Here is a 47,013-nt window from a genome sequence, read left to right as displayed (position 1 = left end):
CAATCGATGGCTTCCTATGAATCATCCTTCTACGGCGAAGGCTACACGCTTATGCCAGCTCCGCTGTCAACCAGCGCTTCAAGCGATTGCCCTGCGGTCATCAGGGTGCGCTTGACAGAGGCCCGGTCCTTGACCAACTATGAAGGATGAAGCCGCACACGGGGAAAGCCCGGTGCGGCTTTTCTATTTTTTAAAAGACTTTGCTGACGAAGGGGTCCGCCGACGGCAATCCGGCTGTGGGCGGGAAGGACCCCAGAATAAAAGAGGAGTTTTCCGATTGAACGCACCGGTTTCCCTGCAGGCTGACAAGGTCGTCACCTTCACCGACGCGGATGCCGCCTTCACCCATGTGCTGACGCTGTACAATGACGCGGTCGGGTATTTGCGGGCCCGCTTCCAGGATTATGCCAGGGGCGAGAGTTTCACCGGCCGGGTGCGCCGCTTCTATCCATTCGTGCAGGTGACGGTGGACCATGAGCCTCGGGTGGACAGCCGCCTGGCCTATGGCTTCGTTTCCGGTCCCGGCACCTACCGCACCACGCTGACGCGGCCCGACCTTTACGCCCATTACTACCGCCACCAGTTCCAGCAGCTGCTGCGCAACCACACCACAAGCATCGAGGTGGGGGTGAGCGACATGCCCATCCCCATCCAGTTCGCCTTCCCGGAAGGCATGCATGTGGAAGGGGACCTGCCGCCGGAACATTTGCGCAAACTGCGCGAGGTGTTCGACCTGCCCGACCTGGCGGTCATGGACGACAGCATCGTCAATGGCACCTACGAATGCCCGCCGGGCTCGCCCGAGCCGTTGGCCCTGTTCACCGGCCCGCGCGTGGACTACAGCCTGCACCGCCTGAAGCACTATTCCGCCACGGCGCCGGACCACTTCCAGAACTACGTGCTGTTCACCAACTACCAGTTCTACATCGACGAGTTCGTGCGCCGGGGGCTGGAGACCATGCAGCCCTCGGACGATCCGGAGGTGCAGACCTACCGCTCGCAATACGTGGCCTTCGTCGAGCCCGGCGACCACGTGACCTTCAACCAGGCGCTGGAGCCCGGCCGCGCCAATGAGGGGGAGCGGGTGAAGCGCCTGCCCCAGATGCCCGCCTATCACCTGAAGCGGGCGGACGGCAACGGCATCACCATCGTCAACATCGGTGTCGGCCCCAGCAACGCCAAGACCATCACCGACCACATCGCCGTGTTGCGGCCCCACGTCTGGCTGATGCTGGGCCACTGCGCCGGTCTGCGTGAGACGCAACGCCTGGGCGACTATGTCCTGGCCCACGGCTATGTGCGCGAGGACAAGGTGCTGGACGCCGACCTGCCCACCTGGATCCCCGTGCCGCCCCTGGCCGAGGTGCAGGTGGCCCTGGAAAAGGCGGTGGGCCACGTCACCGGGCTGGAGGGCTGGGAGCTGAAGAGCCTCATGCGCACCGGCACGGTCGCTACCATCGACAACCGCAATTGGGAACTGCGCGACTACCGCGAGCCGGTGCAGCGCTTCAGCCAGAGCCGCGCCATCGCGCTGGACATGGAATCGGCCACCATCGCCGCCAACGGCTTCCGCTTCCGCGTGCCCTACGGCACCCTGCTGTGCGTGTCGGACAAGCCGCTGCATGGTGAGCTGAAGCTGCCCGGCATGGCCAACCACTTCTATCGCGCCCGGGTGGACCAGCACCTGGCCATCGGCATGCTGGCCATGGAGCTGATGCGGGAGAACGGGCTGGAGCGGCTGCACAGCCGCAAGCTGCGCAGCTTCGTCGAGGCGGCGTTCCAGTAATGTCCCAGCTGATCCGTCTGCTCCTGGAATGGGGCCCGTTGGTCGTCTTCTTCGTGGCCAACGCCAAGGGTGGGATCATGGTCGCCACCGCCGCCTTCATGGTGGCGGCGGTGGTGGCCCTGCCCATCTATCGCAAGCTGGATGGCAAGTGGCCGCTGATGCCGCTGGTCACCTGCGGCTTCGTGCTGGTGTTCGGCGGCCTGACCCTGTGGCTGAACGATGAGACCTTCATCAAGGTGAAGGCCACCATCATCTATCTGCTGTTCGCCCTGGCCCTGGCCGTGGGCGTGGCCCTGCGCCGCAACCTTCTGGCCCAGGTGCTGGTGGGTGTGGATCTGGACCAGGATGGCTGGCGCCGCCTGACCGTGCGCTGGATGGCCTTCTTCCTGGTGCTGGCCGGCGCCAACGAGGTGGCGTGGCGCTTCCTCACCACCGACCAGTGGGTGGCCTACAAGTCCTTCGTCGTCATTCCGCTGTTCGTGCTGTTCAGCATGGCTCAGGTGCCCCTGATCCTGAAGCATCAGGTGCCGGAAGCCGGGGACGGGGCGAACGGCCAGGGCGGCGGAGCGTAAGGATGCGCAAGCGGCGCAGCGGACTGGCGGTGGCGCTGATGCTGGGCCTGGCGGCCTGCGCCAGCAACAATGCCCAGGAACACGGCACCGCCCTGCATCATCTGGGCGGCCCCGCCGATGGGGTGGTGCTGCCGCCGGTGGAGAGCGGGCCGCAAGCCACGGCTGATGCCGCCACGTCCCAAGGGGTGCCGGTGCCCTCGGGCGCGCAGCCAGGCACGACGCCCAGCCCCCGCAAGCGTCCAGCCCCCTCGGCGGCTGCCCCGGCCCAACCCGCCACGGCGGCCGGGCCGTTCGCCCCGCCCCCGGACACCGGCATCCAGGAGGTGGTGGTGACGCCCCTGGACGTCAGCGGCTATTGGAAGATCACCGCCCGCTCCACCTTCGGCCTGGGCGATTCGGCTTTCTACAAGCGCTATGAGAACGATACCCACATCTGCCGGTTCGAGCAGACGCGCGGCCGCCTGCGGGCCTATTGCCCCCTGCTGGACTCGGTAGGAGAAGGGGAGCTGGAGGAGCGCCATCTCAGCCTGTCATGGAGCCTGGCGGGTGGCATCGCCTTCCATGTCGATGCCGAGGTCGAGGGAACGGCGGGCCAGCAATTATCCTTCACCGGCCAGGCCAACGGCCGGCTGGCGGGCTTCCTGCCGGTGACGGCGCAGGTGCCGGCGCGCGGCGCGCACTTCGAACCGCCGGCGGACGCGGCCCCGCCCAGCCTGGCGGCCCTGCGCCAGGCCTTGGCCGATTGGGACGGCGGCCAGCTGACGCCCGGCCTCTACACCCCCAACCTGCTGCCCCGCCTGAGCAAGCTGCTGGCCCGTCCGAACCGCGCCGCGGGGCGGGGCGCCTTGCAAGGGCTGCGCTACATCGGCAGCATCGAGCGCGCGCTGAACAAGAAGGACGCGCCCGACGCCCGCGTCAGCCATGACGTCTATGAGGCGCGGTACGCCAGCGGTACCTGGCTGTGCGTGGTCCACCTGGACGCTGATGGCAAGATCAGCGATTTCGCCTGTTAGCTGCCAGCGCGGGACGCTTCCTCCCGCCACCTCCATGTCCGCCATCCCAGGGCCGTCAGCAACAGGCCGGCGGCGAAGGCCGCGTATCCCAGGGGCATGAAGGGCGGGCGGAAGCGGAACTCCACCACCGACCGGCCCGCGGGCAGGGCGACCTGCTGGAACAGTTCCCCCTGTCGCAGGACGGGGCTGTCCTGGCCGTTGACCGTAGCTGTCCATCCCGGCAGGTAGAGTTCCCGCCGCGTCAGCGTTGCCGGCGCGGGACAATCCACGGTCGCCTGTACGCGCACGGTGGCATCCACCACGCATCCGTCAGCCTGGAAATAGGGCGCCGGGGGCTGGCGCATCTCATAAATGTCCATGACGGCATCGGAATAGACAGGCGCATCCACGAAGGCCGGGACGGGGGCTCCCATGCCGATGACGGCTTCCCATCCCGGCTTGGGCGCGCCGTCCAGGGCCAGGGCGCGGGGCCGGTCGGCATGGCCTTGGATGGCCCAGATGACCACCGGCACCGCGCCGCCGGACTTGCGCCATTCCAGGGTGACCGGCGCGCTGCCGGGCGGCAGGGGGTGGTCCAGCGAGATGCGGGCATAGCGGCCGTCACGGGCGGCGGCCAAATCGGTGCGCCCGGTGGCGCAGACTTCGCCCCGGCACGCCGTTACCAGCAAAGCCCCGTCGCTCTTGTCGCCGTAGGTCCCCAGCATGACGCTGACGTCATGCACCTCATTCCCCGCCGGGTAATCCGGCACCGCCAGCGTCACCCGCGTGCCGTCGTCCAGGCGCAGGGGCTGGTGGCCAGGGTCGTTCGGGTCCTGGCCGGCATCCCATCCGAAGGGCGAAATCCCGGGCGGGGCGACCACGTATTTGACGCCCACCTCGCGGAAGGCGTCCAGGTTGCGCATCAGGTTTTGCGCCTGGCTGCCCCGGCTGGGGTCCAGGTGCCCATAGGGGCCGAAGGTCACGCCGGTGGTGTTGTCGTCCAGATGGTCGTGGACGTAGCGCGTCCAGTCGGCAGGCAGGGGCAGGTCATCGTGGTTCAGGCTGGCGACCCCGTAAAAGGACCCGTAGTTGGGCTGTATCGGGCCCAGGGTGTAAAAGCGCTGCAGCCCCAAATTCTGCCGCAGGAAGTGGATGCCCCCCAGTTGCAGCGTGCCGGCCTTGACCGTCCACACCGCCGGTACCAGGAACAGGGCGATGGCCTCCACGACGGCGAAGGCCGCCAGGCCCTGGGCCTGGCGCCGGCCATCCAGGCGCCGGAATGCCAGGATGCAGACACCAAGCGCCAAGGCCGCGGTGCAGCCCATCGATAGCCGGTACCATGTCAGGACGGCGGTATCGTTGAAGCGGCCCCATGACAGGACGGCGGCGGCCAGCACCAGCAGCGCCAGGGCGGCGGCCCCCTTCCGGAAAAGCGGGCGGGCCCAAAATCGCCGCATGTCGCCGGCCTGGGCCAGGTCGTGACAGGCCAGACCGGCCAGGACGGCCAGGGCGAATTCGAAAGAGGGCGGCAGATAGCGCGTGAAGATGCTGTTGGTGACCATGGGCACGGCGGTGACCAGGTGTGTCAGGCCGGGCACGCCGTAGAGGGTGGCAATGGTGAAGAGCGACCATGCGCCCAAGGCTAGGCGCAGGCCGCGCCACCGCTGCGCCCACAGGCCCATCACCGCCATGGCCGGCATCATCACGCCGACATAGCCCCCGGCCCGCCCCCAGAAGACGCCGGCGTCTGGGGTGGTGGCGTCCGTCAGCCGCCCATGAAGGTAAGGCATCAGCAGGGTGATGAGGCGTTCCTGACCCAGGCGAACATAACGATAGCCTTCGCCGCCATGGGCGCCCACGAAAGCGTGCGGCAGGTATCCCAGGAAGGCGATCAGGATGGGGGCGGCCAGCAGGACGCCAGCCCCGACGCCCAGCGCCAGGCGCGCCAGGTACATCGCGGCTTGGCGGCGTTCCAGGCCGGGCAGGCGGGCCATGGTCCAGGCGGCGGCCAGCAGCCCGTCCAGGTAGGCCATTTCCGGAAAGCCGGCGTACAGGGACAGCGCCACCCCCAGCCCGATCCAACCCCAGCCGCCCTGGCGCGTCCCCTCGCGGCCGGCGATCACAGTCAGACGGACATCCTCAACCCCCAGCAGGATCATGGGCAGGAAGCAGATGGGGTTGATGACGGCGTTGGCCAGCCAGGCGTACGTTCCGTTGAATTCGAACAGCAGGGCGGCGGTGCCGGCGGCCAGGGCGCCCGTGCCCAAGCGGCGCATCACCAGCACGGTGAAGATGCCGGCGATGATCTGCATCGCGATGTGCATGTAAAGCTGGCCGTCCGGCAGGGCCAGCAGCGGCGTCAGGGGGAACAGCGCCGCCGACTGCATCTCCCCCGCCAACGGCATGCCCACGCCCTCATACGGGTTCCACCAGGGCAGGTGGCCGGATAGCAGGTCCAGGGCCGCGCGATGCCCCAGCGTCTGGCTGGTGAAGCCGACGTTGGGGTCCAGGGACGACACCCCGTCGGCGTTCAGCCCGGTGACCAGGTCGCTGTTCATCAGGGCCGGGTTGGCCAGGCGCAGATGCAGGATTTGGTGCAGCTTGGCCAGCACAGGCATCAGCACCGCCAGGATGAACGCCGTGCGAAAGCCGTTGCGGCTGTTCCGGTCCGGCGGTGCGCCTGCGGCTGCGGGCATCTGGGGCATTGGCGGTCCTGCGGCTGGAGATGTTGGGACTGGATCCCTCAATGGTCCGTGGATTTCAAGTCCCGCAAGGCCCTACCGCCCTGGATTGAATCCCTTGCGTTTGAATCTCTTGCGTTACGGTGGGATGGCCCCGCGTTACCGCCCCGTAAATTCGGGTAACCTCCTGGTTTCGCCGCCTTGTCCTTCCCCACCGTCCTTGTAGAGAGGGCGGGCGCGCCGTCGCGCGCCATTGCCATATAAGGGGAGAATGGGGCCATGCGTAACCGGGTGATCTTGGGGGCCGCCATCGGCTGCCTATCCTTGAGCGGCTGCGTCATCAACGCCGACGACAGCGGCCACCACTACGACATGCCGCGCACGGCCACGACCGTCTGCCGGCGTGAGGTCGACCATGTGTACGACGACTATTACAAGATCGCCTTCGACCTGCCGGTCCTGGCCACTGAGGCGGATGGGCGGCAGACGGTGGTTCAGCCCTTCACCCTAATGCCCCGCCGCGACATTACCGCCGCCGCCGGCCGCCATGTCATGCGCTGCGTCGTCAAGGACACCGCCCTGATCTCGGTCAGCGAGGATCGCTGAGGTTTCGTCGCCGGCCCTGGCCCATGCCAAGCACGGTCAAGGCCAAGCCGGCGGCGAGGGCGCCGTAGCCCCAGCCCATGCGCGGCGGGGTATAGCGAAAAACAACCTCCGACCGGCCGGCGGGCAGGTCGACCTTCTGGAACAGCGGGCCGTCGGCCGCCACGGCCTGTTCCCGGCCGTTCACGGTGGCCCTCCAGCCCGGCATGAACAGCTCCAGCCGGGTCAGTGTGGCCGGGGCGGCGCAATCGGCCGCCAGCCGTTCCCGGCTGACGGGCGCCAAGTGGCAGCCGTCGGCGCCGAAGTACGGCCGGGGGTCGGGCAGCGCGTCGATCTGCATCACGTCGTCGCGGAAGACGGGGCCGCCGCCTTCAACGGTTGGTCCGGCATCGGCTGGCTCGGCCGCGACCAAGGCGAAGGCGACATGGGGCTCCACGCCCGTGATCGATCCGCCGTTCAGGGTGAGGGCTCGCCCCGTATCCGTCCCCGCCGTCCACATGGCCAGGCCGAAACGCTTGCGTCCGCCCACCCGGCTGACCGCCAGCGTCAGGGGCGCGTCACCCGCCAGCGGAACGGTTCCAGACAGCGGAACCAGAATATAGCTGCCACCGACGACGTCCGATAAGGCGTGCCCGCCGTCGGCGCATATGGTGCCGGCGCACAGGCGCAGTGTCAGGCGGCCGTCGGCGGCGCCGTTCTTCAGGGAACTGACATGCAGGCCCACGGCGGACACATGGCCGCGCCTGGCATCGAATGGCACCCGGCTGGCGCCCGCCGGCAGGGTCAGGATCGCCGTATCCCCGTCGGCCAGGGCGAGCGGCCGTTGGCTCTGGTCGACCATCCCGGGGGGAGCCCAGTCAAAGGGGCCTTTGCCTGGTAGGGAAACGACGTAGCGCACGCCCATGTCACGATAGGCGTCCGGGTCGCGCCGCAGATTTTCCACCGCGGTGGGCCCTGTGGCGGCGCGGCGGTCCCGGCCGTCGAAGGCGATGGGATAGGTGTTGTCGTCCAGTCGTTGAACGACATGGTCCACCCAGGTGGCCGGCAGGGGCAGGTTGTTGTGGTTGATACCGCCAATGCCGTAATAGGCGCTGTAGTTGGGCTGTATGGGACCCAGGGTGTAAAAGCGCTGCAGGCCCAGATGGCTTCGCAGGAAGGCGATGCCGTCTTCCCGGAGGTCGCCGGCACTCGGATAGAACACGGTGGGTATCAGCAGCAGCAGTACCGCCTCGGCCACCGCCAGGCCCCCCAGCCAGCCGGCGCGGCGATGGTTGGCGGGAGTTGACCGGCGCAGGATGATGGCCATGCCCCCCAGGACCACCGCGGCCACCGCCAGCGAGCCCCAAAGCCAGGGCGAGCGGTACGGCTTCAGCGCCAGCAGGGGGGCGGCGAGGCCCACGGCCAGCGCGACGAAAGCCAGTGCCGCCAGGAAACCCAGCCATTGCCGGCGCGTTGGCTTTGCTGCTTCCGTCAGATCCTGGCAGGCCAGTCCCGCCAGGACGGCCAGGGCGAAGGCCACCGAGGGGGCGAAATAGCGGAAGAACATGGCCCAGCCGACGCCCGGGATGGCGGTCACCAGGGTGTTGGCCACCGGCAGGCCGTACATGGCGCCGGTGACGATGGCGATCCAGCCCGCCAAGGCCAGGCGCAGGGGACGCAGGTGGGTGCCAACCGCGCCGATCATGCCCAGGGCCAGCAAGCCCACACCGGCGTAACCGCCCACCCCCCCCCAGAAGCCGAAGCTTTCGGCCGTGCCGGGGTCGCTCAGCCGGCCCAGGGCATAAGGCAGGACCAGCGTGATCAGGCGGGCGGCGGACAGGTGCACCTGGCGGAAGCCGCCGTTGCTGTGATCGCCCAGGTTGGCGTCCGGCAGATAGCCCAGGAAGGCGACCAGGATGGGCCCCGCCACCAGCAGGCCGCCCATTGCGCCCAGCGCCACCCGCGCAAGGTAATCCGCCCGCTGCCGGTTAGAAAGGCCCGCCAGCCGTGCCAGCGTCCAGACGCCGACCAGCAAACCGTTGAAATAGGCGACCTCGGGGAAGCCGGCATAGAGCGACAACGCCAGGCCCAGGATGATCCAGGCCCAGCCGCCGCGCCCGCCCGCCTGGACGCGGGCCCGCACGGTTTCCACGCCCAGCAGGGTCATCGGCAGGAAGCAGATGGGATTGACGACGGCATTGCCCAGCCAGGCGTATGTGCCGTTGAATTCGAACAGCAGGGCCGCCACGGCGCATGCCATCGGTGCCAGGCCCAGCCGCCGCAGCAGCGTCCAGGTGAAGAGGCCGGCCAGGATCTGCAGGCTGATGTGCATGTAGAGCTGCCCATTGGACAGGGCCAGCAGCATTGTCAGCGGGAACAGGGCGGCGGACTGCATGTCGCCGGCCAGAGGCATGCCGATGCCGGAATAGGGATTCCACCAGGGAATGGTGCCCGACAGCCAGTCCAGCGCCGCGCGGTGGCCCAGGGCTTGGCTGGTGTACGCAATATTGGGGTCAAGCGTGGCCAGGCTGCGCCTGAGGACGTTGGCGGCGATGCCGCTTTCCAGGAAGCGGGCATCGGCCAGGCGCCAGCCCAGGATCAGGTGCAGCTTGGCCAGGATCGGGGCGATGAGGACAAGGAACAGCGGCCTGCGGCTGCTGGCGGCATCTGATGTCATTGTTGTCGTCAAGGTGTCGCGACGGAACGTCGGTTACGGGCGAAGGGCAGGGCGCTGGCTGCCGCCAAACCAAGCCCGACAAGGAAGGCGGCATAGCCCCAGGCCATGTGGGGCGGCTGATAGTGGAAGCGCACGTCCGACCGGCCGGCGGGCAGGTCGATCCTCTGGAACAGCGGGCCGTCCTGGCCGACCGTCCGCGGCGTCCCGTTCACGGTTGCCGTCCAGCCCGGCATGAACAGTTCCAGGCGCGTCAGCGTGGCCGGGGCGGGGCAGTCGGCTGTCACCCTCTCACGGCTGGCGGGCGTCAGCCGGCATCCCTCGGCTGTGAAATAGGGGCGGGCGCCGGGCAACTCGACGATGTCCATGACCTCATCGCCGGCCACGGGGGAGGCGAAGCGCAAGGTCACTTGCGGATCCCGTGCCGGTGCCGGCGTGGTCCACAGCCCCACGGGGAAGTCGCCCCCGACCTTGCGGAAGGTGATGGTCATGGGGCCCGCCCAAGGCACAGGCGTGTCCAAGGGGATGGACAGGTACTGGTTGTCGGCCGCCGTGGCCAGGTCCCGGCGTCCTTCCGCGCAGCGGTCGGCGGCGCAGAAGCGCACGGCCAGCGTGCCCTTGCTCTGTCCCACATACGTGGCCACCAGGACGCCGACCGACCGCACCTCGCGGTCGGCGGCCATGGACGGGTCAGGCGGCAGGACCAGGCTGGCGCTGCCGCCGTCGTCCAGGCGCAAGACCTCGGTCATGCTGACGGGCACGCCTGGCGGCTTCCAGTCGAAGGGGCTTTGGCCGGTGGGCGCCACCAGGTACTTCACGCCCAGGGCCCGATAGGCGTCCAGATTGGCGCGCAGGTTCTCCAGGGCGGTCGGTCCCCCCGCCACCTTGCGGTCATGGCCGTCGAAGGCCGATTCGATGGTGTTGTTGTCCAGATGGGTGAAAACGTGGTCCACCCAGGCCGCGGGCAGCGGCAGGTCGTTGTGATTGATGCCCGCGATACCGTAATAGGCGCTGTAGTTGGGCTGGATGGGCCCCAGGGTGTAGAAGCGCTGCAGGCCCAGGTTGTTTTGCAGGAATTCCACGCCGGCCGTCTGTAGCCGGCCGCTTTTGGGATAATTGCGCAGGGGCAGCACGAACAGGACCACCGCTTCGGCGACGGCTGCGGTGCCCAGTACCCAAGCCCGCGTGCGGTTGCTGAAGGTGCCGCCGCCCAGTTCGCGGACGGCCAGCAGCGCCACCACGGCGTAAATCAGCGACCGGGCCAGGATGGGCACGAAGGGGGCGTTCATGTACAGCCGATGGGACAGCCAAAGCGGCGCCACCAAGCATGCCACGCCCGCGGCCAAGCCGCCCCAGTAGACGAGCCCGGGTCGTCGTTCCGCCGCCCGCTCCGCCAGGTCATGGCAGGCCAGGCCGGCCAGCACGGCCAGCGCGAACGAGATCGACGGGTTGAAGTACCGGAAGAACATCGCGTCGCCGACCGCCGGGATGGCGGTGAGCAAGGCCACCATCGCATGCTGGCCATAGACCGCGCCCGTCACCACCACGCACCAACCGGCCAGCGTCAGCCGCAACCCGCGCAGCCAGGGGCGCCAGACCGCCATCGCGGCCACCACCACCAGGACCAGGCCGGTATAACCGCCGACGGCGCCCCAGAATATGAAGGCCTGCGCGTCCGGCGTATGGCCCAACTCACCCAGGGCATAGGGCAGGAACAGGGTCAGCAGGCGCTGGATGTCGAGATGCGAATGACGGAAGCCGCCGGCGGCATGGTTGCCCAGATAGCCGTGGCCCAGATACTCCCCGAAGGCGATGAGGATGGGGGCGGCCAGCAGCAGGCCGGCCACCGTCCCGGTGGCGACACGCGCCATATACGCCATGGAGCGGCCCCCCAGGCCTGCCAGCCGTGCCAGGGTCCAGAGGGCGATCAGCAGACCGTTGAAATAGGCGACTTCGGGGAAGCCGGCGTAAAGCGACAGCGCCAGGCCGCCGGCGATCCATCCCCAGCCGCCCGTCTGGCCGGCCAGCGCGCGCCCCCGCGCCTCTTCCACGCCCAGCAACACCATGGGAAGGAAAGGGATGGGGTTGATGACGGCATTGGCCAGCCAGGCGAAGGTGCCGTTGAACTCGAACAGCAGGCTGGCCACGATGGCGCCCAACGCCGTGACCCCCAGGCGCCGCATGAGCAGCCAGGTGAAGACGCCCGATGCGATCTGCAGGCCGATGTGCAGGTACAACTGGCCGTTCGGCAGGGCCAGCAACAGGGTGGGCGGGAACAGGGCGGCGGATTGCATGTCGCCGGCCAGCGGCATGCCGATGCCGGAATAAGGGTTCCACCAGGGAATGTGGCCGGACAGCCAGTCCAGCGCCGCGCGATGCCCCAAGGCATGACTGGTGTAGGCGATGTTGGGGTCCAGCGTGGACAGCCCGTCGCGCGTGACGCCGCTGGCCAGCCAGCCTTCGACGAAACGCGGGTCCGCCAGGCGCCAGCCCAGGATCAGGCCGAGCTTGGCCAGAATGGGGGCGAGGATGAGCAGGGTGATGGCCCGGAAGCCGCTGGAGCGCCACAGAGACGCATGGATTATCGCGCCGGTGGGCTGTGGCGGCAGGCGTTGCATCAAGCTGCTGGGCAAGGCGTCCATCTCGGTGGTGGAGAGGCGGATTGATCCTTCCTCATCGGCCATGGCGGACACTTTTGCAACCGGCCTGTTCCGATGACGCCCGCCATTCTCGCCCTCCAAAACGGCGCCCCAGGGAAACACCGCGACCGTCAGCGAGGACCGCTGCCGCCGGTTTCCAGCGGGAAGGAGGGGCGTCCAGCGGGATGCAGCGACCACAGCAATACCCCTATCCCCAGCAGGAACAAGGCGTATCCCACCTGCATATAGGGCGGGCTGTAATTGAAGCGGACTTCCGAGCGCCCCGCCGGCAGGGAGATCCGCTGAAAGATGGGTCCATCCGGCCGAACCTCCTGCCGCGGCATGCCGACCACGTCGGCGGTCCAACCGGGCAGGAACAATTCCTGGCGTTTCAGGATACTGGCCGCCGCGCAGTCGGCGACCAGTCTGTCCCGCGCTTCCGCCTGCAATTGGCAGCCCTCGGCGGAGAAATAGGGTGCCGGATCGGGCAATTCGAAAATGGTCATGGCCCGGTCGGTATAGACTCGCGACGGGCCGCGATCGTCGGTCGCCAGATCGACGTTGATTCGCACCTCATGGGGCGGACCGGTGTAGCCATCCACGGTCAAGGTCATGCGGCTGTCGGATGAGGACGGGAACGACCAGAGCGCCACGGGGTAGGCGCCCGTCTTGCGCAGGGTGACCGTCAGGCGGTTCTTGGGCGGGGGGAGCGGATGGTCCAGCTTGATCGGCAGGAACTGGTTGTCGGTCGCCTGGGTCAGGTCAAGGACTTGGTCGGCGCACATGTCATCGGCGCAGATGGATGCCCGCAGCACGCCGTCGGATTTGCCACCATAGGTGCCGATCAGGACCCCAACGCCCTCGATGGGCTGTGGCAGGTCCGGTCGGTTCCATCCGATGACCGCCGTTCCGCCATCGGAGAGCGGGATGGGCAGGCCGCCCGGGCGGTCCACCCGGAACTCCCGAGGGGTCCATCTGAAGGGGTTGCCGGCGGCCGCAGTCACCACATAGCGCACGCCGACTTTCTCATACTCCGCGAGATTGGCGCGCAGGTTCTCCTCGACGGAGGGTCCATCGCCCGAGTTCCGTTGTTTGCCGTCGAATGCAATGTGGTGGACGTTGGCGTCCAGGTGCACCGCCACGTAATCGACCCAGGACCGGGGCAGCGGCAGGTCGTCATGATTGATGCCGGCGATACCGTAATAGGCGCCGTAATTGGGGGCGACAGGGCCCATGGAGAAGAAGCGCTGCAGACCCAGGTGCGCTTGCAGGAAGCGCACGCCGTCCTCGATCAGGATGCCTTTTGGCGGATTGGACGTCGTGGGGACCACGAACATGAGGACGGCCTCGACCGCGACGACGGCCCCGGCCGCCACGGCGCGCCGCCGGCCAGGCAGGCGTGCGACGCTGAGCAAGAAAAGGAGAAGGACGGTCAGAGCCGCCACGCACAGCGCGTTCCTAAACCAGTGCGAGGGGCGGGGCATCTCGACATAATAGTGGGCGGCGATGAGGAGACCCGCGGCCGCCGTCGCGCTTGCCAGCAGGACTCCGGCCAGCAGGGCCGGGGCCGGGCGACGCCCCATAGCCTGCGCGCCGGACTGGATCATGTCCTGGCACGCCAGTCCCGCCAGGATCGCGACGGAGAATTCCGCCGATGGCGGCAGATAGCGGAAAAAGGCGGCGTTGCCGACGGCCGGGATGCTGGTGATGAGCCGGCCGATGACCGGAAGGCCATAAATCGCGGCCAAAGCCGCCACGGTCCAGGCAGCCAAGGTCCAGCGCAAGCCACGCAACGGGCGTCCGAAACAGCCGGCGATGGCCAGGGCGGTGAGACCGATGGGCATGTAGCCGCCGACGCTGCCCCAGAACCAGCCACCCTCCCCCCCGGGCAAGTCAGCCAGCCGGCCGAACAGATACGGAATGGTCAGGTTGACGAAATGCTGCGCATCGACATGGGCGTCGCGAAAGCCGTTACCCTCGTGTCCGCCGACGAACGCGTACGGCAAATAGCCCAGGAAGGCGATGAGGATGGGGGCGGCCAGCGCCAGGCCACCGACGACACCCAACCCGACCCTGGCCGCGTAGGCGGTCAATACGGCCTTGGTGTGAAGCGGTAGCCTCGCCAGGGTCCAGGCCCCGACCAACAGGCCGTCGAGATAGGCGACCTCAGGGAAACCGGCATAGAGCGACAGCGCAAGCCCGGCCACGATCCAGGCCCATCCTCCGCGCAGGCCGGCCACCACCCGGTGCCGGACCTCCTCCACGCCCAATACCACCATGGGCAGGAAGGGGATGGGGTTGACGACGGCGTTCGCCAACCATGCGAACGTGCCGTTGAATTCGAACAGCAGCCCAGCCACGCCCGCAGCCAGGGCCGAGGTGCCCAGGCGCCGCATCAGCAACACCGTGAACAGGCCCGCCACCAGCTGCAGTGACAGGTGCATGTAGAGCTGCCCGTCGGGCAGGGCCAGCAGCAGGTTCAGCGGGAACAGGGCCGCGGACTGCATCTCCCCGGCCATGGGGCCGCCCACGCCCTCATAAGGGTTCCACCAGGGAATATGACCAGCCAACAGATCCAAGGCAGCCCGGTGTCCCAGCGCCTGACTGGTGATGGCGACATTAGGGTCCAGCGTGGCCAACCCTCTGGGCATCACGACATCGACGCCCAGGCCCGAATGCAGCAGGCGCGGGTCCGCGAGGCGGAACCCCAGGATGAGATGCAGCTTCGCCAACAGGGGCGCCACCAGCACCGCGATCACCGCCCATACGTGGTGCCTGCGCGCCGGGGCGGTGCGCGGGCTGGGCGATGGCGGCGGCGGCGTATCGTCGTTCGCCATGGTCGACGGGGCGGCGGTATTCAGGGCCATCAACTGTTCCGGGAATGGTGCTGTCCGCCACCCCAGTGGCATACCGGGTCGGAGGGGACATCTTTGCAAGACTGTGCCTGCTATCGCATACCCCTTTGCAAATTTACACGCCTATCGTGCTCTCTGGCCCACCACCGCCTTGTGGCCACCCCGTGGCGGCGCATATGAGAAAGGCCGCGACGGCGAACCGGCGCGGCCTTTCACTTTTTTGGGCGCAGGGGCGGCAAAAGGCGCCCCGGGGACCGTCTTCAAGGGAACATCAGGCGGCCCTGGCCACCATCAGCTTCTTGATCTCGGCGATGGCCTTCGCCGGGTTCAGGCCCTTGGGGCAGGTCTGGGTACAGTTCATGATGGTGTGGCAGCGGTACAGCCGGAAGGGGTCTTCCAGGTTGTCCAGACGCTCACCCGTCATTTCGTCGCGGCTGTCGGCGATCCAGCGGTAGGCCTGCAGCAGGATGGCCGGGCCCAGGTACTTGTCGCCGTTCCACCAATAGCTGGGGCAGCTGGTGGAGCAGCAGAAGCACAGGATGCACTCATAAAGGCCGTCCAGCTTCTCACGCTCCTCCGGGCTCTGCAGCCGCTCACGCGACGGCGCCGGGCTCTGGCTCTGCAGCCAGGGTTTGATGGAGGTGTACTGGGCGTAGATGGTGTTCAGGTCCGGCACCAGATCCTTCACCACCGGCATGTGCGGCAGCGGGTAGATCTTGACGTCGCCCTTCACGTCGTCGATGGCCTTCAGGCAGGCCAGCGTGTTGCGCCCGTCGATGTTCATGGCGCAAGAGCCGCAGATGCCCTCACGGCACGACCGGCGGAAGGTCAGCGTGCTGTCGATGTCGTTCTTAATGTGGATCAGGGCGTCCAGCACCATGGGGCCGCACTTGTCGAGATCGATCTCGTAGCGGTCCTCGGTGGGGTTGCTGCCCTTGTCCGGGTCATAGCGATAGATGCGGAAGGTCTTGGCCCGCTTGGTGGCGGACGTCTTCACCGACGTGGTCTTGCCGGTGTGAACCTTGGAATTGGCGGGAAGGGAGAACTCGGCCATGGCATCGGGTCCGTTCGGCTAAGGCGTCAGTAGACGCGCTTCTTGGGCGGGATGACGTCAATGTCACCGGTCAGGGTGTACATGTGGACGGGACGGTCACCGAGGGTGACGGCGCCCTTCTCATCCACCCAGGACGTGGTGTGCTTCATCCACTCGTGGTCGTCGCGCTCGGGGAAGTCCTCGCGGGCGTGCGCCCCGCGGCTTTCCTTGCGGTTGGCCGCCGAGTTGATGGTGACCACGGCCTGGCGCATCAGGTTGTCCAGCTCCAGCGCTTCCACCAGGTCGGAGTTCCAGATCAGCGAGCGGTCGCTGACGGCGATGTCGTCACGCTTGGACCACACGCCCTTCATCAGCTCCACGCCTTCCTCCAGCACCTCGCCGGTGCGGAAGACGGCGCAGTTGTTCTGCATGATCTTCTGCATTTCCAGGCGCAGGTGGGCGACGCGGGTGCCGCCCTTGGCGTTGCGCACCTTGTCCAGGTGGGCCAGCGCCTTGTCCGTCACGTCCTGTGACAGGGTCTTGTGCGCGGCACCCTTCTTCACCGTCTCGGCGGCGCGGTTGGCGGCGGCGCGGCCGAACACCACCAGGTCCAGCAGCGAGTTGGAGCCCAGGCGGTTGGCGCCGTGCACCGACACGCAGGCCGCCTCGCCGATGGCCATCAGGCCCGGGACCACCTGGTCCGGGTTCTCGGCCGTCGGGTTGATGACCTCACCGTGGTAGTTGGTGGGGATGCCGCCCATGTTGTAGTGCACGGTCGGCAGCACGGGGATGGGCTCGCGCGTCACGTCCACGTTGGCGAAGACCTTGGCGGTCTCGGCGATGCCGGGCAGGCGCTCGTGGATGATGGCCGGGTCCAGATGCTCCAGGTGCAGGTGGATGTGGTCCTTGTGCTCACCCACGCCGCGACCCTCGCGGATTTCCACGGTCATGGAGCGGCTGACCACGTCGCGGCTGGCCAGGTCCTTGGCCGATGGGGCGTACCGCTCCATGAAGCGCTCGCCCGAGCTGTTGGTCAGGTAACCGCCCTCACCGCGCACACCCTCGGTGATCAGGCAGCCGGAGCCGTAGATGCCTGTGGGGTGGAACTGCACGAACTCCATATCCTGCAGGGGCAATCCTGCGCGCAGCACCATGCCGCCGCCGTCGCCGGTGGAGGTGTGGGCCGAGGTGCAGCTGAAGTAGGCGCGGCCGTAGCCGCCGGTGGCCAGCACCGTCTGGTGGCCGCGGAAGCGGTGGATGGTGCCGTCGTCGAGGTTCCAGGCCAGGACGCCCTTGCACTCGCCGTCTTCCATCAGCAGATCCAGCGCAAAGTATTCCACGAAGAACTCGGCTTCGTGCTTCAGGCTCTGCTGATACAGGGTGTGCAGGATGGCGTGGCCGGTGCGGTCGGCGGCGGCGCAGGTGCGCCGGGCCTGACCCTCGCCGTAGCGGGTGGTCATGCCGCCGAAGGCGCGCTGGTAGATCTTGCCTTCCGGGGTGCGCGAGAAGGGCACGCCGTAGTGTTCCAGCTCGATGATGGCCGGGACGGCCTCACGCACCATGTACTCGATGGCGTCCTGGTCGCCCAGCCAGTCCGACCCCTTCACGGTGTCGTACATGTGGTAGCGCCAGTCGTCCTCGCCCATGTTGCCGAGCGCGGCGGAGATGCCACCCTGGGCCGCCACGGTGTGGCTGCGGGTGGGGAACACCTTGGTGATGCAGGCCGTCTTCAGGCCCTTTTCGGCCATGCCGAAGGTCGCGCGCAGGCCGGCGCCGCCGGCGCCCACGACGACGACGTCGTACTGATGGTCGATGATGGGATAGGCGTTAGCCATGACAGTCCTTCCTCACGCCCCGAAGGCGATCTTGAGCACGGCGAAGACGCTCGCGGCGGCCAGCAGGATGGCGGCGCCGTTGGTCAGCCCGATGGCGATCAGGCGCGCCAGCTTGCCGTGAATGTAATCTTCGTAGACTTCCCGCATGCCGGCGGCGGCATGGTGGAAGGTGGCGATCAGGGTGATCAGCAGCAGGACCGCGTTCACCGGCTGGTGCACCCAGGCGATGGCGTCGGCATGCTCCGCCTTGGCCAGGCGGACGATGGAGTAGAGGAACCAGACGGTCAGCGGGACCAGCAGGGCCGCGACCATGCGGTAGGCCAGCCAATGGGCGCCGCCGCTCTTGGCGGAGCCGAGGCCGCGTACGCGGCCGAGGCGCGTGCGGAAGCCGTTGTCGGACGTAGAAGCCATGGAATGCGCGCTCCCGTCAGAGGGCGAAAGCGGCGATCCAGACGATCGCCGTCAGAACGAAGGAACCGCCGAACACCAGGGCGGAGCTGCGATGCGCGCTGGCATTGGTGATGCCGGTGCCGGTGTCCCAGATCAGGTGCTGGATGCCCTTCAGCAGGTGGTAGCCGAAGGCCCAGGTCCAGCCCAGCAGGCAGAGCAGGCCAATGGGGCTGCCCAGCACGTGCTGCGCCGTGTCGAAGTCGTCGGGGCCGCTGGCGGCTGCCACCAGCCACCAGGTCAACACCAGGGTGCCGACGGTCAGGGCGATGCCGGTGAAGCGGTGCGTGATCGACGACACGGCGGGCAGGGGTAGGCGATAGACCTGGAGGTGGGGCGACAGCGGCCGTGCCTTTTTGGCCACGCTGGTCTCGCTCATGATTCGCGCGTCCTCGTCCTTTTGGATTATCAGGTGCCGGTGCCGCACCGGCCATATGGCGCCCGCGACATGCGGGTCGCGACGCCGGCCGAATTGTTGCACCGCCGGGGGCGGATAGGATGTGAAGTCAATTACGCCCCCGCCTCTTGTCCGTCAACGCCCTGTCTGGGGCCGACTTTTGCGAATACAAGGGGTGGGGCGCATGGGTGCGTGATTCTTTCGACATGGCTGAGGACCGTCGCTTCCGACGCGCCCTGGGGAACTTCTTCGCCCCACGGCTTCCGCCATCGGCCGGGCCGATTGCCGCGCATGGGGACGACCGGTACAGTGCTGGCGTCAACCTCGTCGCCCCGCGAAAGTTTCCGTCTTGTCCGCCAACGACTTGTGCCGCCTGCTGGAAGAGTTGTGCCTGACGGCCTGGCCCGCCCTGAAGACCATCCACGATGACGGCTGGCTGCTGCGGTTCTCACAGGGGCATTCGGGCCGCTCCAACTCGGTGACCTGCCTGTCGGCCGGCGTGCTGCCGGTGGCGGAAAAGGTGGACCGGGCGGAGGCGGCCTACACCCGCGAAGGCCTGCCCCCCCGTTTCCGCATCACGCCCATGGCCCCGCCTGACCTGACGGCGGAACTGGATCGGCGTGGCTATCTGCGGCAGGAGGAGAACTTGGTGCAGACAGCCGGTATCGACCCCACCCGCCTGGCCGTGGGGGACGATGGCCTCCGTTGGCGGGTGGAGGGCGGCCCCGCACCCGACCTGCTGACCGGCTACGCTCAGGCGCTGCCGTTGCCGCCTCGGGAAGAAGATCCGATGCGGCGCCTGTTGGCCGCCATCGCCGTCCCCACGCTTTACGTCAGCGCCTGGGACGGTGACCGTTACGCCGGCAGCGCGCTTGGAGTCGCTGATCGCGGATGGCTGGGCATCTACAAAGTGCTGGTCGCGCCGGGGCAGCGCGGCCGGGGCCTGTCGCGCCGCCTGCTGACGCGCCTGCTGGCGGCCGGGGTGCAGGCGGGCGCCACCCGCGCCTATCTCCAGGTGGGTGGCGCCAACCACCCGGCATTGGCGACCTACGCCCGGGCGGGGTTCGGGACTGTCTATAGCTATCAATATCGGCAGGCGCCTTAGTTGCATCATTGATAAGGTAAACGCCCACAAGTAGATTGCCCATAAGGCAACATACGGGGGTGGCATGAGCGGGATAGGAGGCGCCGTCGTGGGCGCGATTCTGGCCCTGTTGGGTTCCGGCATGGCTTGGGCGAAGGATCCGACCGCGGAGTCGATCACCAAGGCTGTTCAGACCCAGCTTTATGAGGATGATCCGCAGGCGCGCGGCGGACTGGTGGAGGTCAGCGACGGCTACAAGTTCGTCCAGTGCTGGCATCTGCCGCGCCAGACCATCATCACCTGCGAAGCGGCCGGGAAGCGGGGCCAACCCTGGATGCGCCACGTCCTGACCAAGGAGCGCCGTGCCGCCTTGAAGGAGATGGGCTTCACCGCCGACCGACAAACAGGGAACTTCATCCGGCGGTGGGACCCGCCGCCTGAGCCCCAGGCGCTGGTGGCCTTCATGATCCATGCACTGGACGTCGGGTACGGCAAAAGTGGCCAGGACCCCACAATGCGACATGGGTGGTTTCCGGCCGCCGACTGTCCGGCGCGGGTTGCCGCCGGAAATCCTTATGGTGGGGCGATCGCGGCGTTCGGCACCCCGGTTAACAAGCTGACCGAAGGCTGCCGCCTCGAAGGGCAGGATGATGATAGCGATGATGATCCACTGCCACCCCGGCCGCACAAGCCGGACAACGCACCGGATCTGCTGTCCCAGCAATACAAGACCATCGCGGAGGCGGTGGACTGGGTGGCCGACGGCACGGGGCCGGAGCGTCACATAGTCATTTTTTCCTGGGGAGACTTCTACATCCAGTGCTTGAAGGCGGAGGACCCGTCGATGCAGTGCGAGGTGGTGTCCGCCGACATCATGCCCCGGCTGAAGCCGGTGCTGAACGCCGCCGCCGGCCGCCGGCTGGAAAAGCTGGGGTTTCTGGAACCCGGCTATTCTCTGAACTACGCCCAGAACTTTCCGCTTCGAAACGATGCCCGGGACAAGGACGTCAAGGCCATCGCCGAGACCTTGGCGCAGGCGGCGCAGCAGGGTTTTGGCACCTACGTGTTCCTGCCGTTGGAGGTGGAGCGCCACACCTCCAAACCGACCAAATAAGGGAGCCTCCGAATGAAGATCCTGAGGATCGCTGCTGTGGGCATGGCGATGGCGTTTCCCCCTATCGCCGGGGCTCAGGCCAAGGAAGCGCCGCAGCAGGCGTTGACCAAGGCGGTTGCCGCCCTGGCGCATGCCGACCAGATGGATGGGCGCGGCGCCGTGGTGGAGGCGCACGACGGCGACCAGTTCGTGCAATGCCGGCGGGCGCCGCATGAGCCGGTCATTACCTGCGAGGCGGCGGGGCCGCGGGGGCAGCCCTGGATGCGCCACGCTCTGAGCAAGAAGCGACGGGCGAACCTGAAGGAACTGGGCTACGTCTCCGACCGCAAGACCGGCAATTTCGTCGCGCGTCTGGACCCGTCGCAGTGGCCGAACGACAAGCTGGCCGGTTTCATGGTCGCCACACTTGTTGGGGGTTACGACGTGGGACTGGAGGACATCGAGACCGAGACCGGGTCCTACCCCGCGGTGGCCTGCCCGCCGCGCAATCCCTCTGGCCGCGACTTCGGCGGGGAGGTCGCGTTCAACGACCGCTCCCCGAAGGACCTAGGGGAAAACTGCGAGGTCGCGGGCATGGATGACGAGGATGAGTCGCGCCTGCCCAAGCCGCTGAAGTCCATCCCCATGGAGCCGGACGCGGCCGAGTCCCTGGTCAAGCAGAACGTCAAGGAGATCGCTGACGCCTACACTTGGCTCCTGGGGGTGAGCGGGCCTGGCCGCCGGGTCGTCATCCTCAGTTGGGGCGAGTTTCATATCCAGTGCAGCAAGACGAGCGAGCCCGTCATCCCGTGCGAGATCGAGTCCGCGGAGGCCAATCCGGCCCTGCGCCGCGTAATCACGGCGGCGGTTGGCCACAAGCTGAACAAAATGGGGTTCCGGGAACCGGGCTTTTCCAAGAACTACGTCGGGTGGTTCAGGTTGAACGACGGCAAGCCCGAGAACTGGGCCTGGTCGACGATGCAGGCGGCGTTGACGGCTTTCGGTGGCTACGCCATCCAGCCGGTGGCCGTTGAGCGCCGGGTCACCAAAGGGGAAACCTGAGCGCGCACCGTGTCAGCCGCTGATCGCGGCCGCCCCAATCGACGCTGCGAGCGCCACCAGCCGGTGGGCCTCCGCCACATGCAGGGCCTCCACCAGGCGGCCGTCCACCAGCACGACGGCCTTGCCCTGGGCCATGGCCTCGGCATGGGCGGCGATGATGCGGCGGGCGCGGTCCAGCGATGCCGCGTCGGGGGCGAAGGCGGCGTTGGCGGCCGCCAGCTGCTTGGGATGGATCAGGGTCTTGCCGTCGAAGCCCAACTCCACCCCCTGACGACAGCTGGCCTCCAGGCCGGCATCGTCGTCCAGGTCCAGGTGCACGCCGTCCAGGATGGCCAGGCCGTGGGCGCGGGCCGCCAGCAGGCACAGGCCCAAGGCCGTGATCACGGGCAGGCGCAGGGGCGTGTGATGGGCGTGCAGTTCCTTGGCCAGGTCCGACGTGCCCAGCACCAGGCCGGCCAGCCTGGGGGAGGCGGACGCGATCTCCTTGGCATTCAGCATGCCCAGCGCCGTTTCCATCATGACCCACAAGGGAAGGCCGTTGGGCGTCCCGGGGGCAGCCCCATGCGCCGCCAGCAGGCGATCCGCCTGACGTACCGCCTCCGCCGACTCCACCTTGGGGATCAGCACGCCGTGGGCGCCTGATCGGGCTGCCGCCGCCAGGTCGGCATGGCCCCAGGGCGTGTCCAGACCGTTGACGCGAATCAGCACTTCGCGTCGGCCGAAGCCGCCGGCGGCCACGGCGGCCTGCACCTGGTCGCGCGCCAGATCCTTGGCGTCCGGCGCCACCGCGTCCTCCAGATCCAGGATCAGGACATCGGCCTCCAGTCCCTTGGCCTTTTCCAGCGCGCGGGCGTTGGACCCCGGCATGTACAGGGCGGAGCGGCGGGGACGGGCGGTGGTGGCCATGAGGCGGGCTCGTACAAGAAGGGCGGAACAGAATGGGGCAGCGTAGCGCCGGCCTGTGATGGGGGCGACGGCCGGCGGCCTTCCATCCGTGGTAACAGTCTTCGCGTCCCTTTGTCCCGCGTCATGCGGCTTGCCCACAGGCTGCGGCGGGGCTACCCCTAGGACAGGCCGTCCGCCCCGTCCCTTGGGGGGCCGGTCCATTGCCACGAGGAGCCTTTCCCCGATGCCGTCGCGTCCCCGTCGCCTGATTATCTCCTCCGCAACGCGCCGTGGCACCCAACTGGGAGGCGCCCTGCTGGCGGCTTTGCTGTGCCTGGCCGCCGGCGGCGCCTTGGCTCAGGCCGCTCCTCCGCCGCAGGACGGTGCGCCGGGTGCGGGCGAGCCCGTGACGGCCAACCAGCCGCTGCTGCGCGACCCCCGCCTGGTGGGCAATGCCAAGGCGCCGCCGCGCGACGTGGAATGCGTGGTGGGGGCCGGCAGTCCCTGCGCCGGCCGGATGGATTTCAACGATGGCCGCAGTTTCGGCTTCAAGATCAGCGGCCCGGGTGAGGCCCTGTTCCGCAACATCGGCAACCGCCGCTGCACCCTGGAATACATCCTGACCGACAGCACGGTGGCCACGGCCGGCCGCACCATGGACCTGGCGGCGGGCGCCGCCACCACGCTGAAGGTGCGCGACGCCCAGGGCATGCACGTCCGCCTGTCGGCGCGCGGCATGGCTTCGCCCATCTGCGAATTGGAAGTGACGGCCAAGCAGTCGTGAGAGGAGTGGCCCCGATGCGTCCCCTGCTGATCGCGCTGTCCCTGGTGGTGGCGCCCCTGATGATGCCGGCGCCCGTCCGTGCCGCGGACACCGCCCCCGCCGCGGTCGAGGCGTTCGATCCCGCCCGGGACGCTGCCCATGATGTGGCCGAGGCGGCGGCCCAGGCCAAGGCGCAGGGCAAGCGGGTGCTGGTGGACGTGGGCGGGGAGTGGTGCGTGTGGTGCCATCGCTTCGACGCCCTGTTCACTGATGATGCGCGGCTGCGCACGCTGCGCGACCAGGGCTTCGTCACCGTGAAGGTGAACTGGAGCAAGGAGAACAAGAACGAGGCGCTGCTGGGCCAGTGGCCCAAGGTGGCGGGCTATCCCCACCTGTTCGTCCTGGATGGCGAGGGCAAGGTGCTGCACTCCCAGGATACCGGCCTGCTGGAACAGGGCAAAGGCTACGATACCGGCAAGGTGGCGGCCTTCCTGACGCAATGGGGCACCAAGGCGCCAGGCTCCCACGTCTGACCGCCTTGCCATGAAAAAAGGGCGCCAGCCTGATCGAGGCGGCGCCCTTTTTCCTGGGTGCGGTCAAACGGGCTGCCGTCAGCCCGCCGCCTACTTCTTCAAATAATCCTTGATCAGCCGTTCGGCGATCTGCACGGCGTTCAGCGCGGCGCCCTTGCGCAGGTTGTCGGAGACGACCCACAGGTTCAGGCCGTTTTCCACAGTGAAGTCCTCGCGCAGGCGGCTGACGAACACCAGGTCGTCGCCGGCGGCCTCGACGGGGGTGACATAGCCTTCGTCGGCCTGGTGGTCGATCAGCGACACGCCCTTGGCCCGGCGCAGGGCGGCACGGGCCTCGTCGGCGCTGATGGGGTTCTCGAACTCCACGTTGATCGCCTCGGAATGGGCAATGAACACCGGCACGCGCACGCAGGTGGCCGTCACCTTGATGGACGGGTCCAGGATCTTCTTGGTCTCCACCGTCATCTTCCACTCTTCCTTGGTGGTGCCGTCTTCCATGAAGACGTCGATGTGGGGGATGACGTTGAAGGCGATCTGCTTGGTGAACTGCTTCTTCTCGACAGGGTCGTTCACATAGATGGCGCGGGTCTGGGTGAACAGCTCATCCATCGCTTCCTTGCCGGCACCCGACACGGACTGGTAGGTCGACACCACCACGCGGCGGATGCGGGCCAGGTCGTGCAGGGGCTTCAGCGCCACCACCATCTGGATGGTGGAGCAGTTGGGGTTGGCGATGATCCCCTTCTTTTTATAGCCGGCGATAGCCTCGGGGTTCACCTCCGGCACCACCAGGGGCACGTCCGGATCCATGCGGAAGTGGCTGGTGTTGTCGATGACCACGGCGCCGGCCGCAGCGGCCTTGGGCGCGAACTGGGCGGAAACCTTGGCGCCGGCCGAGGACAGCACGATGTCGGTGCCGGCGAAGTCGAACTTGGCCAAGTCCTGGACGCGCAGGTCATCGTCGCCGAAGCTGATCTCCGACCCGATGGACCGCTCGGACGCCAGGGCCACCACCTCGCTCACCGGGAATTCCCGTTCCGCCAGGATCTGCAGCATCTCGCGCCCGACATTGCCCGTGGCGCCCACGACGGCGACTTTATAGCCCATGGTCATGCTCCTCATATCTCTGGCGGGGACCAGGGGCGGGGCCGCTTGCGGGGGCGGGGGCCGCTCTGGTCTAATCCGGCGGAGACTTAAGGCCGGCCGGCGGGCTTTGCAAGCGCGCAGGCGTCAGTGCCGCCCTGCGAACGGGCGGGCGGCGTCCAGACTGGGAGGGAAGACCATGACGGTACACGAACCGCGCATCGCCACCTATGACGCGTTCTGGCCCTTCTACCTGGGCGAACACGCCCTGCCGGCCACGCGGGCCTGGCACTTCTTGGGCACCGGCCTGGTGCTGCTGGCGCTGGCCGCCGGCCTGGTCACGGGGGATTGGCGCTACTTCGCCGCCGCCCCGGTGTGCGGCTACCTCTTCGCGTGGATCAGCCACTTCTTCGTGGAACACAACCGGCCCGCCACCTTCACCTATCCGCTATGGTCGCTGATCAGCGACTTCCGCATGTTCTTCCTGTTCGTGGCCGGCCGCCTGGGTGCCGAGCTGCGCCGCCACGGCGTCAGCCGCTGAAGGCTCGTTACCGTTCCAGGCCTGCCACCAAAGGATAAGCCGCCTTGGCTCAGATCGTCGACACCATCGCCCAAGCCATCAAGCGCGCGGACAAAACCTTCTTTAACGAAAATTATACCAAGCAGGCCCAAGCTGTAGTCGATGGCCTGCGCAAGGCGGGTTTTGAGATTGTTCCGGTTAAGCCCCCGGAAGTACTGGTGGAGTACGCCGTTGAAAACATTCCCTTCGGCCGACTGCGCCCGTCAGAGTTGATCCGTGCCCTGTACGGTACAATGGTTGAGAATTGCCGTAAGTTTGTATCCTAGGAACGACGGTTTATTTCCCTGAATCCTGGATGAATCCGCTTCTAAAACAGGCAGGCCCAGTGCAACAATGTAGTCAGCGCCTCTGATTTCAGGGCGATGGAGGTAAGTCGGGTGGCTAGGCTGCATGCATCCTGAACGGCAGTACCAGGACGGGTTTGAATTTCGGCGGGTGACCCCGGCTGAGGTCATTGAGGCGGCCCGCAAGCATGAACGGCTGATCGAGGGGCGCATCGGTGGCGCCCGTTTCGCCTTCATCCTGCACGACCTGCGGGGCGCTGTCCTGTCCACCCTGAACCTGACCGACGCGGACCTGACGGGCAGCCGCCTGGACCAGGCCCAGCTGGTGGGCACGCGGCTGCGCAACGCGTCCCTTTTCGCCTGTGATTTCCGCCTGGCCTGCCTGCGTCAGGCGGACCTGTCGAAATCCGACCTACGCGGCGTCAGCATGCGCGGCGCCGACCTGACCAAGGCCCGCATGCGGGAGGCGGACGTGCGCGAGGCGGTGCTGGCCGTCTACCGCGGCGGAAAGCCCCTGCCGGAAACCTTCGACGGCCGCATCCCTGACCTGACCTCCGCCATCGCCATCGGCGCCGACATGGGCGAAAGCCGCATGAATGGCGCCTGGACCCTGAACGCCGACTTCACCGACGCCAACCTGGCGGGGGTGGATTTCCGGGGCGCCGACCTGCGCGGCGCCGTGTTCAAGGGGGCCAACATGCAGGGCGCCAACCTGTCGGAGACCAGGCTGCACGGCACCTCCTTCGCAGGGGCGCTCTTGACCGACGCCATCTTCACCGACGCCATCCTCGAAGACGCCAACTTCCGGGGCGCCATCATGGAATCCAGCCTGATCGGTCGGCTGCGCGGCAAGGGTGCCGTCCTACCGGGTGAAGGCGGGGAAAGCGCCCGGCCCGTGATGGAGGTGGTCGAGGACCATGCCGTCTGGGTGGCCGCGGCCGGCCGCTCCGGCGCCCGCGGCGACCTGTCGGGCCGCGACCTGAGTGGGCTCACCCTCTCGGGCCGCAACCTGACGGCGGCCAAGATGGCCTATGCCGTGGCCCGCCGCCTGGTGCTGACGGGGTCATCCCTGGTCATGGCCGACCTGGAATGCGTGGACCTGCAAGACGCGGTGCTGGTGGGCGTGGACGCCCGGGGGGCCAATTTCGAGCGCGCCCACCTGAACGGCGCCGATCTGCAGAACGCCAACCTGGGCCTGCTGGAAAGTGCCGAGCAGCCGGACCGCAAATGGCCGGCCCGCCTGACCCGCGCCCGCCTGCGCAACGCCAGCCTGCGGGGGGCGAACCTGCGGGGCGCCGTGTTGCGGGAGGCGGACCTGACCGGCGCCGACCTGCGCGACGCCCAGGTGGACGGCATCATCCTGGACGGCGCGAACACCGCGCAGGTGAGGTCACGGTAACCTCTCCAGCTGCCGGGCGCCGTGATATTATGGCCCCCACTTTGGTAAGCAAGGGCCCGGCGGACGGAACGGAAGCTGACGTGAAAAAGGCCCGGGCATCGCTGCGCCGGGCCTTTTTGGCTTCAGACGGGTTTAGCCTACCAGCTTGTCCAGCTCACGCAGGATGCTGTCGCCCATCACGCTGGTGGAGCAGCGGGCCATCCCCGGGGACATGATGTCGGCGGTGCGCATGCCGCCCTTCAGGACGTTCTGCACCGCCCGGTCCAGCAGGTCGGCTTCCTCACTCCGGTCGAAGGAGTAGCGCAGCGCCATGCCGAAGCTCAGCAGCGAGGCGATGGGGTTGGCGATGTCGCGGCCGGCGATGTCGGGGGCGGAGCCGTGCACCGGCTCGTACAGCGCCTTGCGGCGGCCGTTGGCGTCAGCGGCGCCCAATGAGGCCGAGGGCAGCATGCCGATGGAGCCGGTCAGCATGGCGGCCTCGTCCGACAGGATGTCGCCGAACAGGTTATCGGTGACGATGACGTCGAACTGCTTGGGGTTGCGCACCAGCTGCATGGCGGCGGCGTCGGCCAGCATGTGGCTCAGTTCCACGTCCTTGTATTCCGCCGCGTGCAGGGCGGTGACGTCCTGGTTCCACAGCAGGCCGGACTCCATGACGTTGCGCTTCTCGCAGGAGCAGACCTTGTTGCCGCGCTTGCGCGCCAGCTCGAAGGCGACGCGGGCCACGCGCTGGATCTCCGGCGTGGTGTAGACCTGGGTGTTCACGCCCCGGCGGATGCCGTTGCCCAGGTCTTCGATGCCGCGGGGCTCACCGAAATAGACGCCGCCCGTCAGCTCGCGGACGATCATGATGTCCAGGCCGCGCACCACCTCGGGCTTCAGGGTCGAGGCGTCGACCAGGGCGTCGAACACCACGGCCGGGCGCAGGTTGGCGAACAGCTCCATCTCCTTGCGCAGGCGCAGCAGGCCGGCCTCGGGCCGCTTGTCGAAGCTGACGCCGTCCCACTTCGGGCCGCCCACGGCGCCCAACAGCACGGCGTCGGCGGCCAGCGCCTGGGCCATGGTCTCGTCGGACAGGGGCACGCCGTAGGCGTCGATGGCGCAGCCGCCGACCAGGCCTTCCGACACGGTAAATTCCAGGTCGCGGCGACGGCCCATCCAGTCGATGACGCGGCGGACCTGGCGCATGACTTCCGGCCCGATACCGTCGCCCGGCAGCATGAGAAGAGAGTAAGCGGCCATGGATGAACCCTTTTTGTCGGATGGTGCGGCGTCGCCGCGGCTGCCGGATACCCCGTTCGGGATTGGGCATGCGGCCGGCCGGGCGTGCGGCCTTTAGATATTGGTTAGCGAAAATACGGGCGGGCCGGCGTCCTGCCAACCCCTGTTTCGGCCGGGAACCGCGCCAAGGAGCCGGTCACCGGGCCGTCACAGGATGGTCACGGGGGGCGGCTGTTCAGCGCGCCCAGCGCCACGGCTGCCCGGTCTGCTGCTGGGCCTCGAACGCGTCGATGGCGCTGACCTGCTGCAGGGTCAGGCCGATGTCGTCCAGGCCGTTCAGCAGGCAGTGGCGGCGGAACGGCTCCACATCGAAGCCGACGCTCTCGCCATCCGGGGTGGTGATGGTCTGCTTCTCCAGATCCACGGTGAAGGTGGCGTTGGCGCCCTTGGCCGCCTCGTCCATCAGCCGGTCCACCACCTCTTGCGGCAGGGCGATGGGCAGGATGCCGTTCTTGAAGCAGTTGTTGAAGAAGATGTCGGCGAAGCTGGGGGCGATGACACAGCGGATGCCGTAGTCCAGCAGGGCCCAGGGCGCATGCTCACGAGAAGAGCCGCAGCCGAAGTTGTCGCCCGCCACCAGGATGCTGGCCTTGCGGTAGGCCGGCTGGTTCAGGATGAAGTCCGCCCGGTCGCTACCGTCCTCGTTGAAGCGGAGTGAGGAGAAAAGTCCGCTGCCCAGACCGGTGCGCTTGATGGTCTTCAGGTACCGCGCCGGGATGATCATGTCCGTGTCGATGTTCTGGATCGGCAGGGGGGCGGCGACGCCGGTCAGGATGGTGAACTTGTCCATGGGCTCTCGTCCGGTGACTACAATACGGGTGACGCTGTCCCTTTCTGCCACAAGGCGGACAAGGCCAACAACCACCCACGATGATGCGCCAACGCGCGACTGCCCCCACCGAAACGCAAGGGAAGTACGACTATGGGTCGTTTTGCGAACTTATATTGCGCCAGCGGGCCGGTGGGTTCCGGATGCCCCCGTGCCAGGTGAGGCGGCGCAGGGGTGCGTTGATGCCCCGCCGGTTGCTGGAAACGGGCCGTTTCGATATGAGGAACGGCCCCTTTTTCCCGCGCCCGGTGGCCCCTCGTATTCGAAGGTCCCCCATGACTGAAGGCCCCCATGACTGAAGGCCCATTGTCCATCTACCGCGCCCGGCGCGGCACCGGCACGCTGAAGGACGACCCTGCCCAGGAATTGGCGGCGGAGAAGCTGCAGAGTCTGTACCAGGCGTTGCGGGATTACCGCCCGGCGCAGGGCCAGTCCGGCTGGCGCGCCCGTTTCGGCCTGGCGCGGCGGCCGGATCCGGCGCCTCAGGGCCTGTACATCTACGGCGACGTGGGCCGGGGCAAGTCCATGCTGATGGATTTGTTCTTTGAGACGGCGCCGGTGCTGCGCCGCCGTCGCGTCCACTTCCACGCCTTCATGCAGGAGGTGCACCAATCCCTGCACAGCCTGCGGCAGCGTCCCGACCTGCGCCGGAACGGGGCGGACGAGTCGCTGCCGGAACTGGCGCGCACCATCGCCGACCAAGCCTGGCTGCTGTGCTTCGACGAATTCCATGTCACCGACATCGCCGACGCCATGATCCTGGGCCGGCTGTTCACCCACCTGTTCGAGCTGGGGGTGGTGGTGGTGGCGACCAGCAACTGGGCGCCCGACGACCTGTACAAGGACGGCCTGCAGCGCGACCTGTTCCTGCCCTTCATCGCGCTGCTGAAGGAAAAGCTGGACGTGCTGCACCTGGAAGGGGCGCGCGACTACCGCCTGGCCCGCATCCGTGGCCGCCAGGTCTATTTCGACCCGCTGGGCCCGGCCGCAACGGCGGCGCTGGAGAAGACCTTCGGGGAGCTGACGGACGCGCAGCCCACCGCCACCCACCTGATGGTGCAGGGGCGGAGGCTGCCGGTGTCGCGCCAGGCCAAGGGTGTCGCCTGGTTCACCTTCGATGAGCTGTGCCGCCAGCCCCTGGGCCCCGGCGATTACCTGACCATCGCCACGCACTATCACACCGTGCTGCTGGACGGCGTGCCCATGCTGGACCCGTCTTTGCGCAACGAGGCCAAGCGCCTGATGACCTTCATCGACGCCCTCTATGAGCACAAGGTGCACCTGATCATGGCGGCGGAGGCCGCCCCCGGGCAACTCTACCCCGAGGGCCAGCACGCCTTCGAATTCCAGCGCACCGTCAGCCGACTCATGGAAATGCAGTCAGAGGATTACCTGGCGGCTGGGCATCTCACTTAAGGGATTGGGCTTGGCTGGCCAGGCGTTTCAGTGCTGCGGCCACCGGCAGATAGAGTTTCATCGGATGGCTGATGAACGACTGAAAACCCAGGTGTTGGTAGAAGCGCACCGCCGCCTCATCCTTAGCGTCCACGACCAAGGCGAAGACGGCCGGATCTGCCCGGGCTACCCGGCCAATGGCATCGACGATCAAGGCCGAGCCTAGCCCCTGTCCCTTGAAGCGGTCATCGACAGCAAGACGACCGATGAGACCTGCCGGCAGGAGTGGGTAGCGCGGCAGTTTGACAGCGTCTTCCGCAGGTAGGTCGGTGATTGGCAGGCTGGTCGCCGCCAACGTGTAATATGCGGCGACGGTCCCCTCAGCAGAGAGGGCGATGAAGCAGTTACTGACGCGACGCCTGATGTCCTGCGTCACGATTTCCCGAAAATAGCGGTCGAGAGCCGGTACCCCGCAGGCGAAGGCTGCGCGCCCGTGTGCCGCCAAAGGCTCGATCCGGAAGCCCATCCGTCAAGTGCCCATCCGTCAAGTGCCCATCCGTCAAGTGGACGAGATGATGATCGACCGCTGACGGTCGATGGCCCGTTCCAGGGCAGGGGCCAAAGGGGGCAGGTTCAAGATGGCATTGGCCAAGGCTTGCTGATCTTCCAAGGCCAGGCGCAGCAGATGAGTATCCTCCAGCGTGCGCTGGGCGGCGCTGAGGGCTGAATCCACGACAAAATCGCTGAGGCTGCGGCCCTGAAGGTCAGCGGCCCGCTTGACGATTTGCAAGGCTTCCGGCGCGATCCGCGCTTCCAATCGTGCCGTCCGGCTTCGGGACATGGGTAATCTCCTCGGAATAAAGAAAATGTACGGTGATTCACCGGACATAGCAAGTTGATGCGCTTTCATGGACACAAGTCTGGAAGGGACGGTTCCCAAACCGGACATTTCTGAGGCCGACCTGTGTTAAGGTGCGTGCCAACCCCGAGATCCAGCCGGAGGCAGCTTGTGTCGCCGTCCAAGCCGTCCATCGACTATGAGACCGCCAAGACGGTGGCCGCCGGGGGCGACGTGGCGGCGCGGATCGAGTTGGCGAACAGCCCCGACACCCGGCCCGAACTGCTCTATTACCTGGCCGACGACGATGACGAGCGGGTGCGCGGCGCCGTCGTGACCAACGCCATGACGCCGGTGCGCGCCTTCGGCCGCCTGGCGCGCGACCCCAGCGACCGGGTACGCGCCCTGCTGGCGGACAAGCTGACCCGCCTGTTGCCCGACCTGTCGCGACCCGAGGTGGGGGCGGTGCGCGACGTCGCCTTCGCCGCGCTGGAACTGCTGGCCGCCGACCAGGTCATCCGCGTGCGCACGGCGCTGTCCAGCGCGCTGGCCGACGTGGAATGCGCCCCGCCCAAGTTGGCGGTGACCTTGGCCCGCGACGTGGCCAGCGACGTGGCGGGCCCGGTGCTGCGCTGGTGTATGGCTCTGTCGGATGAAGAGCTGCTGGACATCCTGTCCCGCCGGCCCGAGCCCTGGGTGGTGGAGGCGGTGGCCGGCCGGCGCACCGTGTCCCGGCCGGTGGGCGACGCCGTGGTGGCGATGGGCGACCACGGCTCCTGGGCCACCCTTGCCGGCAACCCCGGCGCCGACCTGTCGCCGAAGGCCCGCCGGCTGCTGGCGGAGCGGGGCCACATGCCCATTGGTGGCGTGCCCCCCGAAGAGGTACCTGATCCAAATGCGCCGTCCGGCATCCCTTCGGCCCCGCCCGCCGGCCCGGCGGAGGTGTCGCAGCGCCTGGCCAGCGCGGTGGAGGATGCCCTGCGCGACGGCCTGGCGGGGCAGGGGCTGGACAAGGCGGGGGTGGAGGCGGTGGTGGCCGCCGCCTCCCGCCGGCTGGATTGGGCGGCCGGCTACGGCACGCCGGAAGGCGCGGGGGACAAGGCGGCGCGCTTGGCGGCCTCCGGCGGCCTGAACGAGGATGTGGTGTGCGACGCCCTCAGCTGGGGCGACCGCGACTTCGCCCAGGAGGCGGTCGCGCTGATGGCGCGGGTGCCGGTGGACGCCGTGCGCCGCATCCTGGCGACGCAAAGCCCCAAGGCGGTGACGGCGCTGGCCTGGCGGGCGGGCTTTTCCATGCGCGGCGCCCGCACCCTGCAGGCCCGGGGCGCTGGAATCGCCCCGCGCAAGCTGCTGAACGCGCGGCTGGGGACGGACTACCCCATGACCGACGTCGAGATGCACTGGCACCTGGAGCTGTTCGATATCGTGCCGAAGTGATTGCCGCAGGCCGCCCGCCGCGACGGGGCCCGGCGGTGCACCGCAGCAAGCGGCGCCTGGGGTTGGCGATCGTGCGCCCGGCCCTTGGTTCTGAACCATACCTTTTGCAGGGAGCCTGCCATGGGCGACGCGCGCGCCTGATCGTGTACGGGGCGCCTTGCCCGGCAGGCGGATTCAGGCTAATCAGCCCGCCTGCGGGTTCCCTCGTTCCTCGGGCCCCGAAGGCCGGGCGCCCAGGCGCCTGGGACCCCCGCACGGCGAATTTCCGGGACCTCCGCCCGACGCCTTCAGCCTTGGGCGGCGCGGTCCCCTGTTTCGTTAGCGCCTTATTGTTGAACCCAAATTCGCAACCCAAAGTTCGAGGAACCCAACCATGGCACGCAAGAAGATCGCGCTGGTCGGCGCCGGCCAGATCGGCGGCACCCTGGCCCTGTTGGCCGGCCTGAAGGAGCTTGGCGACATCGTCCTGTTCGACATCCCTGATTTCGAGGGTGTCGCCAAGGGCAAGGCGCTGGACATCGCCGAAGCCGCCCCCGTGGAAGGGTTCGACAGCACCCTGACCGGTGCCTCCGACTATGCCGGCATCGCCGGCGCCGACGTGGTGATCGTCACCGCCGGCGTGCCGCGCAAGCCGGGCATGAGCCGCGACGACCTGGTGGGCATCAACGCCAAGGTGATCAAGAGCGTCGGCGCGGGCATCAAGGAGCATGCTCCGGACGCCTTCGTCATCGTCATCACCAACCCGCTGGACGCCATGGTCGGCCTGATGCAGCAGGTCACCGGCTTCGACCCCGCCAAGGTGGTCGGCATGGCCGGCGTGCTGGACAGCGCCCGCTTCCGCCACTTCCTGGCTGACGAGTTCAAGGTCTCGGTTGAGGACGTCACCGCCTTCGTGCTGGGCGGCCACGGCGACACCATGGTTCCCTCCGTCCGCTACTCCACCGTCGCCGGCATCCCGCTGCCCGACCTGGTGAAGATGGGCTGGACCACGCAGGAGAAGCTGGACCAGATCGTGCAGCGCACCCGTGACGGTGGTGCGGAGATCGTCGGCCTGCTGAAGACCGGCTCCGCCTTCTACGCCCCGGCCGCCTCCGCCATCGCCATGGCCGAGAGCTTCCTGAAGGACAAGAAGCGCGTGCTGCCCTGCGCCGCCAAGCTGACCGGCCAGTACGGCGTGGACGGCCTGTACATCGGCGTGCCGGTGATCATCGGCGCCGGCGGCGTCGAGAAGATCATCGAGATCGAGCTGAACGCCGAGGAAAAGGCCAACTTCGAGAAGTCCGTTGCCGCCGTGCAGCAGCTGGTCGAAGTCACCGCCAAGGTCGCCGGCTGATCGTTCGGGTTCCGGTATGACGTTGTGGATGGCCCCGCCCGCTTCGCGCCGGCGGGGCCATTTGCCAAACAGATACCGGAATAGCGTCCGTAGCCACCCTTCCGTCACTTTACGCGGTTGATCGCCCCGGCATTGCTCTCTACAGTGCCCGCGGCGCGGGGTTGGCCCCGCGATCGGCCGCAAACTTTGCGAGGCCGTTTCCCAACCGGAAGCGGGCGATCCCCGAATGAATATTCATGAATACCAGGCCAAGGGCCTGCTGAAGAAATACGGCGTCGCGGTTCCCCGCGGCGGCGTTGCCTATACCCCCGAAGAGGCCAAGACCGTGGCCACGGACCTGGGCGGCCCGGTGTGGGTCGTGAAGTCCCAGATCCACGCCGGCGGCCGTGGCGCTGGGCGGTTCAAGGAGAACCCCGAGGGCAAGGGCGGCGTCCGCGTCGTGAAGTCGATCGACGACGTCGTGTCCAACGCCAAGGAAATGCTGGGCCACACGCTGGTGACCAAGCAGACCGGTCCGGAAGGCAAGGAGGTCAAGCGCCTCTATGTCGAGGAAGGCTGCGACATCAAGCGCGAGCTGTACCTGTCCCTGCTGCTGGACCGCGCCACCTCCCGCGTCACCGTGATCGCCTCGACCGAGGGCGGCATGGAAATCGAGGAAGTGGCCCACAGCCACCCCGAGAAGATCGTCAAGATCGCCATCGACCCGGTCGGCGGCCTGCAGGGCTACCACGCCCGCCAGATCGCCTTCGGCCTGAAGCTGGAAGGCAAGCAGGTCGGCGCCGCCGTGAAGTTCCTGTCCGCCATGTACAAGGCGTTCGTGGAACTGGACGCCTCGCAGGTCGAGATCAACCCGCTGGTCGTGACCGGCGCCGGTGACATCATCGCCCTCGACGCCAAGATGAACTTCGACGACAACGCCCTCTACCGTCACAAGGACATCGAAGAGCTCCGTGACGAGAGCGAGGAAGAGGCGTCGGAGACCGAGGCCACGAAGCACGGCCTGAACTATGTGAAGCTGGATGGCAACATCGGCTGCATGGTCAACGGTGCCGGCCTGGCCATGGCCACCATGGACATCATCAAGTTGTACGGCGGCGAGCCGGCCAACTTCCTGGACGTGGGCGGCGGCGCCACCCGTGAGCGCGTGACCACCGCGTTCAAGCTCATCCTGTCCGACCCGAATGTCGAAGGCATTCTGGTCAACATCTTCGGCGGCATCATGCGCTGCGACGTCATCGCCGAGGGCGTGGTGGCGGCGGCCCGTGAGGTCAGCCTGCACGTTCCGCTGGTCGTCCGCCTGGAAGGCACCAACGTCGAGCTGGGCAAGAAGATCCTGGCCGAGTCCGGCCTGCCGATCCTGTCCGCCGACAACCTGGCCGACGCCGCTGAAAAGATCGTCAAGGCCGTGAAGGAGGCCGCGTAATCATGGCCGTGTTGGTTGACAAGAACACCAAGGTGATCTGCCAGGGCTTCACCGGCGCGCAGGGCACCTTCCACTCCGAACAGGCCATCGCCTACGGCACCAAGATGGTCGGCGGCGTGACCCCCGGCAAGGGCGGCACCACCCACCTCGACCTGCCGGTGTTCGACACCGTGGCCGAGGCCGTGCACACCACCGGGGCCAACGCCTCGGTGATCTACGTGCCGCCGCCCTTCGCCGCCGACGCCATCCTGGAAGCCATCGACGCGCAGATCCCGCTGGTGGTCTGCATCACCGAAGGTATCCCGGTGCTGGACATGGTGACGGTGAAGCGCGCCCTGGCCGGGTCCAAGACCCGCCTGATCGGCCCGAACTGCCCCGGCGTCATCACCCCGGACGAGTGCAAGATCGGCATCATGCCCGGCCACATCCACAAGCGTGGCAAGATCGGCATCGTCAGCCGCTCCGGCACCCTGACCTATGAGGCCGTGGCGCAGACCACCGCGGCCGGCCTGGGCCAGACCACCTGCATCGGCATCGGCGGCGACCCGGTCAACGGCACCAACTTCGTGGACAGCCTGCAGCTGTTCCTCGATGACCCGGAGACCGAGGGCATCATCATGATCGGTGAGATCGGCGGTTCGGCGGAAGTCGACGGCGCCGAGTTCATCCGCGACAGCAAGACGAAGAAGCCTGTCGTCGGCTTCATCGCCGGCCGCACGGCCCCCCCGGGCCGCCGCATGGGCCATGCTGGCGCCGTGATCTCCGGCGGCAACGACACGGCCGACTTCAAGGTCGAGGCCCTGCGCGCCGCCGGCATCCATGTCGCCGACAGCCCCGCCAGCCTGGGTTCCACCATGCTGAAGGCGCTGAAGGGCTGATACCGGCCTTTCGGTTGAAATGACGATCGGCTCGGGGGCACCGGGCCGGTCCGAGGAGGAACGGCGGCACCCGCCCCAGCACATGTCTGGTACCCGGGGCCGCCGTTTTTCCATGGCTGGCATGAGGCATCGCATCCCTTGCGTCGCTTGACCTGGTGGGATGCTGGTGCCACCTCATTGTTAGCGTGCACATTTACAATTTTGATGGGCACGCGCCCGCGCCGTGATGATCACCTCGTCCAGCGTTGCGCAACAAAAAGGCCGAGTTCTCTCCGGGCTTGATGGTTTTGTTGCGGAAACTGGGCGTTTCTTATGCGTGGTAGGCGTTTTCGTGGCAACGGCCCCACCGCCGTCGCATATTGAAGGCGCAGGTATCATGGCGTAAAAGAACGCGAATTTCGGTCCCATCGGGACGCCTGCCACGTAGACGCGGGCGCCCTATCCCTCCCAGATCAAGCGCAGAGCGCCATGGTAACCGATCAAAGCTCCCTGTTTTTCGCCGGCAACGCGACCTTCGTCGCCGAGCTTTACGCCCGCTACCTGCAGGATCCGGCCTCCGTCGATCCTTCGTGGAGCAGCTTCTTCGCCGGGCTGGATGATGATGCCCGCGTCGTGCTGGGCGAAATCAAGGGGGCGAGCTGGGCGCCCAACAAGGCTGCCGTCATCGGCGTGCCCGATCCCGATGCCAAGCCGGCCGCCCCGGCCAAGGGTGCGAAGGGTGCCAATGGCGCCGCCGCCCCGGCCGCCAATGGCGCCGTGGCCAGTAACGCCATTGGGGGTGGCATCACGCCCGAGCAGCTGCGCCAGGCGCAGCTGGACAGCATCCGCGCCCTGATGCTCATCCGCGCCTACCGCGTCCGTGGCCACCTGATGGCCAAGCTGGACCCGCTGGGTCTGGAGAAGCGCAGCGAGCATCCGGAGCTGGACCCCAAGACCTACGGCTTCACCGACGCCGACCTGGACCGCCCGATCTTCATCAACAACGTGCTGGGGATGGAGACCGCCACCCTGCGCCAGATCGTGGACGCGGTGCAGCGTACCTACTGCGGCCACATCGGCGTGGAGTTCATGCACATCCAGGATCCCGAGCAGAAGGCCTGGATCCAGGAGCGTATCGAGGGCATCCGCAACCAGACCGACTTCACGGTCCAGGGCAAGAAGGCCATCTTGCAGCGCCTGACGGCCGCCGAGGGCTTCGAGCGCTTCCTGCAGCTGAAGTACACCGGCACCAAGCGCTTTGGCCTGGAGGGTGGCGAGGTCTGGGTCCCGGCCATCGAGCAGATCCTGAAGCGCGGCGGTCAGCTGGGCCTGAAGGAACTGGTCATTGGCATGGCGCACCGCGGCCGCCTGAACGTCCTGGCCAACGTGATGAACAAGCCGTACAAGGCCATCTTTTCCGAGTTCCAGGGCAACGCCGCCAATCCCGAGGACGTGCAGGGCTCGGGCGACGTGAAGTACCACCTGGGCACCTCGGCCGACCGCGAGTTCGACGGCAACACCATCCATCTGTCGCTGACGGCCAACCCGTCGCACCTGGAAGTGGTGAACCCGGTCGTGTGCGGCAAGGTTCGCGCCAAGCAGGTTCAGCGCTCCACCATGCCGCCGACGGATGAGGCGCGCGCCGAGGTCATCGGCCTGCTGCTGCACGGCGACGCCGCCTTCGCCGGCCAGGGCCTGGTGCCCGAGACGCTGCTGCTGTCCGAGCTGAAGGGCTACCGCACCGGCGGCATCATCCACATCATCACCAACAACCAGATCGGCTTCACCACCGCGCCGCAGTACGCCCGTTCCGGCCCGTACCCGACGGAAGTGGCCAAGGCCATCCAGGCGCCGATCTTCCACGTCAACGGCGACGATCCCGAGGCCGTGATCCACGTGACGCGCATCGCCGTGGAGTTCCGTCAGAAGTTCCTGAAGGACGTGGTGCTGGACATCGTCTGCTATCGCCGCCAGGGCCACAACGAAGGCGACGAGCCGGCGTTCACCCAGCCGCTGATGTACAAGGCGATCCGCAACCATCCCACCACCCGCGAACTGTACGCCAAGCAGCTGATCGCCGAGGGCGTGATCACCGCCGAGGAAGCCGACGGCTTCGTCAAGGACTTCCATAAGGCCATGGAAGCGGAGTTCGAGGCGTCGACCACCTACAAGCCGAACAAGGCCGACTGGCTGGAGGGCAAGTGGCAGGGCCTGAGCGCCGCCAAGAACGACGACCGCAAGGGCAAGACCGCCGCCCCCATGGATCTGCTGCAGGAAGTGGGCAAAGCCATCTCCGCCGTGCCGGAAGGCGTGGACGTGAACGCCAAGGTGGTGCGCCAGCTCAAGGCCAAGCAGGAGATGTTCGCCTCCGGCAAGGACCTGGACTGGGCCACGGCCGAGGCGCTGGCCTTCGGCACCCTGCTGGTCGAGGGCGTGCCCGTGCGCCTGTCCGGCCAGGACGTGGGCCGCGGCACCTTCTCGCAGCGCCACTGCGTGCTGGTCGACCAGACCACCGAGGCCAAGTACGTGCCCCTGGACCACATCCGTGCCCCGGACCACAAAGAGGGCCAGGCCCGCTTCGAGGTGCACGACAGCCCGCTGTCCGAGGCGGCCGTCCTGGGCTTCGAATACGGTTTCACCCTGGCCGAGCCGCACGCCCTGGTCCTGTGGGAGGCTCAGTTCGGTGACTTCATCAATGGCGCCCAGGCCATCATCGACCAGTTCATCAGCTCGGGCGAAAGCAAGTGGCTGCGCATGTCCGGCCTGACCATGCTGCTGCCGCACGGCTATGAGGGCCAGGGTCCGGAGCATAGTTCCGCCCGCCTGGAGCGCTTCCTGCAGCTGTCCGGCGAGGACAACTGGCAGATCGTGAACTGCACCACCCCGGCCAACTACTTCCATGTGCTGCGCCGCCAGGTGAACCGCGAGTTCCGCAAGCCGCTGGTGGTCTTCAGCCCCAAGTCGCTGTTGCGTCACAAGCTGTGCGTCAGCGACCTGGCCATGTTCACCGGCAACGAGTCGTTCCACCGCGTCCTGTATGAGACCGGCGTGGATCTGGTCGAGCCGGAGAAGATCCGCCGCGTCGTCCTCTGCTCGGGCAAGGTCTACTACGACCTGTTCCAGGAGCGTGAGAACCGGGGCGTGAAGGACGTGGCCTTCCTACGCCTGGAGCAGCTGTATCCCTTCCCGGGCGATGCCCTGAAGGTGGAGCTGGCCAAGTATCCCAACGCCGAGGTGGTGTGGTGCCAGGAAGAGCCGGCCAACATGGGCGCCTGGAGCTTCGTCGACCGCCGCATCGAGGGCGTGCTGAAGGAACTGAACCACAAGGCCGGCCGTCCGTCCTACGTGGGCCGCCCCGAAGCCGCCTCGCCGGCCGCCGGCCAGCTGAAGCGCCACAACCAGGAACTGGCCAAGTTCCTGGACGAGGCGCTGACCATCGCTTGATCCGATGACGTTCCGGGGCCCGTTGCGGCCCCGGAATGATTTTATTCTGAAACCCTTTGTTAGAAACGAACCAAGGTCCCAAAAACATGGCGACGGAAATCCTGGTGCCCACCCTCGGCGAGTCCGTGTCGGAAGCGACGGTCGCGCGGTGGCTGAAGAAGGTTGGCGACAGCGTCAAGGCGGATGAAACGCTGGTGGAGCTGGAGACCGACAAGGTCACCTTGGAAGTCAACGCCCCGGCCGCCGGCACGCTGGGCGAAATCCGCGCCGCCGAGGGCGCCAACGTGGGCGTGAGCGCCGTCCTGGGCGTGATCACCGAGGGTGGCGCCGCCGCTGCGGCCGCCCCTGCCGCCGCTGCTCCGGCCCCGGCCAAGACCGCCGCCCCGGCCCCCGCCGCCGCTGCGCCGGCCGCCAACGGTTCCGCCGGCGTGATGCCCGCCGCCGCCAAGATCGCCGCCGACGCCGGCGTCAACCCGGCCGCCATCGCCGGCACCGGCAAGGACGGCCGCGTCACCAAGGGTGACGTGATCGACCACCTGGCCGCGCCGAAGGCCGCCCCGGCCCCCGTCGCCGCCCCGGCCCCGATCGCCAAGGCCCCGGCCGGCCCGCGCGCCCGCGCCGATCGTGAGGAGCGGGTGCGCATGACCCGCCTGCGGCAGACCATCGCCGCCCGCCTGAAGGACGCCCAGAACACCGCGGCCATGCTGACCACCTACAACGAGGTGGACATGACCAACGTGATGAAGCTGCGCAACGAGCTGAAGGACCAGTTCGAGAAGAAGCACGGCGTGAAGCTGGGCTTCATGTCCTTCTTCGTGAAGGCCTGCCTGGTCGCTCTGAAGGAGATCCCGGCCGTCAACGCCGAGATCGAGGGCACCGACCTGATCTACAAGAACTACTACGACATCGGCGTCGCCGTCGGCACGCCGTCCGGTCTGGTGGTTCCGGTGGTGCGCGACGCCGACCAGATGGGCTTCGCCAAGATCGAGCAGTCGATCAACGAGCTGGGCAAGAAGGCCCGCGACGGCAAGCTGTCCATGGAGGACATGACCGGCGGCACCTTCACCATCTCCAACGGTGGCGTGTACGGCTCGCTGATGAGCTCGCCCATCCTGAACGCCCCGCAGTCGGGCATCCTGGGCATGCACAAGATCCAGGAGCGTCCCATGGTCGTCGGCGGCCAGATCGTCATCCGCCCGATGATGTACCTGGCCCTGTCCTACGATCACCGCATCATCGACGGCCGCGAGGCCGTGACCTTCCTGGTGCGCGTCAAGGAATGCATCGAAAACCCGGAACGCATCCTGCTGGATGTCTGATCCGACGGACGGGGGGCCCCACGGCCCCCCGTTTGCTGACTGCCTGACCGCCTAATCCAACAATCAGCGCCAAAGCCTCCAGCGCCATACTTTACGGAGCGCAGCGACTAGGACGCGACCGCGTCCGCCGCAGCGAGCACCGCAGGGCGCAGCGAGGATAAGCCAAGGGCCGGATGGCCCGCCGGCGTTTGAGGCCAACTGAGACCTCCGCCCGGCGCCTGAGGGAACAGAAAACATGACCACCGAAACCCAATTCGATCTCGTCGTCATCGGCAGCGGCCCCGGCGGTTACGTCGCGGCCATCCGCGCGGCCCAGCTGGGCATGAAGGTCGCCTGCGTCGAGATGCGCAAGACCCTGGGCGGCACCTGCCTGAACGTGGGCTGCATCCCCTCCAAGGCCCTGCTGGTCGCCAGCGAGAAGTTCGAGGAAGCGTCCCACTCCCTGGGCAACTTCGGCGTGAAGGTCTCGGGCGTCGAGCTCGACCTGTCCACGATGATGAAGCACAAGGAAAAGACGGTCGAATCCAACGTCACCGGCGTGGAATTCCTGTTCAAGAAGAACAAGATCACCCGCTTTACCGGCAAGGGCAGCATCGCCGCCCCGGGCCAGGTGACGGTGACCAAGGAGGACGGCTCCACCGAGACCGTCACCGCCAAGAACATCCTGATCGCCACCGGCTCCGACGTCATGCCCCTGCCGGGCGTGACCATCGACGAGAAGCGCATCGTCTCCTCCACCGGCGCCCTGGACCTGACCGAGGTGCCGAAGCGCCTGGTGGTCATCGGCGGTGGCGTCATCGGGCTGGAGCTGGGCTCCGTCTGGCAGCGCCTGGGCGCGCAGGTCACGGTGGTGGAGTTCCTGGACCGCATCCTGCCCGGCATGGACGGTGAGGTCTCCAAGCAGTCCCAGCGCATCCTGGGCAAGCAGGGCCTGACCTTCAAGCTGTCGACCAAGGTCACCTCGGCCGTGGCCGCCGACACCGGCGTCACCCTGACGGTGGAGCCCGCGGCCGGCGGCACGGCCGAGACCATCGAGGCCGACGTGGTGCTGGTGGCCATCGGCCGCCGCCCCTACACTGAGGGCCTGGGCCTGGACAAGGTCGGCGTCGAGCTGGATGAGCGCAAGCGCGTCAAGACCGACCACCACTTCCGCACCAACGTGCCCGGCATCTGGGCCATCGGCGACGTGATCGCCGGCGCCATGCTGGCCCACAAGGCCGAGGAAGAGGGCGTGGTCTGCGCCGAGGTGATGGCGGGCCAGTCCGGCCACATCAACTACGACGCCATCCCGGGCGTGGTCTACACCTGGCCGGAAATCGCCGCCGTCGGCAAGACGGAGGAGCAGCTGAAGGCCGAGGGCGTGGCCTACAAGGTCGGCAAGTTCCCCTTCACCGCCAACGGCCGCGCCCGCTCCATGCAGGCCACCGAGGGCTTCGTGAAGCTGCTGGCCGACGCCCACTCCGACAAGCTGCTGGGCGCGCACATCATCGGCGCCTCGGCCGGCGAGATGATCGAGGAGCTGGCCCTGGCCCTGGAATTCGGCGCCTCGTCCGAAGACATCGCCCGCACCAGCCACGCCCACCCCACGCTGACCGAGGCCATCAAGGAAGCGGCCCTGGGCGTGCTGGGCCGCACCATCCACATGTAAGCTTTCCCGTCCGGGAATGCGGAAGCGGCGCCGGGTCTCCCCCGGCGCCGTTTTGCATTCAGGGCCTCTTAGTTCACGACCAGGGCCCCTTGGGGCCGTCATGATCCTGGCGCCTGGGCGGTGGGGGCGGGATGGGTGGCCCTTGATCCCGCGCCGGTGGCGGCTTCGGCCCCCAATAGCGGCGCAGGCGCGGCGCGCCCAACATCATGATCAGCACCGCCACCAGATAGATGAAGTTCTGGCTGCGGATGCCATTCCACAGATGGTCCAGCAGGCCGCCCTTCACCAGGGCGTCGCCGGCGACCAGGCCGCTGAGGCCCAGGGTGACGGACTGGTCGGCCACGGGCACGTAGTCGCGATAGCCGTTGCCGGGGGTGAAGCGCAGCATGGACAGCAGCGCCGGCATCTGGCCCTCGATGGCCGGCAGGTCGCTCATGCGGGCGGCGATGTCCAGGCCCAGCACGCCGCGCCGGCCCAGCAGGCGGGCGTGATAGTCCAGCCCGTCAACGGCCCCGCCGTCGGCTTGGCGCCGCGTGGCCCAGATCAGCGTGTGGCTGGCGCTGTCGTAGGCGGGGGGCTGGGCCCAGCCCGTCAGGCGCGGTCCGCCACTGTCGGCGGATTTCAACGCCGACAGCAGGGCGTCGGCGTCCAGCCGGCCGGCATCCAGGTCGCTGACGTGGCCGCTGCCGTCATAGCTCAGGGCCACCAGCCAGGCGGGATCGGGGGCTGATCCTACGGGCACGAGCAGGCCCAGCCCGGCACCGCCGGCCAGGGGGCGTCCCTGCCAGTGCCGGCTGAGGAAGTCCTGAGTGTCGGCACCGGCCACGTATTGGAAGGCGGGGCTGGGGGTCAGGGTGACGGCCTTGTCCGCCAGCGAGATCGGGGTCTCATCCGTGGCGGCGGCCGGCGGGGTGACGCCTAGAAGCGCGGCGCACAGCAGCGGGGCCAGCAGTCTCATCAGCCGCATGGGGCCATTCCTCAAGAGCGGTTGCCGCGTCGGGCCCGGGGGTGCGCCGTCTCATAGACCGACAGCAGCTGCTCGGCATCCACGTCGGTGTAGCGCTGGGTGGTGGACAGGCTGGCATGGCCCAGCAGGTCCTGGATGGCGCGCAAATCGGCGCCCCCGCCCAGCAGATGGGTGGCGAAGCTGTGGCGCAGGGCGTGCGGCGTGGCGGTGTCGGGCAGGCCCAGCAGCTGCCGCAGGGTCTGCATGGCCAGGCGCGCCACCCGGTCGTTCAGACGGTCCCCGCGCACGCCCACGAAGAGCGGCCCGCTAGCGGGCAGGGGGTGGGGGCAGGCCTCGATATAGGCGGCCAGCGCCTGGCGCACGGCCGGCAGGACGGGCACGTCGCGCTGCTTCGATCCCTTGCCGGTGACCCGCAGGGTGTCGCTGTCCAGCGGCGCCTCCCCCCGCGTCAGGCGCAGGGCCTCGTCCATGCGCAGGCCGCAGCCGTACAGCAGGGTGAACAGGGCGCGGTCGCGCAGGCCCGCCCAGGGCGATTCGGGGATGTCGGACGATTCCTCCAGCAGAGTGCCGGCGTCATCCACCGTCAGGGGGCGGGGGATGGGGCGCTTCACCTTGGGCGCGTTCAGCAGGCCGATGGCGGGGTTGTGCAGCCGGCCCGACCGGTCCAGCCAGCGGAACAGGTTGCGCACGCCCGAAACGGCGCGGGCCCGGCTGGCGGCGATGGCGCCCTCACCCGCGCGGGCCGCCAGCCAGGCGCGGAAGTCGCCCAGCTTTGCCCCGCCCAGGTCGTTCAGGCTGGGCGCCCGGCCCAGATGCTCCGTCAGAAAGGACAGGAAGGCGGCGACGTCGCCCTGGTAGGCGCGCAGCGTATGGGGCGAGGCCGTCTTCTCCGACGTCAGCCAGCGCCGCCACTCCTCCAGCGCCGCCGCCACATCCGGCGCGCAGGAATATCCCAGGGCGGGGGACTTGGTCATGATGATCTCTCTAGCGCACCTTATATAGGCCCCGACGGGGGCCGCCGGAGCTTTCCGGGGAGCATCAGCGCACTGGAAAGCGAGGACAAGCCAAGGGGCGGATGCCCCGCCGGCGCTTGAGGCAACTCAAAGAGTCAACCAGTTCCGGATACACCGTTCCACCACCCGGGCCAGGAAGCTCAGCAGTTCGGTACCCTGGCCAGGGTGGAACAGGTCGGCGTCGCGCGAGGCGAAGGCCAGCAGGCCCGCCGGCGCGTCGGGGGCGATCTGCAGGCGCACCAGCGCCTCCGATCGCACGATGGGCGCGGCGGGGCCGTAGATTTCGGCCATGCCCTGGATGTTGCCGCGCAGGATGATGTCGCGCTTGCCTATCCACTGGCTGATGGCGCCGGTCTCCACCAGCTGCAGGCCGCTGCGCTCGGCATGCAGGACCAGGCGGCTGTCCTCCGGCTGTTCCATCACCAGGCAGGCCAGGTCCAGGTCCAGAAGGACGGCCAGGTCGGTGGTGATGGTCTGGATCAGGTGCTCGAAGCTCTGCGCGTCCATCAGGTAGAGGGCCGCGGCGTGCACCCGGCTCTGGTTGTTGATGTTGGCGCGGGCGGTGGCGATCAGCTCTTCCTGCTGGGCCGTCAGGTCGGCCACTTCGCGCCGCAGCTTCAGCAGCATGAAGTGCTGCAGGTCGGCCACCCCGTTGCCCCGGTTCTCCGGCGGTGGGATCAGATGGTGGACCACGTCGGGATGCTGCTGCAGGAAATCCGGGGTCTCGCGCAGGTATGTCGCCACATCCTCCGCGGTCAGGGCATCGCCCAAGGCGCTGTGCGGTGTCTTGCCGCCCATATGCTGGTTCTTCCCTTCAGGCCGGCTCGCCCGGCGGTCCCATGGGTTCAAACGCAAACCGGCCCGCCCATCGCTGGGCGGACCGGTCAGGCATCCGCTGGAACGCGACAGGGATCAGCGGGTCGGCAGCGGCTGATCCAGAATAGTCTGCCCGGTCTTGGCCCAGTCCGCAACGAACTGCGCCAGGCCCTTATCGGTCAGCACATGGTTGAACAGCTGGCGGATGACCGAGGGCGGCATGGTGGCCACGTGGGCGCCCATCTTGGCCGACTGGGTGACGTGGATGGGGTTGCGGATGGAGGCGACCAGGACCTCGGTGGTGAAGTCCGGGTAGTTGTCATAGATGGTGACGATCTCTTCGATCAGGCTCAGGCCGTCCTGGCCCATGTCGTCCAGGCGGCCGACGAAGGGCGAGACGAAGGTGGCGCCGGCCTTGGCGGCCAGGATGGCCTGTGCGGCGGAGAAGCACAGGGTCACGTTGACCATGGTGCCTTCCTGCGACAGGTGGTGGCAGACCTTCAGGCCCGCCGGGGTCAGGGGCACCTTCACCGCCACGTTGGGGGCGATCTTGGCCAGGTGCTTGCCTTCCTTCAGCATGGTCTCGAAATCGGTCGAGGCGACTTCGGCGCTGACGGGGCCCTTCACCACGTCGCAGATCTCGGCGATCAGGTCGATGAAGCTGCTGTGACCGGACTTGGCGACCAGCGACGGGTTGGTGGTGACGCCGTCCAGCAGGCCGGTGGAGGCCAGCTCGCGAATGTCGTTGATGTCGGCGGTATCGACGAAGAACTTCATGGGGGAATGCCCTCAGGATCTGGATCAGGACCGGGGCCCGCCCCCGGGTTGGCCGGCACTCTAGCGGAGGCCGCACCCCGGTGCACGGGCTGAAATGGCGGGCGGGAGGATGGGGGGCATGCGCGCCTGGTGGCGGCCATCACTATAGGGGACCACCGGCATGAAACCCTGTCTCATGCCGGTGTAGGACGCGACCGCGTCCGCCGCAGGTTTCTGGGGAGCGTAGCGGACTGGAAACCGAGCGACTGTCTTTGCGGTCAAGCGGTTTTGGGGTCCCATGGCTTTGATCCCGGATGATGGCATTGAGGATGGTGAGCAGCTTTCTGGCGACGGCGATGATGGCCACCATTCTGGGCTTGCCGGCGGCCAGCAGCGTG

At 67.7% G+C, this 47,013-nt stretch carries 38 protein-coding genes and 1 pseudogene; 20 read left to right on the top strand and 19 right to left on the bottom strand.

Annotated elements, in window-relative coordinates:
* Positions 1 to 277: 277 nt before the first annotated feature.
* From FBZ88_RS29430 to FBZ88_RS30445, 3 genes are read left to right on the top strand one after another with little or no spacing between them, the layout of a single operon-like run.
* Positions 278 to 1,786 carry an AMP nucleosidase gene (locus tag FBZ88_RS29430; RefSeq protein ID WP_145620544.1) on the top strand — a complete coding sequence of 503 codons (1,509 nt, stop codon included), beginning with the start codon at positions 278 to 280 and terminating at the stop codon, positions 1,784 to 1,786.
* On the top strand, positions 1,786 to 2,358 hold the full coding sequence (locus FBZ88_RS29425; RefSeq protein WP_145620543.1) for a septation protein A: 573 nt from the start codon (positions 1,786 to 1,788) through the stop codon (positions 2,356 to 2,358). The genes FBZ88_RS29430 and FBZ88_RS29425 overlap by 1 nt, the downstream gene beginning before the upstream one ends.
* Before the next feature lie 2 nt (positions 2,359 to 2,360).
* Positions 2,361 to 3,371, top strand: coding sequence for a hypothetical protein (locus FBZ88_RS30445; RefSeq protein WP_186464659.1), 1,011 nt, complete (start codon positions 2,361 to 2,363; stop codon positions 3,369 to 3,371).
* Here the strand turns inward: FBZ88_RS30445 and FBZ88_RS29415 are convergent.
* A complete protein-coding gene (locus FBZ88_RS29415) occupies positions 3,368 to 6,055 on the bottom strand; it encodes a YfhO family protein (protein WP_145620541.1) in 2,688 nt (895 codons plus the stop codon). The two genes, FBZ88_RS30445 and FBZ88_RS29415, sit on opposite strands and share 4 nt — an antisense overlap.
* Positions 6,056 to 6,310: 255 nt before the next feature.
* Between FBZ88_RS29415 and FBZ88_RS29410 the strand changes: the two genes are divergently transcribed.
* A complete protein-coding gene (locus tag FBZ88_RS29410) occupies positions 6,311 to 6,637 on the top strand; it encodes a hypothetical protein (RefSeq protein ID WP_145620540.1) in 327 nt (108 codons plus the stop codon).
* On the opposite strand, the gene FBZ88_RS29405 is transcribed toward FBZ88_RS29410, so the two are convergent.
* The 7 genes from FBZ88_RS29405 to sdhC form a co-directional block, all read right to left on the bottom strand.
* Positions 6,621 to 9,290, bottom strand: coding sequence for a glycosyltransferase family protein (locus FBZ88_RS29405; protein ID WP_145620539.1), 2,670 nt, complete (start codon positions 9,288 to 9,290; stop codon positions 6,621 to 6,623). The genes FBZ88_RS29410 and FBZ88_RS29405 overlap by 17 nt on opposite strands.
* Positions 9,291 to 9,298: 8 nt before the next feature.
* Positions 9,299 to 11,971 (bottom strand): hypothetical protein, encoded by a 2,673-nt coding sequence (locus tag FBZ88_RS29400; protein WP_145620538.1) that lies wholly within the window; start codon positions 11,969 to 11,971, stop codon positions 9,299 to 9,301.
* A gap of 86 nt (positions 11,972 to 12,057) precedes the next feature.
* A complete protein-coding gene (locus FBZ88_RS29395; protein ID WP_145620537.1) occupies positions 12,058 to 14,793 on the bottom strand; it encodes a hypothetical protein in 2,736 nt (911 codons plus the stop codon).
* A gap of 259 nt (positions 14,794 to 15,052) precedes the next feature.
* Entirely contained in the window at positions 15,053 to 15,835 is a 783-nt protein-coding gene (locus FBZ88_RS29390) for a succinate dehydrogenase iron-sulfur subunit (protein WP_040844278.1), read from the bottom strand.
* A gap of 26 nt (positions 15,836 to 15,861) precedes the next feature.
* Complete coding sequence (sdhA, locus tag FBZ88_RS29385; RefSeq protein ID WP_004272160.1) at positions 15,862 to 17,649, bottom strand: succinate dehydrogenase flavoprotein subunit; 1,788 nt, start codon at positions 17,647 to 17,649, stop codon at positions 15,862 to 15,864.
* Positions 17,650 to 17,661: 12 nt separating this feature from the next.
* Complete coding sequence (gene sdhD, locus FBZ88_RS29380; protein WP_145620536.1) at positions 17,662 to 18,060, bottom strand: succinate dehydrogenase, hydrophobic membrane anchor protein; 399 nt, start codon at positions 18,058 to 18,060, stop codon at positions 17,662 to 17,664.
* A 16-nt stretch (positions 18,061 to 18,076) separates the two neighbouring features.
* Positions 18,077 to 18,475: a succinate dehydrogenase, cytochrome b556 subunit gene (gene sdhC / locus FBZ88_RS29375; protein ID WP_186464658.1), complete on the bottom strand. Its 399-nt coding sequence runs from the start codon at positions 18,473 to 18,475 to the stop codon at positions 18,077 to 18,079.
* Between the two features lie 367 nt (positions 18,476 to 18,842).
* Between sdhC and FBZ88_RS29370 the strand changes: the two genes are divergently transcribed.
* The 3 genes from FBZ88_RS29370 (at position 18,843) to FBZ88_RS29360 (ending at position 21,732) form a co-directional block, all read left to right on the top strand.
* Entirely contained in the window at positions 18,843 to 19,598 is a 756-nt protein-coding gene (locus FBZ88_RS29370) for a GNAT family N-acetyltransferase (protein WP_145620534.1), read from the top strand.
* 88 nt (positions 19,599 to 19,686) lie between these two features.
* Complete coding sequence (locus FBZ88_RS29365; RefSeq protein WP_145620533.1) at positions 19,687 to 20,691, top strand: hypothetical protein; 1,005 nt, start codon at positions 19,687 to 19,689, stop codon at positions 20,689 to 20,691.
* Positions 20,692 to 20,703: 12 nt separating this feature from the next.
* On the top strand, positions 20,704 to 21,732 hold the full coding sequence (locus FBZ88_RS29360; RefSeq protein WP_145620532.1) for a hypothetical protein: 1,029 nt from the start codon (positions 20,704 to 20,706) through the stop codon (positions 21,730 to 21,732).
* Positions 21,733 to 21,744: 12 nt separating this feature from the next.
* Here FBZ88_RS29360 and FBZ88_RS29355 read toward each other — a convergent pair whose 3' ends face one another.
* The gene (locus FBZ88_RS29355) at positions 21,745 to 22,638 is read right to left on the bottom strand and encodes an HpcH/HpaI aldolase/citrate lyase family protein (protein ID WP_145620531.1); all 894 of its coding nucleotides are present in this window, start codon (positions 22,636 to 22,638) and stop codon (positions 21,745 to 21,747) included.
* 223 nt (positions 22,639 to 22,861) lie between these two features.
* Between FBZ88_RS29355 and FBZ88_RS29350 the strand changes: the two genes are divergently transcribed.
* Together FBZ88_RS29350 and FBZ88_RS29345 are read left to right on the top strand one after the other, a co-directional pair.
* Positions 22,862 to 23,401, top strand: a complete 540-nt coding sequence (locus FBZ88_RS29350; protein WP_145620530.1) for a hypothetical protein — start codon at positions 22,862 to 22,864, stop codon at positions 23,399 to 23,401.
* Between the two features lie 14 nt (positions 23,402 to 23,415).
* On the top strand, positions 23,416 to 23,913 hold the full coding sequence (locus tag FBZ88_RS29345; RefSeq protein ID WP_145620528.1) for a thioredoxin family protein: 498 nt from the start codon (positions 23,416 to 23,418) through the stop codon (positions 23,911 to 23,913).
* Between the two features lie 90 nt (positions 23,914 to 24,003).
* Here the strand turns inward: FBZ88_RS29345 and FBZ88_RS29340 are convergent, their stop codons facing one another.
* Positions 24,004 to 25,020, bottom strand: coding sequence for an aspartate-semialdehyde dehydrogenase (locus tag FBZ88_RS29340; protein ID WP_145620527.1), 1,017 nt, complete (start codon positions 25,018 to 25,020; stop codon positions 24,004 to 24,006).
* A gap of 175 nt (positions 25,021 to 25,195) precedes the next feature.
* Here FBZ88_RS29340 and FBZ88_RS29335 point away from each other — a divergent pair, with 175 nt between their 5' ends.
* The 3 genes from FBZ88_RS29335 to FBZ88_RS29325 all read left to right on the top strand — a co-directional run bounded on the left by FBZ88_RS29335 (position 25,196) and on the right by FBZ88_RS29325 (position 27,259).
* Complete coding sequence (locus tag FBZ88_RS29335) at positions 25,196 to 25,537, top strand: Mpo1-like protein (RefSeq protein ID WP_145620526.1); 342 nt, start codon at positions 25,196 to 25,198, stop codon at positions 25,535 to 25,537.
* A 44-nt stretch (positions 25,538 to 25,581) separates the two neighbouring features.
* On the top strand, positions 25,582 to 25,842 hold the full coding sequence (locus FBZ88_RS29330; protein ID WP_040844662.1) for a hypothetical protein: 261 nt from the start codon (positions 25,582 to 25,584) through the stop codon (positions 25,840 to 25,842).
* A gap of 124 nt (positions 25,843 to 25,966) precedes the next feature.
* Positions 25,967 to 27,259: a pentapeptide repeat-containing protein gene (locus FBZ88_RS29325; protein ID WP_145620525.1), complete on the top strand. Its 1,293-nt coding sequence runs from the start codon at positions 25,967 to 25,969 to the stop codon at positions 27,257 to 27,259.
* A gap of 132 nt (positions 27,260 to 27,391) precedes the next feature.
* On the opposite strand, the gene leuB is transcribed toward FBZ88_RS29325, so the two are convergent.
* Together leuB and leuD are read right to left on the bottom strand one after the other, a co-directional pair.
* Positions 27,392 to 28,501, bottom strand: coding sequence for a 3-isopropylmalate dehydrogenase (leuB, locus tag FBZ88_RS29320; RefSeq protein ID WP_145620523.1), 1,110 nt, complete (start codon positions 28,499 to 28,501; stop codon positions 27,392 to 27,394).
* A gap of 214 nt (positions 28,502 to 28,715) precedes the next feature.
* On the bottom strand, positions 28,716 to 29,330 hold the full coding sequence (gene leuD / locus FBZ88_RS29315; protein ID WP_145620522.1) for a 3-isopropylmalate dehydratase small subunit: 615 nt from the start codon (positions 29,328 to 29,330) through the stop codon (positions 28,716 to 28,718).
* 330 nt (positions 29,331 to 29,660) lie between these two features.
* Here leuD and zapE point away from each other — a divergent pair, with 330 nt between their 5' ends.
* Positions 29,661 to 30,785: a cell division protein ZapE gene (gene zapE, locus FBZ88_RS29310; RefSeq protein ID WP_145620521.1), complete on the top strand. Its 1,125-nt coding sequence runs from the start codon at positions 29,661 to 29,663 to the stop codon at positions 30,783 to 30,785.
* On the opposite strand, the gene FBZ88_RS29305 is transcribed toward zapE, so the two are convergent.
* A complete protein-coding gene (locus FBZ88_RS29305) occupies positions 30,778 to 31,290 on the bottom strand; it encodes a GNAT family N-acetyltransferase (RefSeq protein WP_145620520.1) in 513 nt (170 codons plus the stop codon). The genes zapE and FBZ88_RS29305 overlap by 8 nt on opposite strands.
* 33 nt (positions 31,291 to 31,323) lie before the next feature.
* The gene (locus FBZ88_RS29300; protein ID WP_211102846.1) at positions 31,324 to 31,581 is read right to left on the bottom strand and encodes a type II toxin-antitoxin system TacA family antitoxin; all 258 of its coding nucleotides are present in this window, start codon (positions 31,579 to 31,581) and stop codon (positions 31,324 to 31,326) included.
* 192 nt (positions 31,582 to 31,773) lie between these two features.
* Here FBZ88_RS29300 and FBZ88_RS29295 point away from each other — a divergent pair, with 192 nt between their 5' ends.
* The 7 genes from FBZ88_RS29295 (at position 31,774) to lpdA (ending at position 43,063) form a co-directional block, all read left to right on the top strand.
* Positions 31,774 to 33,039 carry a DUF2336 domain-containing protein gene (locus FBZ88_RS29295; RefSeq protein WP_145620519.1) on the top strand — a complete coding sequence of 422 codons (1,266 nt, stop codon included), beginning with the start codon at positions 31,774 to 31,776 and terminating at the stop codon, positions 33,037 to 33,039.
* 373 nt (positions 33,040 to 33,412) lie between these two features.
* Positions 33,413 to 34,372: a malate dehydrogenase gene (mdh, locus tag FBZ88_RS29290; RefSeq protein WP_088871985.1), complete on the top strand. Its 960-nt coding sequence runs from the start codon at positions 33,413 to 33,415 to the stop codon at positions 34,370 to 34,372.
* Positions 34,373 to 34,598: 226 nt separating this feature from the next.
* Positions 34,599 to 35,795, top strand: a complete 1,197-nt coding sequence (gene sucC / locus FBZ88_RS29285; RefSeq protein ID WP_145620517.1) for an ADP-forming succinate--CoA ligase subunit beta — start codon at positions 34,599 to 34,601, stop codon at positions 35,793 to 35,795.
* A 2-nt stretch (positions 35,796 to 35,797) separates the two neighbouring features.
* A complete protein-coding gene (gene sucD / locus FBZ88_RS29280) occupies positions 35,798 to 36,673 on the top strand; it encodes a succinate--CoA ligase subunit alpha (RefSeq protein WP_004274388.1) in 876 nt (291 codons plus the stop codon).
* A gap of 468 nt (positions 36,674 to 37,141) precedes the next feature.
* Entirely contained in the window at positions 37,142 to 40,096 is a 2,955-nt protein-coding gene (locus FBZ88_RS29275; protein ID WP_145620516.1) for a 2-oxoglutarate dehydrogenase E1 component, read from the top strand.
* A gap of 86 nt (positions 40,097 to 40,182) precedes the next feature.
* Positions 40,183 to 41,415 (top strand): 2-oxoglutarate dehydrogenase complex dihydrolipoyllysine-residue succinyltransferase, encoded by a 1,233-nt coding sequence (gene odhB, locus FBZ88_RS29270; RefSeq protein ID WP_145620515.1) that lies wholly within the window; start codon positions 40,183 to 40,185, stop codon positions 41,413 to 41,415.
* 235 nt (positions 41,416 to 41,650) lie between these two features.
* Positions 41,651 to 43,063, top strand: a complete 1,413-nt coding sequence (gene lpdA, locus FBZ88_RS29265; RefSeq protein ID WP_145620514.1) for a dihydrolipoyl dehydrogenase — start codon at positions 41,651 to 41,653, stop codon at positions 43,061 to 43,063.
* 73 nt (positions 43,064 to 43,136) lie between these two features.
* On the opposite strand, the gene FBZ88_RS29260 is transcribed toward lpdA, so the two are convergent.
* The 5 genes and pseudogenes from FBZ88_RS29260 to FBZ88_RS29240 form a co-directional block, all read right to left on the bottom strand.
* Complete coding sequence (locus FBZ88_RS29260; protein ID WP_145620513.1) at positions 43,137 to 44,030, bottom strand: DUF2167 domain-containing protein; 894 nt, start codon at positions 44,028 to 44,030, stop codon at positions 43,137 to 43,139.
* An 11-nt stretch (positions 44,031 to 44,041) separates the two neighbouring features.
* Positions 44,042 to 45,004: a tyrosine recombinase XerC gene (locus FBZ88_RS29255; RefSeq protein ID WP_145620512.1), complete on the bottom strand. Its 963-nt coding sequence runs from the start codon at positions 45,002 to 45,004 to the stop codon at positions 44,042 to 44,044.
* A 126-nt stretch (positions 45,005 to 45,130) separates the two neighbouring features.
* Positions 45,131 to 45,841 (bottom strand): DUF484 family protein, encoded by a 711-nt coding sequence (locus tag FBZ88_RS29250; protein WP_145620510.1) that lies wholly within the window; start codon positions 45,839 to 45,841, stop codon positions 45,131 to 45,133.
* A gap of 114 nt (positions 45,842 to 45,955) precedes the next feature.
* Complete coding sequence (fsa, locus tag FBZ88_RS29245; RefSeq protein WP_088871978.1) at positions 45,956 to 46,636, bottom strand: fructose-6-phosphate aldolase; 681 nt, start codon at positions 46,634 to 46,636, stop codon at positions 45,956 to 45,958.
* Positions 46,637 to 46,916: 280 nt separating this feature from the next.
* A pseudogene (locus FBZ88_RS29240) lies at positions 46,917 to 47,013 on the bottom strand (IS110 family transposase); the annotation flags it as partial.

This window comes from Nitrospirillum bahiense (assembly GCF_007828025.1).
GTDB classification, from domain to species: Bacteria; Pseudomonadota; Alphaproteobacteria; order Azospirillales; family Azospirillaceae; genus Nitrospirillum; species Nitrospirillum amazonense.
The sequence above is the reverse complement of the archived record's forward strand: the minus strand, read 5'-3'. Positions and strand labels throughout refer to the sequence as shown.

Excerpts from the sequence above, each read along its gene's own strand:
- FBZ88_RS29425 (WP_145620543.1), top strand. The coding sequence starts at position 1,786 with ATGTCCCAGCTGATCCGTCTGCTCCTGGAATGGGGCCCGTTGGTCGTC.
- FBZ88_RS30445 (WP_186464659.1), top strand. The coding sequence starts at position 2,361 with ATGCGCAAGCGGCGCAGCGGACTGGCGGTGGCGCTGATGCTGGGCCTG.
- FBZ88_RS29415 (WP_145620541.1), bottom strand. The coding sequence starts at position 6,055 with ATGCCCCAGATGCCCGCAGCCGCAGGCGCACCGCCGGACCGGAACAGC.
- FBZ88_RS29410 (WP_145620540.1), top strand. The coding sequence starts at position 6,311 with ATGCGTAACCGGGTGATCTTGGGGGCCGCCATCGGCTGCCTATCCTTG.
- FBZ88_RS29405 (WP_145620539.1), bottom strand. The coding sequence starts at position 9,290 with ATGACATCAGATGCCGCCAGCAGCCGCAGGCCGCTGTTCCTTGTCCTC.
- FBZ88_RS29400 (WP_145620538.1), bottom strand. The coding sequence starts at position 11,971 with ATGGCCGATGAGGAAGGATCAATCCGCCTCTCCACCACCGAGATGGAC.
- FBZ88_RS29395 (WP_145620537.1), bottom strand. The coding sequence starts at position 14,793 with ATGGCCCTGAATACCGCCGCCCCGTCGACCATGGCGAACGACGATACG.
- FBZ88_RS29390 (WP_040844278.1), bottom strand. The coding sequence starts at position 15,835 with ATGGCCGAGTTCTCCCTTCCCGCCAATTCCAAGGTTCACACCGGCAAG.
- sdhA (WP_004272160.1), bottom strand. The coding sequence starts at position 17,649 with ATGGCTAACGCCTATCCCATCATCGACCATCAGTACGACGTCGTCGTC.
- sdhD (WP_145620536.1), bottom strand. The coding sequence starts at position 18,060 with ATGGCTTCTACGTCCGACAACGGCTTCCGCACGCGCCTCGGCCGCGTA.
- sdhC (WP_186464658.1), bottom strand. The coding sequence starts at position 18,475 with ATGAGCGAGACCAGCGTGGCCAAAAAGGCACGGCCGCTGTCGCCCCAC.
- FBZ88_RS29360 (WP_145620532.1), top strand. The coding sequence starts at position 20,704 with ATGAAGATCCTGAGGATCGCTGCTGTGGGCATGGCGATGGCGTTTCCC.
- FBZ88_RS29355 (WP_145620531.1), bottom strand. The coding sequence starts at position 22,638 with ATGGCCACCACCGCCCGTCCCCGCCGCTCCGCCCTGTACATGCCGGGG.
- FBZ88_RS29350 (WP_145620530.1), top strand. The coding sequence starts at position 22,862 with ATGCCGTCGCGTCCCCGTCGCCTGATTATCTCCTCCGCAACGCGCCGT.
- FBZ88_RS29345 (WP_145620528.1), top strand. The coding sequence starts at position 23,416 with ATGCGTCCCCTGCTGATCGCGCTGTCCCTGGTGGTGGCGCCCCTGATG.
- FBZ88_RS29340 (WP_145620527.1), bottom strand. The coding sequence starts at position 25,020 with ATGGGCTATAAAGTCGCCGTCGTGGGCGCCACGGGCAATGTCGGGCGC.
- FBZ88_RS29335 (WP_145620526.1), top strand. The coding sequence starts at position 25,196 with ATGACGGTACACGAACCGCGCATCGCCACCTATGACGCGTTCTGGCCC.
- FBZ88_RS29325 (WP_145620525.1), top strand. The coding sequence starts at position 25,967 with ATGCATCCTGAACGGCAGTACCAGGACGGGTTTGAATTTCGGCGGGTG.
- leuB (WP_145620523.1), bottom strand. The coding sequence starts at position 28,501 with ATGGCCGCTTACTCTCTTCTCATGCTGCCGGGCGACGGTATCGGGCCG.
- leuD (WP_145620522.1), bottom strand. The coding sequence starts at position 29,330 with ATGGACAAGTTCACCATCCTGACCGGCGTCGCCGCCCCCCTGCCGATC.
- zapE (WP_145620521.1), top strand. The coding sequence starts at position 29,661 with ATGACTGAAGGCCCATTGTCCATCTACCGCGCCCGGCGCGGCACCGGC.
- FBZ88_RS29305 (WP_145620520.1), bottom strand. The coding sequence starts at position 31,290 with ATGGGCTTCCGGATCGAGCCTTTGGCGGCACACGGGCGCGCAGCCTTC.
- mdh (WP_088871985.1), top strand. The coding sequence starts at position 33,413 with ATGGCACGCAAGAAGATCGCGCTGGTCGGCGCCGGCCAGATCGGCGGC.
- sucC (WP_145620517.1), top strand. The coding sequence starts at position 34,599 with ATGAATATTCATGAATACCAGGCCAAGGGCCTGCTGAAGAAATACGGC.
- sucD (WP_004274388.1), top strand. The coding sequence starts at position 35,798 with ATGGCCGTGTTGGTTGACAAGAACACCAAGGTGATCTGCCAGGGCTTC.
- FBZ88_RS29275 (WP_145620516.1), top strand. The coding sequence starts at position 37,142 with ATGGTAACCGATCAAAGCTCCCTGTTTTTCGCCGGCAACGCGACCTTC.
- odhB (WP_145620515.1), top strand. The coding sequence starts at position 40,183 with ATGGCGACGGAAATCCTGGTGCCCACCCTCGGCGAGTCCGTGTCGGAA.
- lpdA (WP_145620514.1), top strand. The coding sequence starts at position 41,651 with ATGACCACCGAAACCCAATTCGATCTCGTCGTCATCGGCAGCGGCCCC.
- FBZ88_RS29260 (WP_145620513.1), bottom strand. The coding sequence starts at position 44,030 with ATGCGGCTGATGAGACTGCTGGCCCCGCTGCTGTGCGCCGCGCTTCTA.
- FBZ88_RS29255 (WP_145620512.1), bottom strand. The coding sequence starts at position 45,004 with ATGACCAAGTCCCCCGCCCTGGGATATTCCTGCGCGCCGGATGTGGCG.
- FBZ88_RS29250 (WP_145620510.1), bottom strand. The coding sequence starts at position 45,841 with ATGGGCGGCAAGACACCGCACAGCGCCTTGGGCGATGCCCTGACCGCG.
- fsa (WP_088871978.1), bottom strand. The coding sequence starts at position 46,636 with ATGAAGTTCTTCGTCGATACCGCCGACATCAACGACATTCGCGAGCTG.